Source organism: Flavobacterium pectinovorum, assembly GCF_022802975.1.
Classification (GTDB): domain Bacteria; phylum Bacteroidota; class Bacteroidia; order Flavobacteriales; family Flavobacteriaceae; genus Flavobacterium; species Flavobacterium pectinovorum_B.
In genome coordinates this window covers 403,701-461,371 of record NZ_JAFEVZ010000002.1, presented here as the reverse complement: position 1 = coordinate 461,371, position 57,671 = coordinate 403,701, and the positions used below count along the sequence as shown (strand labels likewise).

Sequence of the window (57,671 nt, the reverse complement as noted above, 5' to 3'; positions counted from 1 at the left end):
GAGGCTTTTTTGCATTTTAATAAAATTTATTTTTTTTATTCGTTTTGGCTAAATGACATATTATCCCTTGTATTTTTTTGCACTGAAATAGCACCAAACAATGCTAATAAAAAAGCAAAAGCATAAAAACCTTTTTCGCTTGGCAAAATAGTTGCATTCCAAAGCCCAACGACTAACAGTACGATTGACAAAAGAGTTCCGAACCAGCAAATACCGTAATAAATATCCGTTACGGGAAGATTTTCAAGTCGGTCCCTGACACTTTTCTGCAAGGAGACAACAGCAAAAAGACCAAACATTAAAACGGTAAAATAATATCCTTTTTCGTTTAAAAGCATTTCCGCTCTTGCAAGCCCAACTATAAATCCAACTGTTCCAGCTCCCAGAGCTATCCATGATGCCGCTATAAAGGCATTTGATGTTTTTTGTATCATATTTATTATTTTGGTAAGTCACAAATATAGCCAAGTAGCTTTACTTTTTAAATAAAACACAAGTATTATTCAGCAAAATCTCTCAAATACACAAAAAGCCCCAAGTAGAGGCTTTCTGAATTTAATTTATAAAAATATATTATTTTATTAGTTGCTGTAAAGGTTTTAATTGTTCCATGTCGATTTTTGATTCTTTCAAAACAGTCATTAAAGTCAGGATGTTATTGGGATTCATATTTTTTCCTAAAACACGAACAACAGCAAAACCGTTTTCTTTTCTGTTTGCAAAAATCACAAATTCTTCTATGTTATCATCAGTACCCACAAAACTTACAGAAGCACCATCTTTACCGGAACCAACCTTCATTAATTCCTGATATTTAGGATTTTTTAAAATCGCTTTTACTTTAGTCCTCTCTGCTTCAAATTGTGTCTGATTTTTATCATTTACCTTAAAAGCCAGTATATTCATTTTATCAAACGAATTTAAAGCTTCGGATTGTTCAGTAGATAATTTTGTTTTATCAATATTCAAAATATCAGGCGAAACGTCAAGCGCTATAAAATCTTTATTCTCCGTATTCTCTACAAAATATTTTTGCAACGAAGGTTCAGAATTACAACTTATTAAAGTTAGTAATACAACAAGAATTGAGGTGAAAAAACCGGCTTTCATCTTACTTTTTGCCTTTAGAGGCTTTTTTTAAGTCTGTACCTCCCGGTAATTTCATTTTATCTGTAAGGACAGCTATTTCGTTTAAATCAAAGTTCCCAGTTAAAGACAACAACACAGTTTCTTCATTTTTCGAACCATCAATAAACATAAACAACTCTTTTATATTAGTGTCATTGGCAGTAGATTTAATGTAAATTTTTACATTTTTTCCACTATCATTAATACGCATTAACTCTTCCAGATTTGCCGTTTTAATATATTTTTCTGCTAACACTCTCATCTCAGCTTCCACTTTAGGGTTTTCGGTTTTAAACACTTTTAAATTATCCAGCTTTTTAATAAGATTCATGTATTGCTGGGTTTCTTTATCAGAAGCATCTACTTTTACCTTACTCATTATGTCAAACATTTTTTTATTAACAATTACAGACGTTACGTCGTCCTGACCATCAAATTTATCAAATGCATTTTGGGCATAAAAAGCATGAGTAAAAAGGGCCAAAATTACTGTTATGATGAAATTTTTCATGTTATATTAAATTAAGTTTATTGTTTAAAAATTTTATTTTTTGATTGCTCGTATTCTTTAATATAGTGTACACTTTCTATACCTACATTCACATTGTTTGATAATAAAGCTAAAGCTTTTTGCGTTGCAGCAAGAGCCTCTTCAGGATTATCATAGGTTCCTAATTCTGATTTCGCCACAACATTATCTGTACTATTGTCACTCACATAATAAAAGGTCCCAATCCCCAGTAAAACAACAACAGAAGCCGCAATTGATAACCACCCCACATTTTGTTTTTTAGTTTGTAGTGGAATTTCTTGCGTCAATTTTTGTTCTTTTACCTGAGAGAAATAACCAAAAATTGGCTGATATTGCTTTAAATGCTGCGCAACATTTAAAGAAGAAAAGTATTCTTTCAATTCTTTTTCTTCAGCAATAGTCGTTTCTCCCTGAAAGTATTTTTCTAATATATTTTCTATTCTATTTAATTCCATAACCGTGTGTGTTAACCATTGATTCTCTTATTTTTTTCCTTGCCCTCGAAAGCGCTACCCGAATAGCCGTTTCATTCATATTGACAATTTTGGCAATTTCGTCAAATTCATATTGTTCAACATCACGTAACTGAATTAGTATTTGAAGTTGCTCAGGCAGCTGATTTATTATTTTTTCAACCCATTCTAAACTATCCGTGTCTTCAAGTTTTTTATCTAATTGAGGCTCTCGATCTGTAAAATTATCATGCACAATTTTAAGATTACCTGCCCTTTTGGATTTTAATTGATCCAGACAATAATTTTTTGTCATTGTCATTGCCACGGCTTCAACATTATTGTAAGCATCCAAATTGTCTTTTTTGTTCCATAATTTCTCCATTACTTCCTGAGTTGCATCTTCGGCCTCTTCCGTACTGGTTAATAATCTTTTTGCCAGACGAAAAACTTTATCTTTAAAAGAATTTATTAATTCTATAAATACAACCTGGTTCATATCTGGTTATTTATTGATTTAATCAGACCTATGCGATTCACATATTTCTATCGATGTTTTTTTGACCATTTTACGGTCATAATCATTTTATAAATCAAAGTTGGTTTGTTAGCTTATATAGTCAAGACGAGGGAGCATTATTTTTGTTACAAAACAAGTTAAAAAATATTGTAAAAAAAACTGCACGTTTATTATAGTTAAAACTAAAGATACTATTTTTACGTTTATACTATATTGAAACCAAACATTATATGAAAATATTATCGAGAAATTTAGTTTTATTATTTTTAGCAATATTTAGCCTGCAGTCTTGTGAAGATAACGATGATGTTGCCATTTCAAAAGATTTACAAATAAATAGTTTCATCCTGAGAGGATTAAATGAAGTTTATTTATGGCAGGCCGATGTTCCTGATTTAGCTGATGACCGCTTTGCAAATCAAGGAGACAGGGATGCTTTTTTAAAAGGATATTCTGAACCGGAAAATTTATTCCAGGATTTACTAAATAAACCGAAAAGCAAATATCCTATTAAAGAAGCTATCGATCGTTTTAGCTGGATTGTAAACGATTATACTGTTCTGGAACAGGAATTAAACGGAATTACAAAAAATAGCGGTATTGATCTTGGATTAGGCAGGCAATCTGAAGGATCTGATAATTTGGTAGGTTATGTTCGTTATATAATTCCAAACTCAGACGCATCGAAGAAAGACATTAAACGTGGAGATTTATTTACAAGTGTAAATGGAATACCTCTTACTGAATCAAATTACAGATCACTACTTTTTAATTCTGATTCTGATAGTTATACCTTAAATTTAGCCGAATATAATGGTAGTGCTTTTATTTTAAACGGTAAGTCTGTATCGTTAACAAAAACAGTTTTAGAAGAAAACCCAATTTTAATCAATAAAACAATAACTTCCGGAAACCATAAAATAGGCTATCTGATGTACAATGGTTTTTATGCCGAATATGATAATGAACTGAATCAGGCTTTTGGAAAACTGAAAGCAGAAGGAATAACCGATTTAGTTTTAGATTTAAGATACAATGGCGGTGGCTCTGTTCGCTCTTCAATTAGATTAGCAAGTATGATTACGGGACAGTTCCCAAATAACATCTTCTCGAAAACACAATATAATGCCAAACAAACCGCAAAGTTTAGTTCTAAACAGTTAGAGTCTCTAAATAATAAATTTGTATCTACATTTGACGGAAATCCTGTAAACAGTTTAAAATTAAATAAGATTTACATTATAGCAACAGAAAGTACAGCTTCTGCGAGTGAATTGATCATTAATGGATTAAAGTCATACATTGAGGTAATTCAAGTTGGAGCAACAACTGTAGGTAAAAATGTTGGTTCTATTACGGTTTACGATTCACCATCTTTATCAAAAACAAAAGTAAATCCAATACATAAATATGCCATGCAGCCTTTAGTTTTTAAAATTACTAATAAAGATAATTTTGGAGATTATACAGGAGGCCTAGAGCCAACACCAACCTATGAAATACAAGAATATGTAAATACGTATGGAGTTTTAGGAGAAGCATCCGGAGTTTTAAACGACGGATCCGAGCCTTTACTTAACCTTGCGGTTTCAAGAATTATAGGTTCTTCGACAGCCAAAAGAATACAAACTAAGAAAATCCAAAACCTTCCTTATTTTACAGACTCAAAATCAATGCGTCGTTTTGGAAAAGAAATGTATATAGAAAACCCAACAACAGGCTTTTAAATACAAAAAACCCAACAAAATAAAAATACCTCCAAAAGTCAACAAAACTATTTGGAGGCATTTTTTATAAAGAGAAAATAATTATTACTTTTCAATTTCTCTCATAGAATCCATTTTTTTATGTGCTAAGAAACCGGCAACATCTTCAAAATGTTCTTTCACTCTTTTATTTCCAAATTCAAAAACCTTAGTTGCTAATCCATCAAGGAAATCACGGTCGTGAGAAACCAGAATTAATGTTCCGTCAAAGTCACGGAGCGCATCTTTGATGATATCTTTAGTCTTCATATCAAGGTGATTGGAAGGCTCATCCAGAATCAATAAATTCACTGGCTCCAACAATAATTTAATCATTGCCAGACGTGTTTTTTCTCCTCCTGAAAGCACTTTTACTTTTTTAGTTATATCATCGCCCTGAAACATGAACGCCCCTAAAATATTTTTGATCTGTGTTCTGATATCCCCTACTGCAATTCCATCAATTGTTTCAAAAATGGTTGCATTTTCATCCAACAAAGCCGCCTGATTTTGAGCAAAATATCCAATTTGTGCATTATGTCCTATTTCAACGCTTCCTGAATCAACACCAATTTCTTTCATGATTGCTTTAATCATGGTCGATTTTCCTTCTCCGTTTTTCCCAACAAAAGCCACTTTCTGACCACGTTCAATTACAATATTGGCATCTTTAAAAACCACATGATCCCCATATGATTTAGCCATTTCTTTTACAATAACAGGATATTGACCGGAACGTGCCGCAGGCGGGAATTTTAAACGCAATGCCGAAGTATCTACCTCATCTACCTGAACAATTTCAAGTTTCTCAAGCATTTTTACCCGTGACTGAACCGCATCAGTTTTAGAAAAAGTTCCTTTAAAACGATCAATAAATGCTCTGTTGTCAGCAATCATTTTTTGCTGCTCATCATACGCTTTCTGCTGATGAATACGTCGGTCTTTTCTAAGTTCTAAATAATGAGAATATTTTGCTTTATAATCATAAATTCTTCCCATAGTAACTTCGATTGTACGGTTTGTAATATTATCTACAAACGCTCTATCGTGCGAAATTACCACAACTGCCTTAGCCTGAGTCAACAAAAAGTCTTCTAACCACTGAATACTTTCAATATCCATGTGATTGGTAGGCTCATCCAGCAAAATTAAATCCGGTTTTTGCAAAAGAATTTTAGCCAACTCTATACGCATTCTCCAACCTCCTGAAAATTCAGAAGTCTGACGTCCAAAATCTTCACGCTCAAAACCTAAACCAACTAAGATTTTCTCAACTTCAGCTTCGTAATTTACTTCTTCAATCGCATAATATTTTTCACTTAAGTCAGAAACTCTTTCGATTAATTTCATGTAAGCATCACTTTCATAATCGGTACGAACGGTTAGTTGCTCGTTGATTTCGTCAATTTCAGCTTTCATGCTAAAAATTTCACCAAAGGCTTTTGACGCTTCTTCCATTACAGTTGCGCCATCTTGTGTCAATAAATGCTGAGGCAAATAGGCCACAACTGCATCTTTTGGAGTCGAAATACTTCCGGTTGAAGGTTTACTTTGACCCGAAATTATTTTTAAAAGTGTCGATTTTCCCGCACCATTTTTACCCATAAGGGCTATTTTATCATTTTCATTGATAGCAAAAGAAACATCGCTAAATAATGTAGTTCCGCCAAACTGAACCGAAATATCGTTAACTGTAATCATTACTTTTTGTGAATTTGTTTAATCGGTTAATCGTTATATCTGACTACCCATTTTTTTCGTGGTGCAAAGATAGATTTAATTAAAGAATGTGGCAATTCTAAATGTGGCAATTTGTCAATTAGCCAATTAGATAATTTCCTAAACTCCTAACAAAACAAAACCCGGCAGATTTTAAAATCTGTCGGGTTTACTAAAAATTATCTCATTGGTTAATTATCTCATTGACACATTAATCCTTTCTCCATTTTTTTGTTTCCTCAAAAACATGTTCTAAGATCGCAGCTTCTGTTTCATCAAATTCTATGTTTCGGCGTGCCATAACCAGTTTTGCAGTTTCAAAAGCTTTTTTGGTAATATAAGTCGTAAAGCCCGCAGCTCCTCCCCATGAAAAGCTCGGAACAAAATTACGAGGAAAACCGCTTCCGAAAATATTAGCACTCACCCCTACTACCGTTCCGGTATTAAACATGGTATTGATACCGCATTTACTGTGATCTCCCATCATTAAACCACAAAACTGAAGTCCGGTTTTAGCAAAACCTTCTGTTTCATAACTCCATAATTTTACTTCTTCATAGTTATTTTTCAGGTTCGAATTATTGCTGTCTGCACCAATATTACACCATTCACCTAAAACAGAATCACCTAAAAATCCATCATGTCCCTTGTTTGAATTCGCAAAAAGAACAGCATTTTTTACCTCTCCTCCTATTCTGGATCCGGGACCAACTGTAGTAGCTCCGTACACTTTTGCATTCAGTTTTACCTGTGCATTTTCGCATAAAGCAAAAGGACCACGAATTACGGTTCCTTCCATAATTTCGGTATTCTTACCTATATATATTGGTCCGGTCGAAGCATTCAGCGTTACAAACTCCAGTTTCGCTCCTTCTTCAATAAATATATTTTCCGGCGCTATAACATTTACACTTTTCGGAATTGGCTGTGATTTTCTGTCTTCTGTCAGATAAGCGAAATCCGCACGAATTGCAGCATCATTTTTAGAAAAAATATCCCAGGTATGTTCAACAGTTAAACAATCATCGTTATACTGAATAATTTCATACGAATCAAAGTCAACCTCCTCTTGATTTTCAGTTGTAAAAAAAGCAATTACATCATCGCCTTTAAAAATAGCCTGATTTTCTTTTAGCTCCGAAATCAACTCTACAAGTGTATCGTTAGGCAAATATGCTGCGTTTATCATTACATTTTCCTCCATTTCCACCATTGGAAATTTTGCAGATAAATATTCTTCGGTAATTGTAGTAATGGTTGAACCCAAACGTGCTTCCCATTTTTGACGAATCGTCATAATTCCGATTAGAATATCAGCCACGGGCCTTGTAAAAGTAAAAGGTAATAAAGCATTCCGAACGGGACCGTCAAAAAGAATATAATTCATAAATAATAAATTTGGTACTTGTTAAAATCTTGATTTGGTTATCAGGTTCAAAGTTACAAATATTTTATTTGTGTCATTTATGCTGTAGCAGATATAGACTGTTTTTTTTACCGCAAAGTCCGCAAAGTTTTTTTTTAATACAAAGTTTAGAAAAAATGCAAAAGTTCGCAAAGCTTTATAAAAACTTTACGAACCTTGCGTAAACCTTAGCGTTTAAATTTTCGCATAAAAAAAGCCTCCCAAATTAGGAAGGCTTTTATATAATTTTAAACAGCTATTATTTTTTAGCGTGTTTTGCATATTTAGTTTTGAACTTGTCAATACGTCCTGCAGTATCGATAAGTTTAGATTTACCAGTATAAAAAGGGTGAGATGTTCTAGAAATCTCCATTTTTACAACTGGATACTCAACTCCGTCAACTTCAATTGTTTCTCTTGTATCTGCAGTAGATTTAGTGATAAAAACGTCATCATTTGACATGTCTTTAAATGCAACTAATCTGTAATTTTCCGGGTGGATTCCTTTTTTCATCTTTTCTTTTATTTATTGTTTCAGAGCATTTTTATTTTGAAGCTTTTTCATGGTTAGAAAAAGGTGTAAACAAAGGATACTCTTTTTGTTTAAAAATTTAATTATTTTTGAGTGTGCAAATTTACAATTCTTTTTTAATAAACAAATACTTAGCCCACTTTTTTTTAGTTAAATTCAAAAAGCTTTTTTATCCTCCATATATTGGGAATTGCTATATTTGTGGATTAATTTTAAAACATATAGAAAATATGATTAACGAAGTTATAAAGAAGAATGGAATTACTTATGGCATAATGATCGGAATTGCGTCTGCATTAATTACTGCCACAATATACACAATTGATTTAAACCTGTTTACTGCATGGTGGATGGGATTATTGGGTATCGTTATCAGCCTGACTATATCAATCATTTTACTTTCTAAAACCAAGAAAGAGCTAAATGGTGTTTTCCCTTTTAAAGAAGCTTTTACTACTTATTTTATAGCAGCCGTAATTGGGATTCTGATTTCTACTTCTTTCAACATCGTTCTATTTAACGTGGTTGATCCTGCAGCAAAAGACACCTTAAGCGAATTAATGATTAAATATACGGTAAACATGATGCAAAAATTTGGAACTCCTGCATCTGTAATCAATGAAACTATTGAAAAAATGAAATTATCTAATCCTTATTCTACTTTTGAGTTATTAAAAGGATCCGTTTTTGCAATTGTAATCAGTGCCGTTTTTGGATTAATTTTTGCAGCATTTTTTAAAAGCAAAACTACACAAGAATAAAATATAAATGAATTTATCTATACTTATACCGCTTCTAAACGAAGAGGAATCACTTAAAGAACTCTATACATGGATTATTAAAGTGATGCAATCCAACAATTACTCTTATGAAATCATTTTTGTGGATGATGGCAGTACAGATGATTCGTGGAATATTATCGAAAGTTTTTCTAATGAAAACCCGAATGTAAAAGGGATTCGTTTCATGAAAAACTTCGGAAAATCGCAGGCATTACATGCCGGTTTTGCAAAGGCTCAAGGGGATGTGATCATTACGATGGATGCCGATTTACAGGACAGCCCCGATGAAATTCCGGGATTATACGAAATGATTACAGCTCAGAAATATGATTTAGTTTCAGGCTGGAAAAAGAAACGTTACGACTCGGTTGTGGCAAAAAACCTTCCTTCGAAATTATTTAACTGGGCAGCAAGAAAAACTTCAGGCGTTGAATTAAATGATTTTAACTGTGGCTTAAAAGCTTACCGAAATGTGGTCGTAAAAAACATAGAAGTTTCAGGCGAAATGCACCGATATATTCCGGTTCTGGCTAAAAATGCCGGATTTGGAAAAATTGGCGAAAAGGTGGTCATACACCAAGCCAGAAAATATGGTGAAACCAAATTTGGAATGGAACGTTTTATTAACGGATTCCTTGATTTAATTACAATTTGGTTTTTATCACGATTCGGAAAAAGACCAATGCACCTGTTTGGCGCCATTGGTTCTTTTATGTTTATCATTGGATTTTTAGCTGCCGGATACATTGGAGTTTCAAAACTATACCATATGTATACCGGAATGAAATATACCCTGGTTACAAATAACCCATGGTTTTACATTGCACTGACTACAATGGTTTTGGGAACTCAGCTGTTTTTGGCCGGGTTTTTAGGCGAAATTATTTTACGTACTAAAAGCAATGAAGCACGTTATAAAGTATCCCGGGAGGTTAATTTTTAACGAGAAGCTCTAGCCCTGATGGAAACGGCATCCTTTTGTGGCAGGGTTTGCCACAAAAGATATAGTGGACAGCAGGATTTAGCTCCTGAAAAATACTTATCTTTAATTTAAAACATTAAAAAGAGATTTACATGAATATAGCACCTAATATTTTAAGCGCCGTAAACGAATGGCTGACACCTACATTTGACAAAGAAACACAAGCTGCTGTCAAGGAATTAATGACTACATCACCAAAAGAACTTGAAGAAAGTTTTTACAAAAACCTTGAATTTGGCACTGGAGGAATGCGTGGTGTTATGGGTATTGGAAACAACAGAATCAATAAATACACACTTGGAAAAAACACACAGGGTCTTTCTGATTACCTGCACGAAGTTTTTCCAAATCAGCCAATAAAAGTGGTTATCGCTTACGATTGCCGTCACAACAGTAATACGCTGGCAAAAGTAGTAGCTGATGTTTTCTCTGCAAACGGGATTCAGGTTTACTTATTTTCAGATTTAAGACCAACTCCTGAATTGTCATTCGCTCTTAAATATTTAGGATGTCAATGCGGAATTGTTTTAACAGCTTCTCATAATCCACCGGAATACAACGGTTATAAAGTGTACTGGGAAGACGGAGGACAAATAGTTCCTCCTGAGGATGGTGCTATTATCAACGTAATTGAAAGTTTGAATTACGATAAAATCAAATTCAATGCAAACGAAAGTCTGATTCAGTATATTGATACCGAAATTGACAAGGCTTTCGTAAAATCATCTATCGAAAACGCAAGTTTTAATACTCCGGCTGAAGCCAAAGACAACCTTCACATTGTTTTTACTTCTTTACACGGAACTTCTATAAAATCTGTGCCTGACACTTTATCTGAGGCTGGCTATAAAAATGTTCACATTGTTCCTGAGCAGGCAATTCCTGACGGAAATTTCCCTACTGTTAAATCTCCAAATCCAGAAGAACCGGAAGCGTTGACTATGGCTTTGGCTTTGGCTGACAAAACCAATTCGGATATTGTAGTAGGAACCGATCCTGATTGCGACCGTTTAGGTGTTGCTGTTCGTAATAATGACGGCAAACTGATTTTGCTTAACGGAAATCAGACCATGGTTTTAATGACTTCTTTCCTTTTGAAACAATGGAAAAAAGCAGGCAAAATCAATGGAAAACAATTTGTTGGCTCCACTATTGTTTCGACTCCGATGATTATGGAACTTGCAACCAATTATGGCGTTGAATGTAAAGTTGGCTTAACAGGCTTTAAATGGATTGCCAAAATGATTAAGGATTTCCCTGAACTTCAATTTATTGGAGGTGGCGAAGAAAGCTTTGGTTTTATGGTTGGTGATGCTGTTCGTGATAAAGATGCCGTTGCTGCCACTTTATTAATCTGCGAAGTTGCTGCTCAGGCAAAGGCCGCAGGAAGCTCTGTTTATAAAGAACTTTTACAACTTTATGTAGAAAATGGTTTCTACAAAGAATACTTGGTTTCTTTAACTAAAAAAGGAATCGAAGGTCTGGAAGAAATCAATCAGATGATGATTAATTTAAGAGAAAATCCTTTGAAAGAAATCAACGGACAAAGAGTAATCATGGTTGAAGATTACGACTCTTCTATTGCTTTGAATTTATTGAGTGGTGAAGAATCTGTGATGGATATGCCAAAATCAAACGTTTTGATTTATTACACCGAAGACGGCTCTAAAATTTGCGCAAGACCAAGCGGAACAGAACCTAAAATCAAATTCTACATCAGCGTGAATGCTGAAATTGAATCGGTTTTGGATTTTGAGGAAGCAGAAAAATTCTTAGATCAAAAAATACAAAATATCATTGCAGACATGCAATTGAAGTAGTCAATGAGCAACAAAATTGACACAAATAATAAGCCAGAACTATTAGATTCAATCATTGGATTAATAGATCAGACTCGTCATTTTGTTGCCAAAACAGTTAATCAGGAACTAACACTCCTGTATTGGAAGATTGGAAAAAACATCAATGATGAGATTCTAAAAAACGACAGGGCGGATTATGGAAAGAAAATAATCCCTGCATTAAGTGAAGCTTTAAGTCAAAGATACGGAACAGGCTTTAACAAAAGGAATCTGCAAAGTTTCATTAAATTAAACTCTGTAATACAAGACTTTACAATTTTGCACACAGTGTGTGCAAAATTGAGTTGGTCGCATATCAGAACTTTAATCTATATTGAAAACGATATCAAAAGAGAGTTCTACATTCAGATGAGCATACACGAACGCTGGAGTGTTAGAACACTGCAAGAACGTATGGACAGCATGCTGTTTGAAAGAACCGCTATTAGTCAAAAACCGGAACAAACTATCCTTAATGATTTAGAATTATTAAAGACTACAAAACAAATCAGTCCTGATTTAACTTTTCGTGATCCTTACTTTTTAGATTTTCTAGGACTTCATGACACTTATTCTGAAAAAGATTTAGAAAGCTCAATTCTCGCGCAGCTTCAAAACTTCATAACTGAAATGGGTAGTGAATTTGCCTTTCTTGCCCGACAAAAAAGAATCGTAATTGATGATGAAGATTTTTACATAGATCTTCTTTTTTATCATAGAGGTTTGCGACGTTTGGTTGCGATTGATTTAAAATTAGGAAAATTCAAAGCTAACTACAAAGGCCAGATGGAACTATATCTTCGCTGGTTAGAGAAAAACGAACAAAAAGAAGGAGAAAACAAACCAATTGGATTAATTTTGTGCAGTGAAAAATCACCAGAACAAATTAATTATTTAATGCTTGATAATGATGAGCAAATCAAAGTTTCAGCTTATTTAACCCAATTACCAGAAAAAAAATTATTACTGGAGAAACTCGAAAGAGCCATCGCCATAGCAGAAAACAATATCCATAAAAATGAGTAATTTCAAAAAAATACTACCTTTTATATACCCTTATAAAAAATATGCTTATCTAAACATTTTTTTTAATGTTTTATATGCACTTTTTAGTACCCTTTCGTTTATGGCATTAATTCCGATGATTCAGGTTCTATTTGACAAAACAAAAAGAAACACTGTCATGCCTGCTTATGAAGGAATTGCACATATAAAAGAATATGGAGAAAATTATTTAAGTTACTATATCACAACTAATACCGATCAAAACAACCCCGGCTTTGTACTTTCGGTTATGGTAAGTATTATTATTTCTATCTTTCTATTAAAAAACCTGGCCGATTATCTGGCAATGTTTTTTGTTACTTATTTACGAAATGGTGTTTTGAAAGATATGCGAAATGCGATGTATAAAAAAACACTGGAATTACCACTAGCCTTTTTTTCTGAAAAAAGAAAAGGTGATGTTATCTCGAGAATTTCTGCAGATGTAAATGAGGTTCAGAATTCTTTTTTAGCTATTTTAGAACTTATTGTAAAAGAGCCTTTAACTATCATTTTTACAATTATCGCTATGCTAATCCTTAGCGTAAAACTAACATTATTTGTTTTTGTTTTCATTCCGGTTTCAGGATATATTATTTCTTTAATTGGCAAACAGCTTAAAAAAAAATCCAGTAAAGCACAACAGGAACAAGGTACTTTTTTATCAACTATTGAAGAGACCATTGGAGGATTAAAAGTTGTCAAAGGATATAATTCTGAAAATTATTTCAATACTGTATTTCAAAATTCGACAGATCGCTTCTTTAAATTATCTAACAGCATTGGACATCGTCAAAACTTAGCTTCTCCGGCAAGCGAATTTATGGGAATCATGGTTATTACTATTTTATTATGGTATGGAGGTCAAATGGTTTTGATTGAAAAAACACTGGACGGAGCATCATTTATTGCTTACATGGGACTGGCATATAACATTCTTACACCGGCAAAGTCAATTTCGAAAGCATCTTATGCCGTAAAAAGAGGAAATGCAGCTGCTGACCGTGTACTGGAAATTTTAGAACAGGAAAATACGATTACTTCTAAAGAAAATGCTTTCGAAAAAACAACTTTTGACAACAACATTAGTGTTCAAAACATTAATTTTAAATATGAAAATGAAACAGTCCTTAAGGATTTTTCACTTCAAATTAAAAAAGGACAGACTGTCGCTTTGGTTGGACAATCCGGAAGCGGAAAAAGTACTATTGCAAACTTGCTTACCCGTTTTTATGATGTAAACGACGGAACAATTTCTATTGATGGAATCAACATCAAAGATATGAACCTGCAGTCACTTCGCAGCTTAATGGGATTAGTTACTCAGGACAGCATTTTATTTAATGACACCATAAAAGCTAATATTTCGCTAGGAAAATTAAATGCTACAGATGATGAAATCATAGAAGCTTTAAAAATCGCTAATGCGTATGAATTTGTAAAAGAATTACCTTTAGGAATCTACACCAACATTGGCGACAGCGGAAATAAATTATCAGGAGGTCAAAAACAGCGTTTGTCTATTGCGCGTGCCGTATTAAAAAATCCTCCAATCATGATTTTGGACGAAGCAACATCAGCCCTTGATACTGAAAGCGAAAAATTTGTTCAGGTTGCCCTTGAAAACATGATGCAAAACAGGACTTCAATTGTGATCGCTCACCGTCTTTCTACAATTCAAAAAGCAGATATAATTGTTGTAATGCAAAAAGGACAAATTGTAGAACAAGGAACTCATGATGAATTAATTGCACACAACGGCACTTATAACAAACTGGTGACAATGCAGTCTTTCGAATCTTAAAATTCACGCAAATAATCATCTTGACTTACACAGATTAAGGAAACATTAAAACTGATTTTAATTTCCTTAATCTGTGTTTATTTTTATAACTTTAGGTGAATAAGAATAAATCATTTAATTTCTCTCAAAATGTATCTTAACAACCCAAACATAAAACTACCCGACGATCCTGATACTATCGTTTGGAAATATCTTGATTTATCTAAATTTCTTGATTTACTGCTTTCGAAAAAACTATTTATGTCCCGTTCTGATAAGTTTGAAGATCAGTATGAAGGCACCTTTAGCGAACCAACTTATGAGGAAATAAAAAAACTGGCTACTGACAACCCGGAATTTTTAAATTACTACAAAACACACCGCGAAAAAGTAGCCGTTAGCAGTTGGCATATTAACGAATACGAATCATTCGCAATGTGGCAGATATTTACCCAAAACAGTGAAGGATTAGCCATTCAGTCAACCATTGGGAGATTACAAAAAGCCGTAAAACCAGAAAACAATTTTGACCAGTATATTGGCGAAGTAAATTATATCGACTACAAAAAAGAATACATCCCGTTTGATGATATGTTTTTCCCCTTTTTGTTTAAACGAAAAAGTTTTCAGTACGAACGGGAAGTCCGAATTATTACCGACACCTCTAAAAGTGAATTAAAGCTGAATGACGGTATAAAAATCAACGTTGACATCAACCAACTGATTGAAAAAATATATATTCATCCCAAATCTGAAAACTGGTATAAAAAATTAGTAATTGAATTGGTAGAACGCCTCGGATTTGGATTTGAAATAGAAAAATCTGATTTAGAAAGTGATATCTTAATCTAAGGTTCTAAGTTGCTGAGACACTAAGATTTTAAGTTTTTTTTAGCCACGAATTCACGAATTATTTATTTCTTAACTCATACAAATAACCCTATATGAAACACTTACTCCTGTCTTCAATGACAATCTTTCCATTTTTCTTGTAATAATAGACAGAATCTGATTTAGATTTCTTTACTACGGAATTCCCTATTTCAATTCCTTCATAAAAAACATATAATCAACCTATTTTCTTTTTCCAGAATTTAAATATAAATAATGGGGATTTCGACCTTCTCCTTCGGCAACTTTTTTATAAACAACTCCTGAGAAACTATCCTCATTTTCTTCTTTATATTTCTTTTCTCTATATTCCAAAGAATTATCTCTAAAATAACTTATGATGAAGATTACAAAAAAATAGGACAGAAAATATATTTTAAAACTCTAATTCCTTTTTCCTGCTCTTTTAGCCCTTCTTCGAAATACATTTTTTTTTAAAAATTTAAAAATCTTAGCTGCTTAGAATCTTTGCAACTCAGTACCTTAAATAGGTTTATAATTCTTAACCTCCCAGTTTTTAGAAGTCAAATCTATATAATTATAATGTAAAACATCATTTTTATCAAACTGTCCGTTTTGGTTGGTATCTTCAATTGTTCTGAAATACAGGCGGTTTTTCGATTCGATTATGCTCCAATCTACCAATTCTTGCAAATCTGTTGAAACTTTTGTGAAGTTTTCTCCGCTAATATCACTTAAATAAAGGGTTTTAATATCTCCAGTATCAATTTTACCATCTTTATTTGTATCAGAATCGGTCAGCGTATAAACCATAATTTTATTTTGTGTTTTATCAGCAATTGTTTTTAAATACGTCGCTGTTAAAATCAAAACCGGTTTCTCAGATAAGGGTCTGATAGAATCTGAATCTGTTTTCTGAAATTTCAAATTTTGCAGATAGCCCGTAATTTCAAATTCTCCTAGATTAGAAATAGTAAAACTTACATCATTTACACTTGATGAACCATAGCGCGCTTTTGTTCCTTTCTCAAAAACCCTTAAATCTCCTACCGGATGAATCAAATAATTAGTCCCCTCCATCTGGATAGGCAAATCAGCGACTTCAATTTGTGTAGAATCTGTTTTTGTAATACTTACTTTGTTTGACACATCGTAACTCACTTTAGGCTTCTGAACCTCCTCACGGCAGCTGATTAATGTTGTAACAATAACTAAGGCTGTATATTTAAAGTACTTTTTCATCTGCAAATTATATTCAATTATCAAATATACTATTTTTGGTTGTAATTTTGGTTTTTATTGAATTTTACTAATCGAAAGAGGTTTAAAAGTACAATACCGAAGTACCCCAGAAAAATTATCCAGTATTTTTTATAGAGCGATACAATAAATTGAAATTGTCTTTCTCTCTCCTGTTCCAAAAAATACAATTTATTTTCTTCGTAATACCTGCAACTATGATATTTTATTGTTTCCAAATCAGTTCGATCCGGCTTTGGCTTTGCACTTGACAAAACATAAATATCATCTTTATAATGAATCCATAATTGGGCTTTCTCTTCATATATTATATTAATAACACCAATATATGTATTATAATCTGTTTTTGAATCAAAATGAATCTTAGCGCCATTTATTGTATCATATTTTTGCAATAAATCCCTAACAAAAAACCTCAACTCCTTTAATGCTTCGGTTTTATCTTGTTTAAAATCAAAATCTTTATATTTTCTTAGACTTTTAACCTTATAGTTCTCAAATTCTTCTTTGGTCGAGACGGAAATCGCCATACATCCCTCAACTTTAAAAGCATCCGTTTTATAAAAATAATAAAAACAGAAAAAAGGAATTAAAACCAACGAAATCATTCCCGGAACGTAAAAAATCTTCTTTCTCTTTTTACGTTCCATCATAACCTCGCATTCAGCTTTACATTAAAAACCCGGGAGGTCATATAATTTGGAATTGCGTATTGATTTTTAGAATAGGCATCACGCACCCATGTATTGGTTATCGCATTTTGATTATTGAAAAGATTAAATATTTCCAAACCTAATGACAATTCTTTAAAGTTCTTTAACCAGCTGGCCTTTGCTTTGTTGTTCTGATCAATAAATACTTTAGCAAAACCAACATCTGCCCTTCTGTAATCATTCAGTCTGTTTTGATACAGATAAGGATCTGAATAAGAAGGCGAACCACCAGGCAAACCGGTATTGTAAACTAAATTCAGATACAGTTTAATACTTGGAATGTTTGGCATATAATCCTGAAACAGCATCGCAAATTTCAATCTCTGATCAGTTGGTCTGGCTATAAAACCTTTATCCTCATAGTTTTCTTCCGTTTTAAGATAACCAAAACTTATCCAGGATTCTGTACCCGGAACAAACTCTCCATTTAATCTAAAATCCAGTCCCTGTGCAAAAGCTTTAGCATTGTTATCTGCAACATAACGAATTCGAACATTATCAATCGAATAGGTATTTACATCAGAAAGCGATTTGTAATAGATTTCTGTAACCCATTTAAAAGGGCGGTTCCACATTTTAAAATTATAATCATTACTCAACACGACATGTACAGACTGCTGAGCTTTTACATTTGGATTAACCTCTCCGTTCAGATCACGAAGTTCGCGATAAAATGGCAGCTGATGATATAATCCGCCGGAAAGTCTGAAAATCATATCCGTATTCCAATCCGGTTTTAATGCAAATTGTACTCTCGGACTAAAAACAGTCTGATTTTTACCTTCAACAGCTGCTCCCGAAACCTGCCAGCTTTGAAAACGTGCCCCTACAGTGTACCAGAATTGACTTGAACCCAACTCTGTTTTATTATTCCATTGAGCATAACCCGAAAATCTGTTTATATCATTAAAATTGACAGCGCGAATATTTTGATACGGTAAAAGCGGTCCGGTATAGGGTTCATAAGGCTGGTTATTTTTAGGAAGATCTAAAATAGGCGGATTTATCGAAAATCCTGCCGAATCAATTACCTCCCACTCCACAACCCTGTCTCGTATCGATTCTTTTGTAAACTTTAACCCAAATTCTAACTGACTATTATTTTTCCATTCCTTAAAACCTTTAAATTCAATATTCGCAATCAAAGCATCCAGATCATTTCGGGCATGATTAAGCTGTGTTCCGATACCTCTTGTAAAATCAACATTATCAGGATTCATATTTCCTTCTTCATCTACATTTCCTAATCGGTATTGAGCCAAAATATCAAAATGTTCCTGCTCAATAGTATGAAACAAAGAGCCGATTAATTTGAAAGTAAGAGTCGGTGAGGCTTTATAAGTTGTTTTTACGGCTCCAAAATAGGTATCGTATTGATCTTTTTCCTGACCTTCATAAAAAACGGCAAGTGCCATAGGCTGGTCAATTGTTCCAAATTTTGTTTCGCGGGTTAAGGGCCTGTATAAATATTTATTTTTCGAAATATTTCCCAAAAAACTTACTTGCCATTTTTGAGAAATATCATAATTAATATTGGTCTGAATATCTGCAAATGTTGGTGTATAATTGGTTTGTGTATCCTGACTATTAACTAACAAACTATTGTTGCGATAACGCACTCCTGTTACGGCAGACCATTTTTTATTTTTAGAAACCGCATCAACAGCTAAACTTCCGCCAAGAAAACTGGCTTCAAGTACTGCTCCAAATTGAGTTGGTTTCCTGTAAGTAATATCTAAAACAGAGGATAATTTATCTCCAAATTTAGCCTGAAAACCTCCGGCTGAGAAATCTACATTCTGTACCAAATCTGTATTGGTAAAACTCAACCCTTCCTGTTGTCCTGAACGAATTAAAAACGGACGATACACTTCAATTTCGTTTACATAAACCAGATTTTCATCATAATTACCACCTCGAACTGCATATTGGGTACTCAGTTCGTTGTTCGAATTTACTCCTGGCAATGTTTTCAGAACATTTTCTATACCGGCATTAGCTCCCGGCATTTTTTTTATGCTACTCTGATCAATCACGGTAATACCCTGAACGCGTTTTTTATTTTTTGAAGACACAAAAACTTCCCCCATCTGCTCTTCCGAATTGTTCATGACAGGATTAAAAATAAACGTTTCATAAGGCTTTAAATTTACCGTTAACGTCATCATTTTCAAAGAAACGTGCGTGAAAATCAAAACTGCCTTTTTGTTGGAAGGCACAAAAATTTGAAAATAACCTTTTGCATCAGATTTTGCCGCTTTATCACCTGCTGTAATATTCACATCTGCAACAGGATGACTTTCACTATCTAAAATAACCCCTTTAACACGGGCACTTTGAGCAAATGACGCATTACCAATACCCAAAAAAAGAAAAACAATTATTAACTTAAAATGATTCAAAAGCTTAGATTTTATTTTTGTTGACTTCTAAAAAAATGAGTTTCAAAGATAGCAGAATTCCCCACATTATCAACTACTTCAATTTTTAAATCGTTGGCACCTTCTGCCACTATAGCATCATCAAAAGTATGGGTTATTTTTCTCGTTTTATTGTCATATTCAAATAAAACCCAGTTTCCATTCAGATACCCGTTATAAGATTTAATTCCGGACAAAGCATCACCAATTGTAAACTGAACATTTTTGATACCGGTAATCCATTTATCCTGAATTGGTTTAGCTATTTTTATAACCGGAGCTATTGTATCTAAAACTAAACCGTACTGACCTAATGTTTTTGATTTTATTGTAAAAACGTCATTTTTTCTGACAGTTGAATTGTAACTTTTACTGTTACCACTAAGCCTCGCAATAAAAAGTTTATCACGCAGGGCTTCAGAATAAGTACTGTCTTTTATAGTAACTGTAAAATTTGAATGCACCGGAACAACATCTTCATGAATATAAATCCGATTGTTTTTTACATCAAAATTCAAATTAAAATCTTCGTAAAAAGTCCCCGCAGGAAAAAAAACAGACATATTATCTTTTTCAAAATTAGAATCTTTATTATATCGAACGAAATATTTTCCGATTGCAGGTTCAGCATTTATAACAGGCGTTGCCGAATCATATTCCAAAGGAATCGTAATTGAATTTAAATTTCCAAAATAATCAGAAACCTCAATTCTGTAGGTTGACGCTAAATTAGGATCAACAGAAATTATTCCGTTAAGCGAATCTGTTTTTATAATACTCAATGCATAAGGAGTTTTCATAAATAACTTTTGTACTCGCTGACCTGTTTTTTTATATCTTGGGTAATCAATAAAGGCATTAATAAAACGCATTTCATCAAAAGAATAGGTGTTAAACTGATAATTATATTTTGGATCACCGTTTAAAAAACCAGTAACATTAAAAACTCCATTTCTGTTATTCGAAACATCATCAAAATCAACGGCATTAACTCCAAAACCTATTTTCCCGTTAGCTTTTACCTTACCTGCCAAATAAGTTCCGTCTTTTTGAAGCGAAAGATTCAGCAATAAAGGCTGTCTGGATTGGTTTGCCGTTGTATTATCCATCGGATAAACGAATAAACTGGAAATTGTTGGTTTTTTAGAATCTTTAATATTTTTATCAAATCCAAAAAACATTGGATTTATAACAAACTCTGTTTTTGTGTCACGAAATTCAAAATGCAAATGAGGCCCTTCAGAAGAACCCGTATTCCCTGAAAGTGCAATTATTTGGCCTTTAGTAACCGGAAGTTCATCCGGTTTTGGAAACATTTCAATCTCAAAAGACTTCTCCTTATAATGTGTTTTATTAATATATTCCTGAATCAAACCTACAGTTGTCTGCAAATGCCCATACACAGTAGTATAACCATTTGGATGTGTTATATAAATACATTTTCCGTTTCCAAAAGTCGAAATTTTTATTCTGGACACGTATCCATCAGCAACAGCATAAACATTCAGCCCTTCTCTTTGATTGGTTTTTAAATCGAATCCCGCATGAAAATGATTGGGCCTCAACTCTCCAAAATTCCCCGAAAGCTGCATCGGAATATCGAGCGGTGAGCGAAAATAATCCTTTGGATATTGGGTCTGGGCAAAAATAAAGTTGCAAAAGAATAAATAAAACAACGAAAATCTCATAAGTAACATTTTTGCTAAGATAAAAATTAAGGAGGGAAAACCGAAGATAAAACTGTAAAAATACAATTCACTGAATTTCATTAATTTGCTTATTTTTAATGCAAAAAAATCGATAAAAAATTGCATTAATAAAAAGGAATACTAACTTTGTAGGATTAAGTAATGAATAGGATTTACAATGAGTGTAATTGCTGAAATAATTGATACTCTTGAATATAAAGTCGAAAAGCTTTTTGCAAAATCAAAAGCTCTAGAAAAAAACAATCAGGATTTACGATTAGAACTAAACAAAGCTGCGCAAATTATCCAGAAACAATCTGAAGAAATTGAAGCTTTGAAGAAGCAATACGAAACACTTAAGATAGCCAATTCGTTGCTCGGCAGCGACAATAACAAGAGAGAGACAAAGCTTAAAATAAATTCATTAATTCGCGAAATTGATTACTGTATTGCACAACTATCAGATTAGTAAATATGGACGGAAAGCTTAAAATTAAAATATCAGTTGCAGACAGGGTTTACCCGTTAACGGTTGAACCTGCTCAGGAAGAAGGACTTAGAAGTGCTTCTAAAAAAATTGATGCTATGATTAAGCAATTCGAAGAGAATTACGCAGTTCGCGACAAACAAGATGTATTGGCTATGTGTGCCCTGCAATTTGCATCACAAGTAGAACAAAAACAGATTGATAAAACTATTGATGGCGAAGAAACCATCGAAAGAATTAAAAGATTAAATTCGCTATTAGATCAATATCTCGAAAATTAAACGTTCTTTACATAAACTAAGATACTGCCTACATTAGTTCACAATTGGTAAACTCAACACTAACAATTTAGAATGAGCAAATCGTCGCTACTATAGTATGCCATGCTTCGGCTTGGAAACTTGAACAGTGAGTTAGCTCAAAACTTGTCTTTACGAGTTTATTCAAGCAATTAATGTAGGCTTTTTTATATATAAATTTTAACAAACATGGACATCATAACGATCATTATTTCAGGTATTGTAGGTATTGCAGCAGGTTTTGCAATAGCTAAAATTATCGAAAAAAGTAATATTTCTAACTTAATTAAAAATGCTAAAAAAGAAGCCGCTTCTATTTTGAAAGACGCTAATTTAGAAGCAGAAAACATTAAAAAAGATAAAATTCTTCAGGCAAAAGAGAAGTTTATTGAATTAAAATCAGAACACGAACAAGTTATTTTATCACGTGATAAAAAAGTAGCTGAAGTTGAAAAAAGAGTTCGTGATAAAGAATCTCAGGTTTCAAATGAATTATCTAAAGCTAAAAAAGTAAATGATGATTTTGAGGCTAAAACCCTTGAATACAACAACAAAATTGAAGTTTTAGACAAAAAACAAGCAGAAGTTGACAAATTACACAAAAGTCAATTACAACAGCTTGAAGTAATATCAGGACTTTCAGCAGAAGAAGCTAAAGAGCAATTAGTAGAAGGTTTAAAAGCTGAAGCTAAAAGCAATGCTATGTCTCACATTCAGGAAACAATTGAAGAGGCAAAACTAACGGCGCAGCAAGAAGCTAAGAAAATCATCATTAATACCATTCAAAGAGTTGGAACTGAGGAAGCTGTTGAAAATTGCGTTTCAGTTTTTAACATCGAATCTGATGATGTAAAAGGAAGAATTATTGGACGTGAAGGACGTAACATTAGAGCCCTTGAAGCCGCAACAGGAGTTGAAATCATTGTTGATGACACTCCGGAAGCTATTATTCTATCATGTTTCGACCCGGTTCGTAGAGAAATTGCACGCTTGTCTTTACACAAATTAGTTACTGACGGGCGTATTCACCCAGCCAGAATTGAAGAAGTTGTAGCCAAAACAGCCAAACAAATCGATGATGAAATTATTGAAGTTGGTAAACGTACCGTTATCGACTTAGGAATTCACGGTTTACATCCTGAATTGATAAAAGTTGTGGGTAGAATGAAATACCGTTCTTCTTACGGACAAAACTTACTACAACACTCCAGAGAAGTTTCTAAACTTTGCGGTATCATGGCAGCCGAATTAGGACTAAATGTAAAATTAGCCAAAAGAGCAGGTTTACTTCACGATATTGGTAAAGTGCCGGATACAGAAAGTGACTTACCACACGCATTGTTAGGTATGCAATGGGCAGAGAAATACGGTGAAAAAGAAGAAGTTTGCAACGCAATTGGAGCCCACCACGATGAGATTGAAATGAAATCATTATTATCTCCAATCATACAGGTTTGTGATGCTATTTCAGGCGCAAGACCAGGTGCACGACGTCAGGTTTTGGACTCATATATTCAACGTTTGAAAGATCTTGAAGAAGTTGCTTACGGATTTAGCGGAGTTAAAAACGCTTATGCAATTCAGGCAGGTAGAGAACTTCGTGTAATTGTGGAAAGTGAAAAAGTATCTGATGATAATGCCGCTAATTTATCTTTCGAGATTTCACAAAAAATCCAAACAGAAATGACTTATCCTGGTCAGGTAAAAGTGACCGTTATTCGTGAAACAAGAGCAGTAAATATTGCGAAATAAATTCACCAAAATATATCCATAAAAAAACTTCTCATTGCTGAGAAGTTTTTTTTATTTCTAATTTTTAAATTCAAAATCACAATTCATCGTTAAAAACAATTTTAAAAGTAGTCCCTACTCCTACTATACTCTCAACAAAAATCTTTCCTTTCATGGCTTCTATCTGATTTTTGGTAATATGCAAACCAATCCCCCTTGCATCTTTATGTTTATGAAACGTTTTATACATTCCAAACAGCAAGTCTCCGTAAACTTCTAAATCTATACCCAAACCATTGTCAGTAATTTTCAATGCTTTATTACCGTCTTCTTCTAAAACATAATCAAAAACCACTTGAGGATTGCGCTCCGGGTGTGCATATCTGATTGCATTGGTTACAAAATTCAGCAAAACACTCTCCAGATAAGCCGGATTAAAATTTATTGTTAAATATTCCGGCACATTATTTACAATATTTGTCTTTGTTTCCGAATTAAAATCTTTAATCGTTGAAATTGTTTTATTAATATATTCAGACAAATTCAGCGGTTTAATAACTATGTTCATGTTACTCTGAACCTGGACAATTTGATTTAAATTTAAAATAGTATCATTCAACTCATTAGAAACCGTTCTAAGATGCATTAACATCTCTTTGACCGTTTCTTTTTTCTCGTCCATTTCAATAAAATCCAGAATTGATTTTATATTACCAGCCTGTGTGTTTAAATTATGCGAAACGATATGAGAAAAATTAAGCAAACGGCTATTTTGCTCGCTATATAATTTCATCGTTTTTATCAGTTCCAGTTCTTTTTCTTTTTGAGCTGAAATATCGGTATGAGTTCCGATAACGCGCAAAGGCATTCCGTTTTCATCGCGTTCAATTACTTTTCCTCTGTCCAAGATCCATTTATAATTTCCATTAGAAGCCATTACGCGATGGTAATTTTCATAAAAGGGAATCTTATTATCAAAATGATCCTGAATATCTGAATAATACTTAGGTAAATCATCCGGATGCACAATCTGATCCCAACGTTCAGGATCATCAAATACATCTGCTGAATCAAGTTCTAAAATTTTTAATGATAAAGAAGAATAGAAGACTTTATTTGTAAGTATGTTCCAATCCCAAATACCGGTTGTGGATGCTTCTAAAGCAAACTGAAAGCGTTCTTCAGAAATACGCAGTTTCAATTCTTTATCTTTCAAATCTGTAATATCAGAAAGATGTCCAAAAAAACTCAATTTACCATCAGGAGACAATTCAGATTTTGATGAAACCTTAAACCATCTCAGTCCTTTTTCAGGCAATACTCCTCTAAATTCAACTTCCCATCCTGAAACTTCGTTTTTAGCTTTTATAAACGACTGAAAAAACAAATTACGATCTGAAGGATGCACTCTTTCAGCAATAGCCGACTTGATATCATTTGAAAAATCACTCGAATTTAATTCAAATATTTCTTCAATTGATTTACTAAATAATGGAAACGAATAATTATTATCTGCATCGATGACAATCTGAAAAATCAAATCAGGGATTTCGGCAAATAATTTTCTATAAAAATCATTCACATTATTACAATCTTCATTTTCATACAAATCAAAAACCATCACTTCCTGTATAAGTTGAGCAAATCACTTAAAATTTGAGGAAATAATTTCTTTTTAAGAAAAAACTATCCTCAACTACAAGATATTATTTTTTTCAGAAAGGTGTTGTTAATAATTAAATTTTCTTTAAAAAAATTATCTTCTGGGATGAAAAGTATGCATAACTTCTTTTAAAAAACTTCTGTCCAAATGAACATAAATTTCGGTAGTTGTGATTGATTCATGCCCTAGCATTAGTTGAATAGAGCGTAAATCGGCTCCATTTTCTAAAAGATGCGTTGCAAAAGAATGCCTTAAAGTATGCGGACTGATATTTTTGTTTAAACCAATCTTTACGGCCAAATCTTTAATAATAGTAAAAATCATGGCACGAGTAAGCTGATTTCCGCGACGGTTTAAAAACAAAGTATCTTCGTCACCTTTTTTTATTTTTAAATGAATACGAACTTCTTTCTGATAAATGTTAATGTATTTTTGAGTTAAATTACCAATAGGAACAAAACGTTCCTTATTTCCTTTTCCGGTAATTTTTACAAACCCTTCTTCAAAAAACAAATCTGAAATTTTTAAAGACACCAACTCCGAAACACGTAGACCACAGCCATACAAAGTTTCCAGCATTGCTCTGTTTCGTTCCCCTTCGTTTGAACTTAAATCAATAGCCGCAATCAGATTATCAATTTCTTCTACTGATAATGTATCCGGTAATTTACGTCCTGTTTTAGGGGTTTCAATTAATTCCATCGGACTATCTGTCCGGTAATCTTCAAAAATCAAATAGTTAAAAAAACTTTTTAGTCCTGAAATAATTCTGGCCTGCGAACGTGGATTCACTTCTTTTGATACCGAATAAATAAACTGCTGCACCGTTTCTTCTGAAATTTTTATTGGAGAAACCTCTATTTGACTGGTTTCTAAAAAAAGACACAATCGTTCAATATCAAAACCATAATTTTCGATTGTATTTTTAGACAAACCTCTTTCAATACGCAAATACGATTGATAATCTTTTATATAGGTATTCCATTTCATATGTACAAAGTAACATATTTTTCGAGCATAAAAAAACCTTCCTGATTAGGGAAGGTTTTAAAATATAAATATTTTCTTTTATTAGAAGTGTAAAGCAAATCCAACATTGAATTGGAAAGCACTTTCATAAAAATCATCATTTAATGAATGATTGTAACGAACACCTGGCTCAATAGAAATATTTGACCCTAAAAAGATAGCATATCCACCTTGAAGTCCAATGTAAGAAGGATTCTCATCTCTATCTTTAATATCTACTCCGTTGTAAGAAAGCTCAACTGGAAATTTATTTGCTACATAATATTTTGCACCAACTTTGTATGCAAGAGTAGTGTTTTCAATATCACCACCATCATCTCCATAACCTAAACCTAATTTTACAGCTAAATTATCAGCAACAAAATAACCACCTTCAGCTCCAATGTTATAGGCAGTATTACCATCCTCAGACCATAATCCGAATGAAGTATTTCCTGTTCCAGCACCAAAACCTGTGTTTGCTTCAATTAACCATTTTCCTTTTGCTGTTTGTTCTTGAGCATTAGCAAAACCAAAAGCCATAACTGCGATGGCAGATAAAATAATTTTTTTCATTTTTTTTTTGATAAATTAATAGATTATTTAGTAGGACAAATCTATATTTTTAACATTACCAAACCAAATTATATTTTAAAATATTTATTAAAATACGTTAAAAAAATCTTGTTAAAATAAACAAAAAACTAAATATCAAACGATTACATTTTTAAAAATCACTAAAAACAGTTAGTAACAAAAAATAACAATTATTAGTAAAATTCTTATTTATGTTTTTAACTTAAAACTCTTCTTGTTAATTTTCATTCAAAATAAGAACATGGTAATATTGAAACTTCAAAAACAATAATTATAATAAGATTGAGTTTTTAATTGTGTTATTTTGCATTAACGAAATCTTAAAATTAACATTATGAAAAAAGTATTTTTAGCGATAGTTTTATTTATCGCAACATCTGCATCAATTCAGGCACAATTATTAAAAATCGGGGTTAAAGCCGGGGTTAACTTTGCCAATCAAACAGGCGATGCCACCGATGCACCTGGAATTAGTAAAGAAGGTATTACGAGTTACCATGCGGGTTTAGTTGCGGAAGTTAAATTACTAGACCGTTTTGCCATTCAACCTGAGTTATTGTACTCAACTCAAGGTGCAAGTTACAAGGAAGCTGGACAAGAGTTTAAAAATGAATTAGGTTATTTAACTATTCCTGTAATGGCTAAGTTTTACTTGAGTGATTCATTTAGTCTTGAAGTAGGACCACAGGCTTCATTTTTATTAAGTGAAAAAGATAATTTCAATATTTATGACAATGAAACTTTTGAGTTTGGTGTTAATGCCGGATTAGGATTTAAACTCACTGAAAACTTCTTTATTCAGGGTCGTTATGGTTTAGGTTTAACAGAAGCTTCAAAAAATGCTGATGTTAAAAACTCAACTATACAATTGTCAGCAGGATTTTTGTTCTAAAAAATAATATCACATACTTTTATAAAAACCGTTCTGTTAATTAGAGCGGTTTTTTTATTTTTACACTATTAGTAAAATGATTTCTGTAAAATGTAAAATGAAATCTTAAATACTTTCATCAAAATAAAATTCTATTATGAAAATCTGTATTATCAATGGCCCAAATTTGAATCTATTAGGAAAACGTGAACCTGAAGTTTACGGAAGTCAGACTTTTGAAGATTATTTTGAGACACTGAAACAAAAATTTCCAAACGTTGAACTTTCGTATTATCAAAGCAATATTGAAGGTGAACTGATTGGAAAAATTCAGGAAGTTGGTTTTTCATTTGATGGAATTATTTTAAACGCTGGCGCTTATACCCATACTTCAATTGGCTTAGGAGATGCAATGAAAGCGGTTACGACTCCGGTTATCGAAGTACATATTTCGAACACTTATGCCCGCGAAAGCTTCAGACATCAATCCTATTTATCAGGAAATGCAAAAGGTGTTATTTTAGGTTTTGGATTAAAAAGTTATGAACTGGCTATTCTTTCTTTTTTATAAATATTTCGATTTGAATTAAAATTTCATATCCACTCGCAGACTTAGCAGATCATATAAGATTTCAAAAAAATCTGCTAAATCTGCAAGAAACAAAAAATAAAGCTTTCACGCCTACGACTGCTATAGATAGTAAATTTACTTTGAATAAGTCTTTTACAATTTAACAAATTATTAGTAAGCTCATATTTAGGTTATTATATTTTTGTAAGACAAACTACTTACATGAGAATCTTTATTTTATCTGCCTTTTTATTTTTTTCGATTTCAAACTTTGCCCAAATCAAAGGAACGGTAACTGATGAAAAAGGAAATCCGTTGCCCTTTGTTTCGATTTTAGAAGAAGACACTTATCGGGGAACTACTTCAAACGAACAAGGGCAATATCAATTACAGGTAAATGAAACAGGCAAAAACAAAATCGTTTTTCAGTATCTGGGTTTTAAAACTCAAAAACTTTCTGTCGCTTCGGATTCAAAAACAGTAATTCTCGATGTGAAAATGTATGAAGAAAGTTTTGCCTTAAATGAAGTCATTATTGATTCAAAAAACAATCCGGCAAATGCTATTATAAAAAGTGCGATTGCAAATAAAAAGGAAAACTCAGAAAAGACAACACGTTATACTGCCGATTTTTATTCAAAAGGAATGTTTAAAGTCAAAGATCTGCCCAAGAAAATTCTCGGACAAAAAGTAGATCTTGGCGAAGATATGGCATCCAATTTAGATTCAACCGGAACCGGGGTTTTATATCTTTCTGAAACTATTTCGAAAATTACTTTTCAAAAACCTGATAAATTAAAAGAGAAAATTATTGCTTCTAAAATCTCCGGAAACAACAGAGGATACAGTTACAATACCGCAGCTTTATCAACTTATGATTTTTATGACAATACATTAGATTTCGATGTTAAACTCATCTCTCCTATTGCTAATAACGCTTTTAACTACTACAAATTCAAACTCGAAGGCACTTTTTTTGACGATAACAACCAACAAATCAACAAAATTAAAGTAACGCCTAAACGCGATAAAGAACCGGTTTTTGAAGGTTACATTTATATCGTTGACGATAGTTTTGCCATTTACGCGATAGATTTAGACATTAAAGGTTACCGAATGAAAAATGATTTTACTGAAGTGATGACACTAAAACAGAGTTTCAGTTACAATTCTAAAAATAAAATCTGGTCTAAAAATGCACAGACACTTTCGTTTAATGCGGGATTTTTTGGAATTAAATTTTTCGGAAATTTCAACTATATTTATTCAAATTATGAGTTTCCGGATTCATTTGAAAAGAAAACTTTCGGAAATGAAATTGTTGCTTTTGAAGCCAATGCCAATAAAAAAGATGATGCTTTTTGGAATGAAATTCGCCCTATTCCTTTAACGATTGAAGAAAGTACTGACTATACCAAAAAAGACAGTTTATTAACCGTCAGAAAATCCAGAAAATATACCGATTCAATTGACGCCAAAAACAACAAGTTTAAAATTTTGGATATTTTAATGGGGTATGATTATAAAAACACCTTCAAAAAATATTCCTTTGCTTATAAAGGGTTATTAAATCTTAGTTCTTTAAGTTTTAATACCGTTCAGGGCTTCAATTTAGATTCTGGTTTTTCATTTAAAAAATGGAATGAGGAGAAAGGAAAAAGCACATCGATAAGTACCACTTTCAATTATGGGTTTTCTGATCAACGTTTCCGTGTTATCGGAGATTTTAGCCATCGTTTCAACAACATCAATTATGCTACAATCCGGGCTTCGGGAGGAACAAAAACCGCTCAGTTTAACGGAGCAGAACCTATCACTAAATTTGTCAATTCGATAAGTTCTTTACTTTTTAAAGACAATTACATGAAATTGTACAATTTGGAATTCGCCCAAATTAACTACGGTCAGGATGTTGCAAACGGAATAAATCTGAATGCCAAAATTGCTTACGAACAGCGAAAACCATTATTTAATACAACTGACTACTCTTTCTTTAAAAAAGATGCTATTTATTCGTCTAATAATCCGCTGGCACCTAATGATTTTACTACTCCCGCTTTTGATCAACATCACTTATTTAAAACTGCATTGAATGCGAGAATTAATTTTGGAAACAAATACATTTCAAGACCTGACGGAAGATTTAATGTTAAAAACGAAAAATACCCAACTGTATTTTTAGCCTTCGAAAAAGCCTTTGCAGCCAGTGAAAAAAAATATGAATTTGAAAAAATTGGCACTGCTGTACAATATGATTTGTCTTTAGGAAATAAAGGCTTATTAGGAATGAATTTCAAAGCAGCAAAGTTTTTTAATGCAGAAAATATATCATTTACAGACTACAGACATTTTAACGGAAACCAGACACACATTGGTACGACAGATCGTTATCTGAATGTGTTTAACTTAATGCCGTATTATACAAATTCGACAAATGATAGTTACTTCGAAATGCATTTGGAACATAACGACATGGGATTTGTAACCAATAAAATTCCGGTGATTAATCTTTTAAAATCTACAATGAATATCGGATTTCATAGCTTGGCAATTCCGGACAGAAAACCCTATTCTGAGTTCACAGTTGGCTTAGACAATTTAGGTTTTGGAAAATTTAAACTCTTCAGAGTTGATTACATTCATTCTTATCAGGGAGGGATTGAGCAAAATGGCGTTGTATTTGGCTTGAAAATTTTGAATGTATTAGACTAAGTTGCTAAGGTACTAAGACTCTAAGATGCTAAGATTTTTGTTTCACGCAGATTTTGGCAGATTAAAATAGATTTTTTAATCTCAGAATGCTAAAATAAAAATCCCCTTAATCTGCAAAAACTGCATGAAACAGATTGCATATTAAGCGGATTTTTAAAATTTAATATTCTTTGCGTAGGCCTCGACTTCGCTCAGCCTGGCAGAAAATAGATATAGATTTCTAAAAGAAAACTTAGAATCTTAGCAACTTAGAGTCTTAAAACCTCTAAGAATGATAATCATCCGGTTCTATATGAATCAAAACATTTCCTAGCTGTGGAATTTTTTCTTTTAAAGTATCCTGCAGTTTATGTGATAAGTCATGACCTTCTTTTACCGAAATTTTAGCTGATACAATAGCATGAAGATCAACATGGTATCGCATTCCGGCTTTGCGGATAAAACATTTTTCGGTTCCTAAAATACCTTCAACGGTCAAAGCTTTTACCCTAATATCTTCAACTAAATCATCATTAAGATTTTCGTCCATAATTTCACCAAGTGCCGGTCTGAAAATTTTATAACTATTGTATAAGATAAAAAAAGCAGCAAAAAGTGCCGCCCAGTCATCTGCAGATTCATAGCCTTTTCCCATAAACAAGGCAATCGAAATTCCGATAAATGCGGCTACGGAAGTTATAGCATCGCTTCGATGATGCCAGGCATCTGCCGCCAATGACGAACTGTTGGTTTGTTTACTGCGTTTCATTACCAATCGAAAAGAATATTCTTTCCAGATAATAATGGCGCCTAAAACATATAAAGTCCAGGATTTAGGCAAATCGTGAGAAGTATTAATATTGGCAATACTTTCGTAGCCAATAATCGTAGCCGAGGTAATTAAAAATCCCACAACCAAAAAGGTAATTAATGGCTCTGCACGACCATGACCATAAGGATGATTTTCATCTGCAGGTTTATTAGAATATTTGATTCCGAATAAAACCAGACAAGACGAAAATATATCCGTCGTTGATTCGATCGCATCTGCAATCAGGGCGTATGAATTGCCAAAAAAACCTGCCAGACCTTTTACAAGGGCCAGGCAGGTGTTTCCAACTATACTGAATATAGTAGCTTTTACAGCTTTTTGTTCATCTGTCATTTAGACTATTTTTTTCGCCACAAATTACACGAAGATTAGCTTTACGTTTTATTACACAAACTTTTTAAAAGCAAATTCGGGTAATTGAATTTCAAAATTAAAATTAGTGCAATTCGTGGCCAACTATTTTTACGCTCTCACGATTTTTGCACCAATCGCTCTTAAACGCTCGTCGATACGCTCATATCCACGATCAATTTGTTCAATATTTTGAATTGTACTGGTTCCTTTTCCTGAAAGGGCAGCGATCAACAATGAAATTCCTGCACGAATATCAGGAGACGACATTGTTGTTGCTTTTAACTGAGATTCAAAATTATGTCCCATAACCACCGCTCTGTGTGGATCACATAACATAATTTTTGCCCCCATATCAATTAATTTATCTACGAAAAACAAACGGCTTTCGAACATTTTTTGGTGAATTAAAACATCGCCTTTTGCCTGTGTTGCCACAACCAGAACGATACTTAATAAGTCAGGTGTAAATCCCGGCCAGGGTGCATCGGCAATAGTTAAAATAGAACCATCGATATCTGTTTTTACTTCGTATCCGTTTGTATGAGCAGGAATGTAAATATCGTCACCGCGTTTTTCAATTGTAATTCCAAGCTTTCTAAATGTATTCGGAATCAAACCTAAATTTTCCCAGCTTACATTTTTAATAGTGATTTCGCTTTTTGTCATTGCTGCAAGACCAATCCAGGAACCGATTTCGATCATATCCGGAAGGATTCTATGCACACATCCGCCCAGACTGTCAACACCTTCAATCGTTAATAAGTTAGATCCAACTCCGGTGATTTTGGCTCCCATAGAGTTCAGCATTTTACACAATTGCTGCAAGTAAGGCTCGCACGCTGCATTGTAAACAGTTGTTTGTCCTTTAGCCAAAACAGCTGCCATTACTATATTTGCTGTTCCTGTTACAGATGCTTCGTCCAGCAGCATATCTGTTCCCTGCAATCCTTCCTCAGGAGATTCTACTCCGTAAAAGTGATCTTCTCTGTTGTATCTGAATTTTGCTCCAAGGTTAATAAAACCTTCAAAGTGTGTATCTAATCTACGACGTCCAATTTTATCTCCACCCGGTTTTGGAATATATCCTTTTCCGAAACGGGCCAAAAGCGGACCAACAATCATGATAGAACCACGAAGTGCTCCCCCTTCTTTTTTGAAAGCTTCGGTTTCTAAATATCCAACATTAACCTCATCGGCCTGAAATGTAATCGAACCCGGTCCATTTCGTTGAATTTTAACTCCTAAATTACCCAGCAAAGTGATTAATTTATTGATGTCAATAATATCGGGAATATTATTAATTGTTACTTTATCCCCCGTTAGAAGCACGGCACATAAAATTTGTAATGCCTCATTTTTTGCTCCTTGCGGAGTGATTTCTCCTTTTAAAGGAATTCCTCCTTCGATTTTAAATACTCCCATATTTCTTTTTTAAGATTCTGAGGTACTAAGGTTCTAAGGCTCTGAGTTTTTTTTGAGATTAAAATCTCAGTAACTTAATTCCTTAGCTGCTTAGTACCTTTTTATATATTTTAATTTGTATTTTTTTATAAACTTCTCAATAACTGAGAGCAAAAACTTAGAACCTTAGCAGCTCAGTGCCTTAGCCACTTTTTTTACTTCTGATTGTTATTTTTTTGAAATGGCTTTGGTTTACCCGGACCTTTATTGTTTTTGTTGCTTTGAATTTTTGGCTGGCCCGGAGGCGTAATTTTATTCGACATACGCTTGTTGGTACGCAATAAATCGGTTGTATTTAAAAGCTCTTCTGTGCTTTGCAACAAATTAATTTTTCCGCCTGACAATTCATATAAATGTTCAAAAATTACATCGTCTTTTACGGTGTCTTTGTTCCAGCTTAAATACGATTTTTTCATGTGATTGGCGATAACCAGTACCAATGCATTTTTCATTTCGCCCTCTTCCCATTTATTGGCAACATCAATCATATATTTGATGTTGTTTCCGTAAAATCTGTATTTTGGAAAGTTTTGCGGATACTGTAACACATCCGGTTTTAATTGCAATACATCACGTGACGGAATTGGATATGGCGACTCTACATTTAATTTAAAATCAGACATGATAAAAAGCTGATCCCATAATTTATGTTGAAAATCCGGTACATCACGCAAATGCGGATTAAGACTTCCCATTACCTGAATGATGTATTTTGCGGCTTTATTGCGCGTTTCGGCATCTTCAATAATAGTGGCCTGATCAATCAGTTTTTGCAAATGACGACCATATTCCGGAATAAGTAAACGCTGTCTTTCAGAATTGTATTCTAAATTAAAAACAACGTCATTTGCGACTTCTTTTTTATATTTTTCGACCATGTTATAATGAAACTATACCTTCTATTGTAGAAACTTCTTTGTATTTGCCAATCACTTCGTCAGCACTATTCATCGTTACATCTATAGAAACACTGGTAAATTTACCTGTTTTAGATTTTGTTGTTTTGATAACCGCCCCCATTCTGTCAAAAGCTTTTTCAACTCGCTCAACATTATCAGCTATTGAAGGCACTATAAATTTATACAAATATTCTGCAGGCCAGGTGTTTGAATTGTCCAGCTCAACCTTTAGTCTTTCGTAAAATTCGGCGGTGTTTTTTTCTTTATCGTTCTCCATTCGTAATTAAAAATAAACGCAAATATACGGTTTTGATTTATGATTTTAGATTTTTTTTATTTGGAAAAGATACAAAGTCACAAAGTCACAGAGTTGCAAAGGAGCAAAGAAAAAGCATATTAGAAAACAAATTGAGTAGAATCCAATGACAATTTACAGATAGCAAAAAGAGAATAACATAAATCATTCTCTAAAAATGAATTAAGTATTTAGAAAACATAAAAGATTTTAAATTATAACCCGTTGGGTGAAATTGATTAAAAAGATTGATTTGATTATAAAAAGTATAAAAATTGGAAGTGAAACATCATTTATAACTTAAGAAATTGATGTCATCCTGAGCGGAGTCGAAGGCTTTTAAACACGAAAGGGCTTCGACTAAGTTTATCCTGAGCAAAGCCGAACGGACTTAGCCTGACACTCATTTTTAATTTCACCCAACGAGTAAATTATAGAGAAAAAACACAAGTATGAAATAATTCCCAAATACAAAACCATCATCCCTTCTTAGCCCTGATTGCTTCACTTTGTTTTTATTTTTAATTAGAGTTCAGTGAACTTCGTTTGAGGCGGTATCCTTTTATGGCGGGGTTCGACATAAAAGATATAGCCAAAAGCAGGAACTTTGTTGGTTGAAATTGCGAAATCATTCGCTTCTAATAAATATTCTTTTTAAATACCAATAACTTTAGGTAAATTTGCGCTTTATTTTACGAAAGTGCAAAAAGAAATCATAGTTATCATTGGTGGTCCGGGAACGGGAAAATCTACTCTTTTAAACGAATTAGTCGCTCGTGGCTATTGTTGTTACCCTGAAATTTCAAGACAAGTGACTCTTGAAGCCCAACAGCGCGGCATTGACCAATTGTTTCTGGAACAGCCTTTACTGTTTAGCGAAATGCTGCTGGAAGGACGTATCAAGCAATTTGAAAACGCCCTTAAAGAACCTGACAATGTAGTTTTTATAGACCGTGGAATTCCTGACGTTGTGGCTTATATGGATTATATTGGTGATGAATATCCTGAGCATTTTACTAAAGCCTGCGAAGATTTTAAATATTCCAAAACTTTTATTTTACCGCCCTGGGAAGAGATTTACCAAAGTGACTCTGAGCGCTATGAAAATTTTGAACAGGCAGAAACGATTCAGAAGCATCTTATCGAAACCTATAAAAAATATGGCTACGACTTAATTGAAGTACCTAAAGATACAGTTGAAAACAGAATTCTTTATATCTTAGATAAAATTTAGGCTGTTTTAAAGTTGCAAAACTAGAAACTGTTTTCTAAATTTTTTAACTTTAAAACCAGACCCATGCCAGAAGCACAGGAAATTCTTTTAAAATACTGGAAACACGAAAGTTTCAGACCGTTACAAAAGGAAATTATCGATTCGGTTTTAGAGGGTCAGGATACTTTTGCTTTACTCCCAACCGGTGGAGGAAAATCAATTTGTTTTCAGGTTCCGGCCATGATGCAGGAAGGCATTTGTTTAGTAATTTCACCTTTAATTGCTTTGATGAAAGATCAGGTGGCAAATTTGCAAAAGCGGGAAATTAAAGCCATTGCCCTTACCGGAGGCATTCATACCGAAGAAATCATTGATCTTCTCGACAATTGCCAATACGGAAATTATAAATTCCTTTATCTTTCACCGGAGCGTTTACAGTCTGACTGGATTTTGGAACGCATTAAAAACCTACCTATAAATTTAATTGCTATTGATGAAGCACATTGTGTTTCGCAATGGGGTCATGATTTTCGTCCGGCTTATTTGAAGATTTCTGAACTTAAAAAACACTTTCCGAAGATTCCGTTTTTAGCTTTGACCGCTACGGCTACCCCGAGAGTTATTGAAGATATTAAAACCGAATTGGGTTTAAAAGACCCCCATTTTTTTCAACAATCTTTTGAAAGAAAAAATATTGCTTACATGGTTTTTGAAATCGAAGACAAATTGTATCGGGTCGAACAAATTTTAAAGAAAAATCCACAGCCTTCTATTATATATGTACGAAATCGTAAATCGTGCCTGAATATCTCGACGCAATTACAATCGTTAGGATTTAGAGCCACATATTATCACGGTGGACTTACAGCTAAAGAAAAAGACAAAAACATGCAATTGTGGATGTCAGAACAAGCGCAGGTCATTGTAGCTACGAATGCTTTTGGAATGGGAATCGACAAAGACAACGTAAAAACGGTTATTCACACACAGCTGCCTGAAAATCTGGAAAATTACTATCAGGAATCCGGAAGAGCGGGACGAAATGGCGAAAAAGCTTTTTCGGTTTTGCTTTACAACAATTCAGATTCAAATCAGACAGAACAACAATTTTTGAGTGTTTTACCCGATAAAAAGTTTCTAAAAACCATGTATGTGAAGCTTTGCAATTATTTTCAGATTGCTTATGGCGAAGGTTTAGATGATTCTTTCTCTTTTAAACTAAATCATTTTTGTAACAAATACGACTTTCCCACTTTAAAAACTTATAATTCTTTGCAATTTTTAAATCAACAGGGAATCATTACAATGTCACAGGAATTTTCAGAAAAAGTGACAATGCAGTTTTTAATTGAATCAAAAGAGGTTATTCGTTACATGAGCCTGAATCCGAATGATGAAGAAATCATACTGACGATTTTAAGAACCTATCCGGGAATTCACGAAATGAAAACACCATTGAATCTTCAGCTAATTGCAAAAAAATCAAACCATACAGAAGAACAGATTACGTTTCTTTTAGAAAAATTAAGAGAAAAAGAAATCATCGAATATAAATCTAAAAACAACGACGCAACGATATTATTTAATGAAGTTCGCGAAGATGACCTTACCATAAATCGTGTTTCTAAATACCTCGAAAAACAGAATCAGCTAAAAAAAGAACAGTTGATGTCTGTACTACATTATATAAAGGAGAACAAAACCTGCAAGAACAGATTAGTTTTGGATTATTTTGGCGAAGAAACAACGAAGAATTGCGGTGTCTGCTCTTATTGCATTACACAAAAAGGAAAAATCACAGAAGCCGATTCGATTGCTGATAAAATTTTACATTTATTAAAATCGGCTGCTTTAACTTCGCGGGAAATTCAGACTCAAATAAAATTAGACACAAACGATATTGTTTCGGTACTTCAGGAGTTATTAGAAAACAATCACATTACCATATTATCGAATAATAAATACACTTTAAAATCATAATGGAAAAATTGAGAATTATATTCATGGGAACTCCGGAATTTGCTGTTGGCATTTTGGACACCATTATAAAAAACAATTACGATGTTGTTGGCGTAATTACAGCTGCAGACAAACCGGCAGGACGCGGACAAAAGATAAAATATTCGGCTGTAAAAGAATATGCACTGGCTAATAATCTAACCTTATTGCAGCCAACCAATTTAAAAGACGAAACTTTTCTTGAAGAATTAAAAGCACTGAATGCCAATTTACAAATTGTGGTTGCTTTTAGAATGCTTCCAAAAGTCGTTTGGGAAATGCCAAGTTTAGGAACATTTAACCTTCACGCATCTTTATTACCCAATTACCGTGGTGCAGCTCCAATTAACTGGGCTATTATTAATGGAGAAACTAAAACCGGTGTAACTACTTTCTTTATCGACGATAAAATTGATACCGGAGCCATGATTTTAAATTCGGAAATTGCGATTGAACCGGAAGAAAATGCCGGACAATTACATGACCGATTAATGCTTTTAGGAAGCGGTACTGTTATTGATACTTTGAAAGTAATAGAAAACAGAAATGTTATCACAACAATTCAGGAAGATAACGACGAAATTAAAACTGCCTATAAACTTAACAAAGAAAACTGCAAGATCGACTGGACAAAATCCGGTGACGAAATCAATAATTTGATTCGCGGTTTAAGTCCATATCCCGCCTCCTGGTGTTTTTTGAAAGACAAAAACGAAGAATTAAGCATTAAAATATACGAAGCAAAACTGGTTTTAGAAGCACATTCATACGAAATCGGAAAACTTATCAGCAATAAAAAAGAAATTAAAATTGCCCTTAAAGACGGTTTTTTACAACTATTAAATTTGCAATTACCCGGAAAAAAGAGAATGCAAGTAGCAGAATTACTAAATGGGATAACTTTTTCTGATGAAGCTAAGGTCTATTAACATCAGTAAAACAGGGGTTTGTACCTGTTTTTAGTCGACAAACAACATGCTTTATGAACAAAAAAAACAAGTTATTAACAATTATTGCTAAAATCAAAGAAAACACTTGCACGCAACGGATTTCCTACTAAATTTGTGTATTAACAATTTTTTTTAACCAACAATTAATAACTAATTATTATGAACAAATCAGAATTAATCGATGCTATCGCTGCTGATGCAGGAATTACAAAAGCTGCGGCAAAATTAGCTTTAGAATCTTTTTTAGGTAATGTAGGAACTACATTGAAAAAAGGCGGAAGAATTTCATTAGTAGGATTTGGATCTTGGTCAGTATCTGCAAGAGCTGCAAGAGACGGTAGAAATCCACAAACTGGAAACACCATCAAAATTGCTGCTAAAAATGTAGTAAAATTTAAAGCTGGAGCTGAATTAGAAAGTGCAGTGAACTAAGCAAGAAAGTTCTCCAAACTTATAATATAACTAAAACCCTCATTTTTGAGGGTTTTTTTATACGGTTTAACGATTTAATTTGGGTTTTTAAATATTTTATGATTAAATTTAATAAAAATTGTAGCCGTATGATTTCAGAAAAATTAAAAAAAGGACACCTGCTTATTGCCGAGCCTTCAATAATTGGAGATTTATCTTTTAACAGATCGGTAATTTTACTAGCAGACCATAACAAAGAAGGATCAATAGGTTTTATCATTAATAAGCCGTTAAAATACACTATTAATGACTTAATTCCTGAAATTGATGCGAATTTCAAAATATATAACGGAGGACCTGTAGAACAGGACAACCTTTATTTTATTCACAATATACCTGATTTAATTCCAAACAGCGTGGAGATTTCTAACGGAATTTATTGGGGAGGTGATTTTGAATCCACTAAGGACTTAATAAATGACGGATCTATTCACAAAAATAACATTCGCTTTTTCTTAGGCTATACCGGTTGGGACGAAAATCAGCTTGAGAATGAAATGCAGGGAAACTCATGGATTATTACCGATAACAGTTATAAAAACAAAATTATCGGAAAATCTACCACTCATTTTTGGAAAGAGCAAATTATAGAACTTGGAGGCGATTATCTTATTTGGTCGAATGCTCCTGAGAATCCATATCTGAATTAATTTTCAGAAATGGATTCATTAAGCTTTTGCATTAATATTTGAGCCAGATTGTCTGCAAACTCTTTCTTTCGGTATTTAGTTATCGACTGTATCCCTGTGATTACATTAGTCAGAAATAATTCATCAGCTTTTTGAAGATCAAACGGCGAAATTATTTCTTCCAACACTTCTATGCCTTCTACTTTTTTTGCCAAAGCTAAAATTTGCTTACGCATAACACCATTTAAACAACCTTCAGAAATTGGCGGAGTAATTAGTTTTTTACCTGTAACCATAAACAAATTGCCTTGCAACACCTCAACCACATTTTTAGTATCATTAAGCAAAATGCAGTTTTCTAAACCATTTTCGTGAGCAAAAATACTCCCGGTAACATTTATCAGCTTATTAGTCGTTTTAATAGACGACAACAACTGTTTTGTTACATAGAAGTCTTTATATAAATCCACTTCGTACGAAGCTCTATTTAAAACATAAGAAGCACTCTCAAGAGACGTTGCATGTATTAAATAAGACACCTCATTTGTTTTTGGCAGATACAACCCTCCATCATTTCTAAAAACCGTTATTCTGGCTCTGGCTGAAGCCGAAATTCCTTTTTGCTGTACCAGATTCAAAACCTGTTCTTCAAAATACTCCATTGTGAAGTTCATTGGGATTTCCATGCGAACAACCCTCATAGAAGCCATTAACCTAAAATAATGATCTTCCAGGAACAAGATTTTACCATTGACTACCTTTAACGTTTCAAAAACGCCATCACCATACAAAAAAGCACGATTTTGGGTTAATACATTTTCCTCCTGTGCTACTATGTTTCCGCTAAAATTAATCATAAAAAAACCCTGAATTTTGTTCAGGGCAAATATAAGGTATAAAATAGACTTTTACTAAACAGATCCTATAAGATGTTTCAGGTCTGAGATTTGATTCTCCCACAATTGTTTAGCTTCTCCCACTTCCTCTTTTTCTGCAAAATCAATCACCATCAATGACACATCTTTGGTTAATTCATCAACTAATATATGCAGCTCAAAAAAATATTCGGTGTCTTTGCTTGCATCATCCACCCATTTAAATTTTACTTTTTCGCCTGTTTTTTTAGAAGCCAAACGTGCTTTTTCCTGCGAGTCATTCCAGATAAAAGTAAAAAATTCACCTCGTGAGTTAACATTATCTGCAAACCATTCTGACAACCCTGAAGGTGTTGATATATATTGATACAATAATTGCGGAGAAGAATTGATCGGGAACTCGATTTCGTAACGTACTTTTGACTCCATATGCTGCTTTTAATTTTTTCGAAATATAAGAATATCTGTCCAAAAACAAAGCATTTTTAAAAATATTTTTTTTTCTTCATTTTATGCTTGTAAGCTTTAATATTATTTCTATCTTTGCACCCGCAATCAGGAATTCAAATGATAGCAGTCCAGGCGAGGTAGCTCAGTTGGTTAGAGCGCAGGATTCATAACCCTGAGGTCACGGGTTCAACTCCCGTCCTCGCTACAAAAGGCAAAACCCTTAAACATCAAAAGTTTAAGGGTTTTTTATTGGAATTAATTCTGTTAAAACTTAATTTTACATAACGACAGAGAACAATACTTTATCTAAATATTTTAAATAACAGAGAAAGTTACCTCCAAAATAACACTTTAAAAAACAACAACTTACAGCAACATGGATATAGTCAAATTTAAAATTACATCGAAAACAATCAAGGTAGAAGTACGCAATTCGAATAATTATGTTTTTAATTTTAATACGGCTTTAGAGATTGAAAAAGAAGACAGAGATGTTTTATTAAAACTATACAATGCATTAGACATTCTTTTTAAGAAAGAGACACCTACAGAAATAAAAAACTACATTTCGCCTAACCAAACCAACATACTTGACCAGATTTCGGCAGCTGATCATTTAGAAGAGGAAAAATAATCCAATAACTATTGAAATCATTCTGATCTGATTATGAAAATTAATTCCCTGAAATCAACTTTTCGATTTCAACTGAAGAAATTTTCGGATTGGCTCCCGAAGAAGCCGCAACCAATGCTCCAACCGCGCAGGCAAAATCAATAGCCATTTGAGGTGACTTTCCGGCAAGCAGAGAAGTGATTAATGATGCTAAAAACGAATCGCCCGCTCCTACAGTATCTGCTACCCGGACAGCATAGCCTTTGTTTTTATACAATTTCCCTTCCCATAACAACAAAGCCCCATCTTTTCCTTTTGTTACACAAATAGACGATGTATTTGTTCGCAAAGCTATAAACTGGATATTTTCTTCGAGTGAAGTAAATGGAGATTTCCAGACTGCTGCAATTTCCTCTATTTCTTCATCATTAAATTTGATAAAATTAGCCGGAATCATTAGCTTTTCAAGGACTTCATACGAGTAATGAGGTTTTCTTAAATTAACATCAAATACTTTATACACTTCATTTTGCAATAACAGCTCTAATGATTTACGGGATACTTCATCTCTGCAAACCAAACTCCCGTAAATTAAAACATCAGCGTCTTTAACCAAAGTTTTAGCAAAATCATCTAAAACAATTTTATCCCAGGCTGAAGGATATTGAATTTCATAAGCTGCAGAACCATTTTTATCTAATGTTACATTTACCAAACCTGTTGGATACGTTTCTAATTGTAAAATTGTATTCGTTTCGATTCCTAAAGTTTCTACTTCACGAAGAATCACATCTCCATTTTCATCGTTTCCTACGCTGCTTATCATTGAAACTTCACAGCCTAAGCTTTTCATTCGCAAAGCAACATTTAAGGGAGCTCCACCAATCTTTTTTTCGTTTTCAAAAACATCCCAAAGAATTTCTCCAAAGGCTACTGCTTTTATTTTTTCATCACTTTTATTCATTTACTTTTTTTTCTAAAATTACGATTTAAAATAAAGACACCATTCCATTTCAATAAACATTAAAAGTTCATTCCACAAAAAAAAGAGAATATCCATCATCTGAATATTCTCTTTTAGTTATTTTTTTTTAAAGTAGATTAGTTCACCAATACTTTTACTGTTTTTTCTCCTTCAGCTGATTTTGATTTTACGATGTAGATACCAGTATTCAAATCAAAACTTGTATCTGATGAAGTTTTAAGTGATTTAACCAATATACCACTAATGCCGTAAACATCTACTTGTGTATCTGATTTTACATTAGATACAAAAACCAGTTTTCCGTTTGAGTGAACAGACGCAACATCTTCTTTATTGAATTTTTCATTACCAAGAACAGCTGCTCCAGCTCCAGAAACTTCAATTTTGTATATATAACACGCAGCATCATTATAAATATAAATTTTACCATTTACATTAGTAAAAGGTACATCCAAAATCACTCCAGGTGCACTTAAAGGATCACCTGTTGGGACTGAAGATGCAGAACCAAGTACGTTTGTTCCATCAGATACTGTAATTTTTCTAGTTGCACTATTACTACCCGATCTAAACCAAATTTTCACATTACCTGTTCCTGCAACAGTAAAGTATAAATATCGTGCTGTTGGCATGTTACCCGTTACAGCTGAACTCCCTCCCATTTTAAAGCGATTAGTAGAAACGTAATTATCTGTAAATGTATACGAATTAGGATCAACTTGACCGATTGTTGTTCCTGACGCAGCAGGATATATCCCTAGACTTTCTATAGTAGTATCTGTTGTATAACCTACATTACTTACAGGCCAAGTTGCGGTATTAGTTCCAAAATCCCAAACTTTTGTTTGCGCATTAATAGCTGAAAGTGCAGAAAACAGCACTATAGAAGTTAAATAAAGTAATTTTCTTTTCATAATTGATAGTTTTTATAGTTCGTATTGTAATCGATTGCATAAAATTAAGTTATTTTTTTTATTAAAACTAAAAATTATATAATTTTATTTTAAACATCACATTAAGAATTAACATTTTAACTGTTTATTACAAAAAATAACGAAAACGTAATAGTAGATTACAAAAAAAGCAAGCCTCTAAGAATTTTAGAGGCTTGCTTTAACAATAATTCAAATTAATAATCTTAATGCGTTATCACTTTTACTGATTTTTGACCATCTTCAGCTTTAACAACCACAATCCAAAGACCATTTTGAAATTCAAAATCAACATCCTGACTTGTTTTGAATGACTTTATCTTCGCTCCCGTAATGCTGTAAATCGCCACAGATGTTTCAGATTTTACATTTGAAACAGCAATTCTGTTTTTGTATCCAATTACATTAACTGCAGAAGTTGGTGTGTTATCTTTTACTCCTAAACTTTCGTTAGAAATTAATTGTGGTAACGGATCCCAGTTATCACTTCCTTTTGTAAAGTTGAAAGTTGTAATAGCAGTATTGTCTGATAAAGTTGGCGAAGACAATGTAGTAGCCCAAGAGGCACGAACAGCCTGATTATTTACACCTGATTTTTCGATCGTACCATATTCATACATTTTAGGCGAAGTACCATTCAAAGAATTATTCCAAGCAATAGGTGTTATTAAAGATTCTCCTACATTTCCCGGATAATTCGAAGTTTCAATAGTGGTGTTGTAAAAAACAGCTTCTGATGTATTAGCTAACCAAGGACGACCGAAGAAACCTGGTTTAGCACGATAAGCTGATGCTGTTTCTGTACTAGGTATTGCAGAAGTTACTGTACATTCATAAAAAAGAAAACCTCTTCCTATAGACTGTTGTGGCGCCGTTATGTAAGAAGCATCACCAGCAGTATCACTTACATTCATTGCTAATTGAGTTTTATAGAAAGTGGCATTCATTCCTCCGAATATATAATCTACCGCCCCCATCATAACACCTTTGTAAACCACAACTCTAGCAGTAGTACCACCAAAAAAGCTATCTTGACGCCCCACTACTCTACAATTGTTTAAAACTGTTTTATCAATTGCGTTTTTGATTGCAATTGCAGCAGCTCTTTCTACAAAAGATCTGTTTTGAACTGATGTGTTTCCATAATTTGTTGGTCTTGTACCTTTGGTTAAACCTACCACTTCTACCAAAACATCATTGGCTTCTTTGGCAGAAATATATTGATTGAATGAGTTTTCGATAATGATATTTTCAGCTTCAAAACCGTTGGCACTTACAATAAGCGTAGCATTCCAATAAGAGTTATTGTCGCTTCCACTAACATTGGCATAAGGTTGCGATCCATTGTCTTTGTTTACTCTCAAAATGTCGGCATCCCATTTTTGATTATTTTTCATACTATAATAATCATACCCTAAACCATAGTAAGAAGTGATACGTACCGCTTGTGGGGCAATATCAACCCCTTTATTAGCCAAAGCAATACTAGGTGTGGCCGAAGCATTTTTAATAGTAATGTTTGGAATTGTTATATCTAACATTTCTTCATAATTTCCAGGATCTACTAGAATAATTACTCGTTCGTTACCCGGACGAACCATTTTACCAGCGGCTGTTAATGCGTCATTAATAGTTGCATAATTTTTTCCAACACCAACTGTAATTGGAGAAGTATAAGCAATACTACCTCCTATTTTTATTTCTGTAAAATAAGAAGTCAATCCAGTACCTAAAAGTGTTATGGTAACAAAACCGTCTGCCGACCCTGGATAGGTATATTCAGTGTTAACAACATTGGCAGTACTTCCTGATGTATTTACAATTGCTGTTCCTCCATCAATAGAAAAATTAGCTGCAAAATAATGCGAAACTGTTATTTTATCTCCAACTTTTACTGGTATTTGCATTGTTCCACCCGTTTTGGCTGTTAAATCTGCCTGAGGAGAACGACTTGCAAAAGAATTTGCTGTCCCTCCAAATAAAATTCCTTTGTACCCTGTAGAAGCATTGGTTATAACTCTGTCGTCAAAAGACCAAATCGTAGCGGGTTTAAACGCTAAAGTTTTAGAATTAGATGCTCCAGCAATTTTTAAATTTGAAGTTAAACCCAATTCTACTTGATGATTATCTAAGCCTGAATAATCAACACTATAAGTCCCTGAACGTAATGAAATAGCAGTATTAGGAGCAAAATTATACACATATCCAGTTTCATTCAAGTTTGTAAATTTAAGACTCAATAATCCAATTTGTGTAGCATTCAATCCTGTAGTGTTTATTGCAACATTATACAAAGGCTTAGCTGTAAAAGCAACATTTGAAGTTGTTGAACTAGTTACAGAAATGGTATTTGCTAAAATCTCAGAATCATTTACCCCTGTTGCACTAATAGTATAAATTGTATTAGCTTCCAAATTTACAGTATAAGCACCCGTTGTAGTATTTATTATAGGTACTGGAACATAAATTTTACCAGTTGCAGCATAGTTCAAACCTACTTTTGTTAAATCAGAAGCACTTAATCCTGTTATATTACCTGAAACAGTGTGCAAATCTACTTTCACAACGGTAATATTTTGAGTAGTTGCAGCAGCAGTAATAGTCATGTTTTCTCCGCTACCAATAATATAGCCATTAGCACCTACTAAACTCATTTTATAGGTATATCCAATTGGCAACGAAACTGAATAAGTACCTGATGCAACAAGGGCATCTTTGGTCTTACCATTTGGATAGGTAAATCGAACCGAATATCCGGCCGGGATACCTGCCGCTGCTGTTTCATCCATAGTTCCTGTAACGGTTGAATAGCTCGCCGGTTTTCTTAAAACTCTGTAATAACTCGCTCTGGCTGTTGCATTATCAAAACAAGAAATTTTGAATGAACCTGCTGCTTTTGCCATAAACTTAGCTTCGGTAACGGCTGAAGTACTTGTAGTAAGCGGAATATTTTCTGTTTGCGCATTAGTTGTAGTATTAACAATGTTTAAATTAGCAGCCGCATTGTCTACTCTAGCCACAAAAGTTACCTCATCATCCTCATTCAAAGCCATTGTAAAAAAACGAACCGTTGCACTAGCATTTCCGTTGCAAAAAATTCGAGAAGTATAAGCTGTACCGCTTACGCCAAGATTATTGTCTCCATAGCGAGTAATAGTGGTGGGAGTACTAACATAAAGTCGGTCATTTGTATTGGGTCTAAAAGTAAGTCCGCCTGTCAAATCGAAAGCATTAGTATTCCCAGCAACTCCGCCATGTGTCAATACATTACTTGTATTAGCTGCACCCGGAGCAGCTGGAGTAGTAAATGCATAAAAATTACTATTGATAACAGTCGATGTAAGCATATTATTATACAAATTAGCATCTAATGTTGCTCCTCCAAAATCCCAAACATCAGTTTTTTGGGCATGAGTAAACGACACAGAAAACAGTATCGCAATAAGCAATAAGCGTAATTTTGTTTTCATAAAAAGTGGTTAAAAAATTAGTAAATATTTGATTGTTTATTATTTAAATCCATTGGCGACATTTTTGTAACTAATAAGCCAACTGATTTTTTTTATTTTTTCTAAAATTCAAAAGCTCCAAAATCAGGCAAAGTTTCATTAAATGGCAAGTTGGCATTTACACCTTATTGCGTTTCCTAATTTATAACAGAAGCAAAAAGGCATGCGTAAACGGTTAAATTCAGCATGCCTTTTTATAACTAACAAAATAATTTTGTCCTTCTATTTAATCCAACGTGGATCTCCAACTTTTCTATCAATCAAAACCTGATTTTTAATTGTAAAATCACCTGTTGCAGCATTAACAAATTGCGGATCTAATGCTGTCCCTAAACCATCTGATTTTAAGGGAGCAATAGCAGCAGCATCATTAAGCGTAGGAGCATTAAAATAATTATTATTTTCGAATGTAGGATCTAAATCTGTTGTTGACTGATTAGAAAATCTTGCCACTGTTGCAGCAAAAATTGAATTCTTAACCGTTACCTCATTTGTAGCAAAACGAACATACATAATTTGTAGACCACTTGCTGCAATAGTATTAGTTACACCATATAAAGTACAATTCTCAATTAACACATCTGTTGTAACTGATCCAAATACTGTAGCATTATCAGATCTTATAAATGCTGCATTTGGAACACAATTATTGAAAGTACTTTTTCTAAAGATAATCTCATCTGCAAAGGCAGCTCTAAAATCAATAAATGATCCTGATCCTGCCGTTCCAACATTGGTAATTATTGAATTTTCAACAATTATTGATTGTATGTTTGCATTAATACCTGTTCCTGCACCAATGAATGTACGTTCGTAATCATGAATGCTACATCCACTGATAAGAAGCTTACTATAATTCCCAGTTACTGAATACCTTATAACATCTATCTTATTACTTGCTGAAGCCGGCGAACCTACTAAATCCAAATCTATCAAATTAATATTTCCAGTAACCCCTGTAGTAAAAGGAGCCAAAGAAAAACTAAGTTTTAATTTTGGTTTATCAAAAGTTCTTAAACCTCTAATCGTAATTGGTTTATTTAGCACAATCGTACTTACTTGAGCTGTATAATCACCAGGCTTTAATATCAATACAGCTTCTGCTGCTGCATTAGCAATTATTGTAGCTAAATCATCAGCAGGACCAACTTCTGTACCGTCAGAAAGATCTATACCAGTAGTTAATGTTTGAGAACCTCTTCTGGAAGTAATATTAAATATATCTACAACATATTTACTCAAAGAACTTAATCCTACAACTTTTGCAACACCGTTTAATTTTTCCTGAGCGGTAATAGTGTGCGTAACTGTAGGTTTTGTTTCATCTGCCGGTGTAAATACTATTTTTGTAACAGTACTGTTAGAAATCCATCTTACAGTAGCTTCTTTACCCAGGATATCGTCAGCCTGAGCAGCTAAGAAAATTTGTTCTTCTAAAGTTTGAGCAGTAGTCACATTCCATTTTGAATCCTCTTTTCCTCTGTTACTCACTGCTTTTACTCTGATTGAATAAAGTGTTTCTCCTTCAAGCTTTACTCTTATCGGCAATTCACTAGCATTAACTTCCAAAGTTTTAAAAATCGTATTAAATTCAGCATCATTAGCACTGAATTCAACAACATAATGATCATCTGTTTCTTTGGTATCCCAAACTAATTCAACAGAGGTTTCATTACGCACAGTAGCCTTTAACCCAGTTGGGGAAAATTCACGATTAGCATTCAATTCTGTAATAATATCTTCTGTATAACTTTCGCAGCTTCCAGCAAGTACCACAAGCATCGAAGCGGCAATTATTCCTTTGAATATATTTCTTTTTTTCATAATTTTCTTTTTCTACATTAAATAATCACACAAAGCTATTATTGGTTTGGATACCCGTAATCATTTAACAATTTCCCATTACTATTGCTAATAAAAAACTGCCAAATAGGCCAGAACTGACGATTATCAGGATCAGTACCTGTTTTGTACACCGAATTAATTTTAGCGTCATTCAAATTATTCCATGTAAAAGGTGTGTAATCAGCACCTGGATTTACAGATTCACCGCGATTTAATCCATAAATCGATAAAATAGTCGTATTATCAGATGATCCGTATTTAGAAGCATTAGCCTCATCTTTTACATACTTATAATATAATACCGCAGGTACATCAGAATATTCATTAGCTCTTTCACGTAAATTAGTCATTTTTGTTTTAGACTCATCTAATTTAGCTTTTAATATATTCCAACGAATTAAAGCCTGTTTACGTTCCATTTCACCTGTGAACTCAAATTTATGTTCTTTTACAATACCATTAAACATAGCTTCTTTAGAAGATAATGCATTTACATAAGCATCTACTTTAGCTGCTCGATCAGCAGCTGAAAAAGCTCTTTCTCTAATTTGCTTTAAATATGGCGCAGCTGCACTTGGTCCTTCTAATTCATTCGCTGTTTCAGCAGCAATTAACAATACTTCTGCATAACGCATGTACACTTTATTTACTCCATCATCACTAGCAGCAGTAATTCTTCGTTTCGTCCATTCATAACGATATTTACCAAAATACCATGTATTTAAAGCAACCAGCTCCTGTTTAGCAATACCATTTACAGATGTACCCCAACGGTAAGGCACACAAGTTACATCTCTACGAGTATCTTTTTCATCAAAGTCATAAAAAACAGTAGGTAACGGACCAGCTGTTCCTCCAGACGAACCATTACCATTTGCCTGAAATTGATTTGGTGTCTGATTTCTAACCGCAAAACTATACAACACACGTCCACGACCTTCTGCAAACGGAATCTCCCAAAGTGACTCTCCACCCGCAGTTACATAATCCTGGTTTACATTTCTCCAAAATCCTTCAAAAGTAGCATTTAACTGTGCTTTACCACTTTGAATTACCGAACGTGCTTCGCTTAAAGCTAAAGCATACATTTTAGCAACAGATAAATCAGGGTCATTACTTCTACGGATTCCATCAGGGTATTGTTGGTATCCTGAAGCTACTAAAGCCAAACGTGCTCTTAACCCCTTCACAAAAGCTTTATTAACACGCTCAACTGTAGAAGTTTCTGATGATTCATTAGGCCAAGCCACAAGGTCCGAAGCTTCTCCTAAGTCAGCAATCAATTGTTTATAAATTACATCACGATTCGTTTTAGGAAGATAGATCGTTGCGTTATTAATAGGCTCGAAACGATATGGTACATCACCCCATCCTTTCATTAAATCAGCATAATAAATAGCACGTAATGTTAGTGCCTCACCCAAAAGCTGCCCCATTTGTGTTCCTGGAAAAGGATTTCCATATTGACGAAGACCTCTGATAGCAATATTAGCACGCTCTATACCTCCATACATAGAAGCCCAGGCATTATCAGCTGTATTCATCTGGATGTTATCTATTTTTGCATCATAAGTACACAAATCAGATTGCGCACTAATAGATTGTGAATTATTATACCATTCTGCATCTGTATTCATTCCGTAAAATGGTATAAAACGACCTCTGTAAGAATTAGTTTCTCCAAAAGGTACCTTAATTCCATCAATAGCTCCTTTAGCTAAACCCGGAGTAGAAAAAATTACAGATTCATCTAATGTAGATTGTGCCGGTGCTTCTAAATAATCATCACCAAACTCTTGACAGCCAGTAAAAAAAGTAGCCAAGGCTAATCCTGCAATTATTATTTTATGTTTCATTTTTTTGTACTGCTTTAAAATTAGAAATTAAGATTTAGACCGAAAATAAACTGTCTGCTACGTGGATATGCTGATGAATCAACACCCGGAGATAAAGTCGTTTTTCTTCTAGTTGAAACTTCAGGATCAGAACCTGAATAATTTGTCCATACAAATACGTTAGTAGCCGTGAAATAACCACGTAACTTTGTTATACCTAAATAAGAGGTAAAACTTTCCGGAGCAGAATAACCAAGAGTTAAAGTATTTAAACGCAAGAAAGAAGCATCCTCAACAGCCCAGTCACTCATTACAAAACGTCCCATATAAGGTGACCACATAGATGTATTAGCATTCAAAGCTTCTAAATCTGCAGGATTCGTAACTAATTCTCCTGTAGCCGGATTCAGATTAGTCCAACGTTTGCCATCAGCCATAACAGTACTTAAATTTCTATACTCTCCATTAGTTTGGTTAGCAGTCGAAAATTCAATTTTATCCGCATTATAAACATCATAATCAAGTGCCCAGTTAAAAGCTGCTGACAAATCAAATCCATAAGCATTAGCATTGATTACCATACCTCCTGTGTTTTTTGGAATAGCACTTCCAATAATCGTTTGGTCTTTACTATCAATTACATTATCTCCATTCAAATCTTTCAATTTCATAGAACCTGGCTGTATAGTATTTACAGGCCCATTATCAACCAAACCATTTTTCAAAGTATATGTTGTTCCATTCCAATCAAAATCAGACACCTCATAACGACCAGCGTTTCTGTAACCGTACATTTGTCCTAAAGCAGAACCTACCATTACCATATAATCGTTTCCAATTTGACTTGATGCCCAATTTGATGCGTAAGGGAAATCTCCCATCACCCCTAATGAATTGATTTTATTTTTATTTATACCTACGTTAAATGCAAAATTTAAACCATAATTTTTCCCTTCAATTGCAGCAATGTTTAAACTAGCCTCAAAACCAGTATTTTGAGTTTGTCCCATATTACGGTATTGATACTCATAACCCGTACCTGCTACAGGAAACTCAATTAACAAATCACTAGTTTTATTATTGTAAAAATCTAATGTTCCGCTAATACGATTATTAAAGAAACCAAAATCCAAACCTATATTTTGCGTAACGGTAGTCTCCCATTTCAAATCAGGGTTAGCCATATATTTACTATTTGTAGCCCAACCACTTGAAACTCCATTTATAGTAGTTATACCTCTAGACTCAAAGTTCTGAACCGTTTGTCCTGTTGGAATATTATTATTACCCGCTTCTCCGTAACTGGCACGAACCTTCAACTGAGTTAACCAACTTTTATCTTTTAAGAATCCCTCTTCTGAAATTTTCCAGGCAGCTGCAAAAGCAGGAAAATAACCCCATACATTATCACCTAAAAATTTACTAGAACCATCAGTACGGAAAGTAGCAGTTAACAAATAACGATCTTTGAAGCTATAATTAGCTCTTCCAAAGAAAGACAACAATTTATCATCCGGAGCATAAAAATTATCAACAAAACGAGCCTGATTAGTATTAGAAGGTGTACCAGTATAAGCCGCATTAGAATTACCGGTTTGTGTTGTTAATTTTCTTGACAGATTAAAATCAAAAAATTCAGGAAAACCATGAAGCGTATTTGTCAGAGTAGTTGAAGTTGTTCTAAGAGTTTCTTCTCCAACCAATAAATCTATATGATGATTTTCTCCTAATAATTTTTTAAAATCATAACTTAAGGTATTCGCATTTCTAAATCTTTCCTCTTTTTTATCACTTAATATCAAAGCTGGCATTCCTTTAAATGGTGCGTTAACATCTGGCGAACTATTAACATAATACGTTGATGTTCCATAGAAACGAGCGTCCTGATAACTATAATTATCCAAACCTAATTCGGTTTTAAATTTCAAATTATCTACTAGCTCCCATGAAAAACTACCTAACATATTAAAGTTTTTTCGCAATTGTTCACGGTCATTATCCCAAACCGAAAGCACTGGATTAACTAAACTATTAGCAACATCTTCATTTGTTTCATCAGTTGAAACACCCGGAATTGGCAGTGGCGCATAAGCGATTGAATTTCTCAAACGGGAATCAGCTGATGATTTTTCGTTTTGCTCATTTACCCCTCCACCATTAATTTGAGTATCAGAATAACGCATTGTATAAGTTAAATCAATTTTATCACTCACTTTACTCTTCAAAGCCAAAGATAAGTTATTACGCTTATAATCAGACCCTAACATAATCGCTTTTTCATCATAATGAGCATAATTGAAATTATAATTCAACTTCTCATTTCCACCTCTGATTCCTAAATCACGGCTTTGCACCTCTCCTGTACGACCAAAAATTTGTTTTTGCCAATCATTACTTGCCATACCCTTATACATATCGTAATCTTCCCAATTACCAAAATACTTAGTATATGAAGTAGGATTAGAAGCTACTTTTGTTGATCCGGATTGTGATAACAAAGCATATTCATATTGCCATTTCACATAATCATCTACCGGTAAAACATCAAAATCTTTAGCTCTCGTTTTCATACCGTAAAAAGTATTAAAACTAACCGCCAATTTACCGTCTTTACCACTTTTCGTTGTAATCAAAACCACACCATTAGCTCCACGAGAACCATAAATAGCTGTAGACGAAGCATCTTTCAATACTGTCATTGTCTCAATATCCGAAGATGAAATATCGCTCATGCTATTTACCGGAAAACCATCCACTATATATAAAGGAGCAGCAGATTGTGTTAATGATCCTCCTCCACGAATTCTAATATTAATCTCAGCATCAGGAGAACCTTCAGAAGTCATTACCTGTACCCCTGCAATACGACCTGTCAAAGCTTCTGCTACGTTAGCAACAGGCACTTTTTTCAAATCGTTACCCGAAATACTGGATACTGCTCCTGTCAAATCTGATTTCTTTACAGTTCCGTACCCCACAACAACTACTTCATTTAAAGCATTTGCTTCTTCAGCCAAAACTACATTAATCGTTTTTTTACCGGCTACAGCTACAGACTGCGTAGTGAAACCTATAAAAGAGAATTCAAGAACTGCTTTTGAATTCGATAGTTTGATTTTGAATTTTCCATCAAAATCAGTTGCGACACCATTTTTAGAACCTTTTTCTAAGACATTCACACCCGGCAAGGTCAAACCCGACGCATCTTTCACAACTCCTTCAACTGTTAAGTCCTGTGCACTCACCTTATTACTGGTAAGTAAACACAATAAGAAAACAATTGCCAGACAACAATTTGTTCTTTTATTAAATAACTCTTTAAAATTCATAGTTTACTGTTTAGTTTATTATTAATTGTTTGTTAAGTTTATTTTATGGCTTAAATTATATTTACGCTGTAAATTTATGATTAATACTCAATCTTCAATTTATCTCCGCAACCCCTGAAAACAAATAAAAAATGATTTTTTTTAAACATAAAAAAGCGATGTGTAATCGATTACACAAACATAAAAATTTTTTTTGTATAAAAAATTATATTTCACAAAAAAAACTTAAAAAAAATTACATATAAAAAAATATTCTGTTTTAAAATACAACATCCGCAATTTAATACGTCTTAAATTATGAAATACTCTTTTATTATTTTCCTGAGAAGAATTTATTGCACAAAATTCAATCGATTGCATCAGATGCAAATATTTAATAATTATTATCTAAAAAACACCATTTAGATAAATTTCTGACAAACCATTTTAACCTCAAACAAATTATAATTCACTCATATTAGTTTGAATAATAAATACATGCCATTTTCCTAATTCCAAAAAAAGTCTTAAAAAAGTGGTTTCTCTTCTAATTAACAAAAACTTCATTAAGCAATTGGATCTAATTAGAGTTTATGTTTCAGACTGAGACCATTCAACTTCACCGGAACCATATTAAATTTTAAAATGTATTACTCTTATTTATATATATTAGGTATAACACTTGGAAGCTATTACAATCAACAGGCTTCACTAATATATAGACGTAAAAAAACCCTTAAACAGAATTTAAGGGTTCAAAGATAAAGGCGATTTAGCCATTACTCGGTTTGCAATTTCAAAACGGCTTTATGCTTTTGCATCAAAACAAAAGTTATAATCATACCTATCACTGCCATACCAACACCAATAAGATTTGGAGATGCATAACTATAACCAGCTGCCAAAGGCAATCCTCCCAAAAAAGCACCTAAAGCGTTCCCGATATTAAAACTCCCCTGAAGTGCCGCCGAAGCAATCATCTCTGCTCCTTTAGCTGTTCGAATCATCAACATCTGAATTGGCGCTATAACCGAAAAAGAAATAACCCCTGTTAAAAACGTAAAAAACAAAGACACATATTGATTAAAAGAGAAAAAGTAAACCATAATCAAATCGATTACCATTACAAAAAGCAAAGCAAATACTGTTGGAGCAGGCGAATATTTATCGGCCAGTTTACCTCCAACAAAGTTCCCTACCACCATTCCAAGACCTGCCAATATCAATATATAAGAAACATCCTCCGGAGAAAATCCTGAAATATTAATTAATAAAGGCGCAATGTAACTGATCCAGGCAAACAAACCGCCAAAACCAATTGCCGTGATTCCGATGATTAACCAGGCTTCTGTTTTTTTAAAAAACAACAATTGTGTTTTCATATTTACATTCCCGCTTTTTTCCAACTTGGGCATCCATAGAGATATGAACAAAAAAGTCAGCAATCCTACAATTGCAATTAATACAAAGGTGTAGCGCCATATAAAATGATGTCCTATATAAGTACCAATTGGCACACCAATTAAATTAGCCAACGTTAAACCGGCAAACATAATCGAAATTGCCTGTGCTTCTTTTCCTTTATCGGCTAATCGGCTGGCGACTACCGCCCCAACTCCAAAAAAAGCGCCGTGTGGCAATCCGGAAAAAAATCTGGAAGCAAATAAAAAATTATAATTAGGTGCAATTATGGATAGCGCATTAAAAACGGTTAACATCAATGCTAAAATTAAAAGCATTTTTTTGGGAGGAAAATTTCTTCCAAGGATAACCAATAATGGTGCACCAATAACAACTCCCAAAGCATAAGCCGAAATTAAATATCCCGCAACCGGAATAGAAACTTTCATATCTGAAGCAATATCGGGCAACAACCCCATCATCACAAATTCGGTTATACCAATTGTCAAGCCTCCTAACGAGAGGGCAATAAGACTTTTTTTCATCTGTTTAGTTAAGAAAAGAATAGGTTTTCTATGATGCAAATTTAAACCACAAGCACAAAAAACAAGTTGTACATTTGTGACATAAACTTGTAAATTTAAGTTATGCCAAAATTAAATCAATTTAAAACGCTTGTTCTTGATGAATTTGAAGAAGAGAAATTTCACCTTCCTCCGCATACGCATACCTATTACGAAATTATCTATATTAAAAAAGGAAGTGGCATTCATCACTTAAATAATAATCTGTTGCCATATAAGGCAGGAGATCTTTTTGTTATCTCACCAGACGATCAACATTATTTTGATATTAAAAAAAGTACACGATTCATTTTTATTAAATTCACTGATAATTATTTCAATTCCAAACAAAATCTGACTTGCGATGAATTTCTAATAAATACTCCAGAAAGCTTCATGCGGGATAAAATCTTAAAAGAAACTGTTTTAAAGTTTGATGAACCTTGCAAAACGATTCTAAAAAACACTGTAGAAAACATTATAACATACGACCAATATATTGACGTTACTTCTTCTCCAATTGTTTTCTATCAGATTCTTTCCATTTTTGGATTGATAAAAGAAACTATTCGCGGCATGAACCTTCAGATGAAATCGACTCATTTAGATAGTGAACAAATTGCCAATTACATACATCAAAATATTTATCAGCCAAAATTGGTTCAGGTAAAAGTAATAGCAGATCATTTTAATATTGCCCAGACTTACTTCAGCGCTTATTTTAAAAGAACTTTTGCGATAAGCTACCGTGATTATATTCATAATTTAAGAACGACACTAATTGAAAAACGGTTTCAGAACAATCAATTACCCATTAAGCAAATTGCACACGAATTTGGTTTTACCGATGAGAGTCATTTATCAAATTACTTTAAAAAGAGAAAAAACATGAAACCGACAGATTTTAAAAAGCGATAGTTATTGAAATCTTAAAAAA

The 57,671-nt window shown here is 33.5% G+C and carries 49 protein-coding genes and 1 tRNA gene; 21 read left to right on the top strand and 29 right to left on the bottom strand.

Going from position 1 to position 57,671, the window contains the following annotated elements; genetic code table 11:
- Positions 1-35: 35 nt before the first annotated feature.
- The 5 genes from yiaA to FLV_RS04690 all read right to left on the bottom strand — a co-directional run bounded on the left by yiaA (position 36) and on the right by FLV_RS04690 (position 2,611).
- Positions 36-434 carry an inner membrane protein YiaA gene (gene yiaA, locus FLV_RS04710; RefSeq protein ID WP_243231252.1) on the bottom strand — a complete coding sequence of 133 codons (399 nt, stop codon included), beginning with the start codon at positions 432-434 and terminating at the stop codon, positions 36-38.
- A 139-nt stretch (positions 435-573) separates the two neighbouring features.
- Positions 574-1,110 carry a DUF4252 domain-containing protein gene (locus FLV_RS04705; RefSeq protein ID WP_243231250.1) on the bottom strand — a complete coding sequence of 179 codons (537 nt, stop codon included), beginning with the start codon at positions 1,108-1,110 and terminating at the stop codon, positions 574-576.
- Position 1,111: 1 nt separating this feature from the next.
- Positions 1,112-1,639: a DUF4252 domain-containing protein gene (locus tag FLV_RS04700; RefSeq protein ID WP_243231234.1), complete on the bottom strand. Its 528-nt coding sequence runs from the start codon at positions 1,637-1,639 to the stop codon at positions 1,112-1,114.
- A 17-nt stretch (positions 1,640-1,656) separates the two neighbouring features.
- Positions 1,657-2,115 carry a hypothetical protein gene (locus tag FLV_RS04695; protein WP_243231231.1) on the bottom strand — a complete coding sequence of 153 codons (459 nt, stop codon included), beginning with the start codon at positions 2,113-2,115 and terminating at the stop codon, positions 1,657-1,659.
- Positions 2,102-2,611 carry an RNA polymerase sigma factor gene (locus FLV_RS04690; protein ID WP_243231230.1) on the bottom strand — a complete coding sequence of 170 codons (510 nt, stop codon included), beginning with the start codon at positions 2,609-2,611 and terminating at the stop codon, positions 2,102-2,104. The genes FLV_RS04695 and FLV_RS04690 overlap by 14 nt, the downstream gene beginning before the upstream one ends.
- A 251-nt stretch (positions 2,612-2,862) precedes the next feature.
- Here FLV_RS04690 and FLV_RS04685 point away from each other — a divergent pair, with 251 nt between their 5' ends.
- A complete protein-coding gene (locus FLV_RS04685; RefSeq protein ID WP_243231227.1) occupies positions 2,863-4,359 on the top strand; it encodes a S41 family peptidase in 1,497 nt (498 codons plus the stop codon).
- Between the two features lie 84 nt (positions 4,360-4,443).
- Here FLV_RS04685 and FLV_RS04680 read toward each other — a convergent pair whose 3' ends face one another.
- The 3 genes from FLV_RS04680 to FLV_RS04670 form a co-directional block, all read right to left on the bottom strand.
- On the bottom strand, positions 4,444-6,078 hold the full coding sequence (locus tag FLV_RS04680) for an ABC-F family ATP-binding cassette domain-containing protein (RefSeq protein WP_243231223.1): 1,635 nt from the start codon (positions 6,076-6,078) through the stop codon (positions 4,444-4,446).
- Between the two features lie 229 nt (positions 6,079-6,307).
- Positions 6,308-7,483 carry a GlmU family protein gene (locus tag FLV_RS04675; RefSeq protein ID WP_243231221.1) on the bottom strand — a complete coding sequence of 392 codons (1,176 nt, stop codon included), beginning with the start codon at positions 7,481-7,483 and terminating at the stop codon, positions 6,308-6,310.
- Between the two features lie 277 nt (positions 7,484-7,760).
- Positions 7,761-8,015 (bottom strand): type B 50S ribosomal protein L31, encoded by a 255-nt coding sequence (locus tag FLV_RS04670; protein ID WP_031456968.1) that lies wholly within the window; start codon positions 8,013-8,015, stop codon positions 7,761-7,763.
- A 248-nt stretch (positions 8,016-8,263) separates the two neighbouring features.
- On the opposite strand from FLV_RS04670, the gene FLV_RS04665 reads away from it, so the two are divergent.
- The 6 genes from FLV_RS04665 to FLV_RS04640 all read left to right on the top strand — a co-directional run bounded on the left by FLV_RS04665 (position 8,264) and on the right by FLV_RS04640 (position 15,317).
- Entirely contained in the window at positions 8,264-8,794 is a 531-nt protein-coding gene (locus FLV_RS04665; protein ID WP_243231218.1) for a DUF4199 domain-containing protein, read from the top strand.
- A gap of 7 nt (positions 8,795-8,801) precedes the next feature.
- Positions 8,802-9,758: a glycosyltransferase family 2 protein gene (locus FLV_RS04660; RefSeq protein ID WP_243231214.1), complete on the top strand. Its 957-nt coding sequence runs from the start codon at positions 8,802-8,804 to the stop codon at positions 9,756-9,758.
- Between the two features lie 131 nt (positions 9,759-9,889).
- Positions 9,890-11,617: a phospho-sugar mutase gene (locus FLV_RS04655; RefSeq protein ID WP_243231211.1), complete on the top strand. Its 1,728-nt coding sequence runs from the start codon at positions 9,890-9,892 to the stop codon at positions 11,615-11,617.
- A gap of 3 nt (positions 11,618-11,620) precedes the next feature.
- Positions 11,621-12,664, top strand: coding sequence for a YhcG family protein (locus FLV_RS04650; RefSeq protein ID WP_243231209.1), 1,044 nt, complete (start codon positions 11,621-11,623; stop codon positions 12,662-12,664).
- Positions 12,657-14,486, top strand: coding sequence for an ABC transporter ATP-binding protein (locus tag FLV_RS04645; protein WP_243231199.1), 1,830 nt, complete (start codon positions 12,657-12,659; stop codon positions 14,484-14,486). The genes FLV_RS04650 and FLV_RS04645 overlap by 8 nt, the downstream gene beginning before the upstream one ends.
- A 129-nt stretch (positions 14,487-14,615) precedes the next feature.
- Entirely contained in the window at positions 14,616-15,317 is a 702-nt protein-coding gene (locus FLV_RS04640) for a hypothetical protein (protein ID WP_243231196.1), read from the top strand.
- Positions 15,318-15,539: 222 nt separating this feature from the next.
- Here FLV_RS04640 and FLV_RS19940 read toward each other — a convergent pair whose 3' ends face one another.
- The 5 genes from FLV_RS19940 to FLV_RS04620 all read right to left on the bottom strand — a co-directional run bounded on the left by FLV_RS19940 (position 15,540) and on the right by FLV_RS04620 (position 21,398).
- Positions 15,540-15,671 carry a hypothetical protein gene (locus FLV_RS19940; protein WP_262916399.1) on the bottom strand — a complete coding sequence of 44 codons (132 nt, stop codon included), beginning with the start codon at positions 15,669-15,671 and terminating at the stop codon, positions 15,540-15,542.
- A 168-nt stretch (positions 15,672-15,839) separates the two neighbouring features.
- Positions 15,840-16,559 (bottom strand): hypothetical protein, encoded by a 720-nt coding sequence (locus FLV_RS04635; RefSeq protein WP_243231193.1) that lies wholly within the window; start codon positions 16,557-16,559, stop codon positions 15,840-15,842.
- 29 nt (positions 16,560-16,588) lie between these two features.
- Positions 16,589-17,230, bottom strand: a complete 642-nt coding sequence (locus FLV_RS04630) for a hypothetical protein (protein WP_243231192.1) — start codon at positions 17,228-17,230, stop codon at positions 16,589-16,591.
- On the bottom strand, positions 17,227-19,692 hold the full coding sequence (locus tag FLV_RS04625) for a TonB-dependent receptor plug domain-containing protein (protein ID WP_243231191.1): 2,466 nt from the start codon (positions 19,690-19,692) through the stop codon (positions 17,227-17,229). The genes FLV_RS04630 and FLV_RS04625 overlap by 4 nt, the downstream gene beginning before the upstream one ends.
- A gap of 11 nt (positions 19,693-19,703) precedes the next feature.
- The gene (locus tag FLV_RS04620; RefSeq protein WP_243231189.1) at positions 19,704-21,398 is read right to left on the bottom strand and encodes a M23 family metallopeptidase; all 1,695 of its coding nucleotides are present in this window, start codon (positions 21,396-21,398) and stop codon (positions 19,704-19,706) included.
- Positions 21,399-21,576: 178 nt separating this feature from the next.
- Between FLV_RS04620 and FLV_RS04615 the strand changes: the two genes are divergently transcribed.
- From FLV_RS04615 to rny, 3 genes are all read left to right on the top strand, one after another.
- Positions 21,577-21,867 carry a hypothetical protein gene (locus FLV_RS04615; RefSeq protein WP_163398981.1) on the top strand — a complete coding sequence of 97 codons (291 nt, stop codon included), beginning with the start codon at positions 21,577-21,579 and terminating at the stop codon, positions 21,865-21,867.
- A gap of 5 nt (positions 21,868-21,872) precedes the next feature.
- Positions 21,873-22,166: a cell division protein ZapA gene (locus tag FLV_RS04610; RefSeq protein ID WP_243231188.1), complete on the top strand. Its 294-nt coding sequence runs from the start codon at positions 21,873-21,875 to the stop codon at positions 22,164-22,166.
- A gap of 207 nt (positions 22,167-22,373) precedes the next feature.
- Positions 22,374-23,936: a ribonuclease Y gene (gene rny, locus FLV_RS04605; RefSeq protein ID WP_243231185.1), complete on the top strand. Its 1,563-nt coding sequence runs from the start codon at positions 22,374-22,376 to the stop codon at positions 23,934-23,936.
- A gap of 76 nt (positions 23,937-24,012) precedes the next feature.
- Here rny and FLV_RS04600 read toward each other — a convergent pair whose 3' ends face one another.
- The 3 genes from FLV_RS04600 to FLV_RS04590 form a co-directional block, all read right to left on the bottom strand.
- Positions 24,013-25,536 carry a sensor histidine kinase gene (locus FLV_RS04600; RefSeq protein ID WP_243231177.1) on the bottom strand — a complete coding sequence of 508 codons (1,524 nt, stop codon included), beginning with the start codon at positions 25,534-25,536 and terminating at the stop codon, positions 24,013-24,015.
- A 135-nt stretch (positions 25,537-25,671) separates the two neighbouring features.
- A complete protein-coding gene (gene xerD / locus FLV_RS04595; RefSeq protein ID WP_243231176.1) occupies positions 25,672-26,568 on the bottom strand; it encodes a site-specific tyrosine recombinase XerD in 897 nt (298 codons plus the stop codon).
- 81 nt (positions 26,569-26,649) lie between these two features.
- Positions 26,650-27,162: a porin family protein gene (locus tag FLV_RS04590; protein ID WP_243231175.1), complete on the bottom strand. Its 513-nt coding sequence runs from the start codon at positions 27,160-27,162 to the stop codon at positions 26,650-26,652.
- A gap of 355 nt (positions 27,163-27,517) precedes the next feature.
- On the opposite strand from FLV_RS04590, the gene FLV_RS04585 reads away from it, so the two are divergent.
- The 3 genes from FLV_RS04585 (at position 27,518) to FLV_RS04575 (ending at position 31,337) form a co-directional block, all read left to right on the top strand.
- Entirely contained in the window at positions 27,518-28,075 is a 558-nt protein-coding gene (locus FLV_RS04585) for a porin family protein (protein WP_243231174.1), read from the top strand.
- A 136-nt stretch (positions 28,076-28,211) separates the two neighbouring features.
- Entirely contained in the window at positions 28,212-28,625 is a 414-nt protein-coding gene (gene aroQ, locus FLV_RS04580; RefSeq protein WP_243231173.1) for a type II 3-dehydroquinate dehydratase, read from the top strand.
- Positions 28,626-28,847: 222 nt separating this feature from the next.
- Positions 28,848-31,337, top strand: coding sequence for a DUF5686 and carboxypeptidase regulatory-like domain-containing protein (locus FLV_RS04575; protein ID WP_243231172.1), 2,490 nt, complete (start codon positions 28,848-28,850; stop codon positions 31,335-31,337).
- 265 nt (positions 31,338-31,602) lie between these two features.
- Here FLV_RS04575 and FLV_RS04570 read toward each other — a convergent pair whose 3' ends face one another.
- The 4 genes from FLV_RS04570 to FLV_RS04555 all read right to left on the bottom strand — a co-directional run bounded on the left by FLV_RS04570 (position 31,603) and on the right by FLV_RS04555 (position 35,139).
- Positions 31,603-32,481, bottom strand: coding sequence for a cation diffusion facilitator family transporter (locus FLV_RS04570; protein WP_243231171.1), 879 nt, complete (start codon positions 32,479-32,481; stop codon positions 31,603-31,605).
- Positions 32,482-32,610: 129 nt separating this feature from the next.
- Positions 32,611-33,924 carry a UDP-N-acetylglucosamine 1-carboxyvinyltransferase gene (gene murA, locus FLV_RS04565; RefSeq protein WP_243231170.1) on the bottom strand — a complete coding sequence of 438 codons (1,314 nt, stop codon included), beginning with the start codon at positions 33,922-33,924 and terminating at the stop codon, positions 32,611-32,613.
- A gap of 194 nt (positions 33,925-34,118) precedes the next feature.
- The gene (locus tag FLV_RS04560; RefSeq protein ID WP_243231162.1) at positions 34,119-34,841 is read right to left on the bottom strand and encodes a DUF4290 domain-containing protein; all 723 of its coding nucleotides are present in this window, start codon (positions 34,839-34,841) and stop codon (positions 34,119-34,121) included.
- A gap of 1 nt (position 34,842) precedes the next feature.
- Positions 34,843-35,139: a DUF493 family protein gene (locus FLV_RS04555; protein WP_243231160.1), complete on the bottom strand. Its 297-nt coding sequence runs from the start codon at positions 35,137-35,139 to the stop codon at positions 34,843-34,845.
- A 718-nt stretch (positions 35,140-35,857) separates the two neighbouring features.
- Between FLV_RS04555 and FLV_RS04550 the strand changes: the two genes are divergently transcribed.
- The 5 genes from FLV_RS04550 to FLV_RS04530 all read left to right on the top strand — a co-directional run bounded on the left by FLV_RS04550 (position 35,858) and on the right by FLV_RS04530 (position 40,439).
- Entirely contained in the window at positions 35,858-36,391 is a 534-nt protein-coding gene (locus tag FLV_RS04550; protein ID WP_243231159.1) for an AAA family ATPase, read from the top strand.
- A 63-nt stretch (positions 36,392-36,454) separates the two neighbouring features.
- On the top strand, positions 36,455-38,350 hold the full coding sequence (locus FLV_RS04545; RefSeq protein WP_243231158.1) for an ATP-dependent DNA helicase RecQ: 1,896 nt from the start codon (positions 36,455-36,457) through the stop codon (positions 38,348-38,350).
- On the top strand, positions 38,350-39,297 hold the full coding sequence (gene fmt / locus FLV_RS04540; protein WP_243231157.1) for a methionyl-tRNA formyltransferase: 948 nt from the start codon (positions 38,350-38,352) through the stop codon (positions 39,295-39,297). Before FLV_RS04545 ends, fmt begins: the two co-directional genes overlap by 1 nt.
- 180 nt (positions 39,298-39,477) lie before the next feature.
- The gene (locus tag FLV_RS04535) at positions 39,478-39,750 is read left to right on the top strand and encodes an HU family DNA-binding protein (protein WP_243231150.1); all 273 of its coding nucleotides are present in this window, start codon (positions 39,478-39,480) and stop codon (positions 39,748-39,750) included.
- A 128-nt stretch (positions 39,751-39,878) separates the two neighbouring features.
- A complete protein-coding gene (locus tag FLV_RS04530) occupies positions 39,879-40,439 on the top strand; it encodes a YqgE/AlgH family protein (RefSeq protein ID WP_110307527.1) in 561 nt (186 codons plus the stop codon).
- On the opposite strand, the gene FLV_RS04525 is transcribed toward FLV_RS04530, so the two are convergent.
- Together FLV_RS04525 and FLV_RS04520 are read right to left on the bottom strand one after the other, a co-directional pair.
- Positions 40,436-41,275 (bottom strand): aminotransferase class IV, encoded by an 840-nt coding sequence (locus tag FLV_RS04525; protein ID WP_243231142.1) that lies wholly within the window; start codon positions 41,273-41,275, stop codon positions 40,436-40,438. The two genes, FLV_RS04530 and FLV_RS04525, sit on opposite strands and share 4 nt — an antisense overlap.
- Before the next feature lie 54 nt (positions 41,276-41,329).
- Positions 41,330-41,722 carry an START-like domain-containing protein gene (locus FLV_RS04520; RefSeq protein WP_243231140.1) on the bottom strand — a complete coding sequence of 131 codons (393 nt, stop codon included), beginning with the start codon at positions 41,720-41,722 and terminating at the stop codon, positions 41,330-41,332.
- 152 nt (positions 41,723-41,874) lie between these two features.
- Between FLV_RS04520 and FLV_RS04515 the strand changes: the two genes are divergently transcribed.
- Both FLV_RS04515 and FLV_RS04510 read left to right on the top strand, forming a co-directional pair.
- Positions 41,875-41,948, top strand: a tRNA-Met gene (locus FLV_RS04515).
- A 171-nt stretch (positions 41,949-42,119) separates the two neighbouring features.
- On the top strand, positions 42,120-42,377 hold the full coding sequence (locus tag FLV_RS04510; protein ID WP_243231139.1) for a hypothetical protein: 258 nt from the start codon (positions 42,120-42,122) through the stop codon (positions 42,375-42,377).
- 40 nt (positions 42,378-42,417) lie between these two features.
- Here FLV_RS04510 and FLV_RS04505 read toward each other — a convergent pair whose 3' ends face one another.
- The 7 genes from FLV_RS04505 to FLV_RS04475 all read right to left on the bottom strand — a co-directional run bounded on the left by FLV_RS04505 (position 42,418) and on the right by FLV_RS04475 (position 56,716).
- Entirely contained in the window at positions 42,418-43,320 is a 903-nt protein-coding gene (locus tag FLV_RS04505) for a carbohydrate kinase family protein (protein ID WP_243231136.1), read from the bottom strand.
- A gap of 137 nt (positions 43,321-43,457) precedes the next feature.
- A complete protein-coding gene (locus FLV_RS04500; RefSeq protein WP_243231134.1) occupies positions 43,458-44,255 on the bottom strand; it encodes a T9SS type A sorting domain-containing protein in 798 nt (265 codons plus the stop codon).
- A gap of 224 nt (positions 44,256-44,479) precedes the next feature.
- Positions 44,480-47,743 carry a pectinesterase family protein gene (locus FLV_RS04495; RefSeq protein ID WP_243231132.1) on the bottom strand — a complete coding sequence of 1,088 codons (3,264 nt, stop codon included), beginning with the start codon at positions 47,741-47,743 and terminating at the stop codon, positions 44,480-44,482.
- A gap of 261 nt (positions 47,744-48,004) precedes the next feature.
- Positions 48,005-49,606 (bottom strand): DUF5123 domain-containing protein, encoded by a 1,602-nt coding sequence (locus FLV_RS04490; protein ID WP_243231131.1) that lies wholly within the window; start codon positions 49,604-49,606, stop codon positions 48,005-48,007.
- A gap of 38 nt (positions 49,607-49,644) precedes the next feature.
- On the bottom strand, positions 49,645-51,483 hold the full coding sequence (locus FLV_RS04485; RefSeq protein ID WP_243231129.1) for a RagB/SusD family nutrient uptake outer membrane protein: 1,839 nt from the start codon (positions 51,481-51,483) through the stop codon (positions 49,645-49,647).
- 20 nt (positions 51,484-51,503) lie between these two features.
- Positions 51,504-54,791, bottom strand: a complete 3,288-nt coding sequence (locus FLV_RS04480) for a SusC/RagA family TonB-linked outer membrane protein (RefSeq protein WP_243231125.1) — start codon at positions 54,789-54,791, stop codon at positions 51,504-51,506.
- 758 nt (positions 54,792-55,549) lie between these two features.
- A complete protein-coding gene (locus tag FLV_RS04475) occupies positions 55,550-56,716 on the bottom strand; it encodes an MFS transporter (protein WP_243231124.1) in 1,167 nt (388 codons plus the stop codon).
- Positions 56,717-56,818: 102 nt separating this feature from the next.
- On the opposite strand from FLV_RS04475, the gene FLV_RS04470 reads away from it, so the two are divergent.
- The gene (locus FLV_RS04470; protein WP_243231117.1) at positions 56,819-57,652 is read left to right on the top strand and encodes an AraC family transcriptional regulator; all 834 of its coding nucleotides are present in this window, start codon (positions 56,819-56,821) and stop codon (positions 57,650-57,652) included.
- Positions 57,653-57,671 lie beyond the last annotated feature (19 nt).

Coding starts and splice junctions, on each gene's coding strand:
- FLV_RS04705 (WP_243231250.1), bottom strand. CDS start 1,110: ATGAAAGCCGGTTTTTTCACCTCAATTCTTGTTGTATTACTAACTTTA.
- FLV_RS04640 (WP_243231196.1), top strand. CDS start 14,616: ATGTATCTTAACAACCCAAACATAAAACTACCCGACGATCCTGATACT.
- FLV_RS04615 (WP_163398981.1), top strand. CDS start 21,577: ATGAGTGTAATTGCTGAAATAATTGATACTCTTGAATATAAAGTCGAA.
- FLV_RS04485 (WP_243231129.1), bottom strand. CDS start 51,483: ATGAAACATAAAATAATAATTGCAGGATTAGCCTTGGCTACTTTTTTT.
- FLV_RS04685 (WP_243231227.1), top strand. CDS start 2,863: ATGAAAATATTATCGAGAAATTTAGTTTTATTATTTTTAGCAATATTT.
- FLV_RS04525 (WP_243231142.1), bottom strand. CDS start 41,275: ATGATTAATTTTAGCGGAAACATAGTAGCACAGGAGGAAAATGTATTA.
- FLV_RS04690 (WP_243231230.1), bottom strand. CDS start 2,611: ATGAACCAGGTTGTATTTATAGAATTAATAAATTCTTTTAAAGATAAA.
- FLV_RS04675 (WP_243231221.1), bottom strand. CDS start 7,483: ATGAATTATATTCTTTTTGACGGTCCCGTTCGGAATGCTTTATTACCT.
- yiaA (WP_243231252.1), bottom strand. CDS start 434: ATGATACAAAAAACATCAAATGCCTTTATAGCGGCATCATGGATAGCT.
- FLV_RS04585 (WP_243231174.1), top strand. CDS start 27,518: ATGAAAAAAGTATTTTTAGCGATAGTTTTATTTATCGCAACATCTGCA.
- FLV_RS04620 (WP_243231189.1), bottom strand. CDS start 21,398: ATGAGATTTTCGTTGTTTTATTTATTCTTTTGCAACTTTATTTTTGCC.
- FLV_RS04520 (WP_243231140.1), bottom strand. CDS start 41,722: ATGGAGTCAAAAGTACGTTACGAAATCGAGTTCCCGATCAATTCTTCT.
- FLV_RS04495 (WP_243231132.1), bottom strand. CDS start 47,743: ATGAAAACAAAATTACGCTTATTGCTTATTGCGATACTGTTTTCTGTG.
- FLV_RS04500 (WP_243231134.1), bottom strand. CDS start 44,255: ATGAAAAGAAAATTACTTTATTTAACTTCTATAGTGCTGTTTTCTGCA.
- rny (WP_243231185.1), top strand. CDS start 22,374: ATGGACATCATAACGATCATTATTTCAGGTATTGTAGGTATTGCAGCA.
- FLV_RS04670 (WP_031456968.1), bottom strand. CDS start 8,015: ATGAAAAAAGGAATCCACCCGGAAAATTACAGATTAGTTGCATTTAAA.
- FLV_RS04535 (WP_243231150.1), top strand. CDS start 39,478: ATGAACAAATCAGAATTAATCGATGCTATCGCTGCTGATGCAGGAATT.
- FLV_RS04560 (WP_243231162.1), bottom strand. CDS start 34,841: ATGGTCGAAAAATATAAAAAAGAAGTCGCAAATGACGTTGTTTTTAAT.
- FLV_RS04700 (WP_243231234.1), bottom strand. CDS start 1,639: ATGAAAAATTTCATCATAACAGTAATTTTGGCCCTTTTTACTCATGCT.
- FLV_RS04530 (WP_110307527.1), top strand. CDS start 39,879: ATGATTTCAGAAAAATTAAAAAAAGGACACCTGCTTATTGCCGAGCCT.
- FLV_RS04650 (WP_243231209.1), top strand. CDS start 11,621: ATGAGCAACAAAATTGACACAAATAATAAGCCAGAACTATTAGATTCA.
- FLV_RS04600 (WP_243231177.1), bottom strand. CDS start 25,536: ATGGTTTTTGATTTGTATGAAAATGAAGATTGTAATAATGTGAATGAT.
- xerD (WP_243231176.1), bottom strand. CDS start 26,568: ATGAAATGGAATACCTATATAAAAGATTATCAATCGTATTTGCGTATT.
- FLV_RS04590 (WP_243231175.1), bottom strand. CDS start 27,162: ATGAAAAAAATTATTTTATCTGCCATCGCAGTTATGGCTTTTGGTTTT.
- FLV_RS04555 (WP_243231160.1), bottom strand. CDS start 35,139: ATGGAGAACGATAAAGAAAAAAACACCGCCGAATTTTACGAAAGACTA.
- FLV_RS04510 (WP_243231139.1), top strand. CDS start 42,120: ATGGATATAGTCAAATTTAAAATTACATCGAAAACAATCAAGGTAGAA.
- FLV_RS04475 (WP_243231124.1), bottom strand. CDS start 56,716: ATGAAAAAAAGTCTTATTGCCCTCTCGTTAGGAGGCTTGACAATTGGT.
- aroQ (WP_243231173.1), top strand. CDS start 28,212: ATGAAAATCTGTATTATCAATGGCCCAAATTTGAATCTATTAGGAAAA.
- FLV_RS04470 (WP_243231117.1), top strand. CDS start 56,819: ATGCCAAAATTAAATCAATTTAAAACGCTTGTTCTTGATGAATTTGAA.
- FLV_RS04695 (WP_243231231.1), bottom strand. CDS start 2,115: ATGGAATTAAATAGAATAGAAAATATATTAGAAAAATACTTTCAGGGA.
- FLV_RS04645 (WP_243231199.1), top strand. CDS start 12,657: ATGAGTAATTTCAAAAAAATACTACCTTTTATATACCCTTATAAAAAA.
- FLV_RS04655 (WP_243231211.1), top strand. CDS start 9,890: ATGAATATAGCACCTAATATTTTAAGCGCCGTAAACGAATGGCTGACA.
- FLV_RS04630 (WP_243231192.1), bottom strand. CDS start 17,230: ATGATGGAACGTAAAAAGAGAAAGAAGATTTTTTACGTTCCGGGAATG.
- FLV_RS04545 (WP_243231158.1), top strand. CDS start 36,455: ATGCCAGAAGCACAGGAAATTCTTTTAAAATACTGGAAACACGAAAGT.
- FLV_RS04505 (WP_243231136.1), bottom strand. CDS start 43,320: ATGAATAAAAGTGATGAAAAAATAAAAGCAGTAGCCTTTGGAGAAATT.
- fmt (WP_243231157.1), top strand. CDS start 38,350: ATGGAAAAATTGAGAATTATATTCATGGGAACTCCGGAATTTGCTGTT.
- FLV_RS04575 (WP_243231172.1), top strand. CDS start 28,848: ATGAGAATCTTTATTTTATCTGCCTTTTTATTTTTTTCGATTTCAAAC.
- FLV_RS04665 (WP_243231218.1), top strand. CDS start 8,264: ATGATTAACGAAGTTATAAAGAAGAATGGAATTACTTATGGCATAATG.
- FLV_RS04610 (WP_243231188.1), top strand. CDS start 21,873: ATGGACGGAAAGCTTAAAATTAAAATATCAGTTGCAGACAGGGTTTAC.
- FLV_RS04480 (WP_243231125.1), bottom strand. CDS start 54,791: ATGAATTTTAAAGAGTTATTTAATAAAAGAACAAATTGTTGTCTGGCA.
- FLV_RS04635 (WP_243231193.1), bottom strand. CDS start 16,559: ATGAAAAAGTACTTTAAATATACAGCCTTAGTTATTGTTACAACATTA.
- FLV_RS04570 (WP_243231171.1), bottom strand. CDS start 32,481: ATGACAGATGAACAAAAAGCTGTAAAAGCTACTATATTCAGTATAGTT.
- FLV_RS04490 (WP_243231131.1), bottom strand. CDS start 49,606: ATGAAAAAAAGAAATATATTCAAAGGAATAATTGCCGCTTCGATGCTT.
- murA (WP_243231170.1), bottom strand. CDS start 33,924: ATGGGAGTATTTAAAATCGAAGGAGGAATTCCTTTAAAAGGAGAAATC.
- FLV_RS04660 (WP_243231214.1), top strand. CDS start 8,802: ATGAATTTATCTATACTTATACCGCTTCTAAACGAAGAGGAATCACTT.
- FLV_RS04680 (WP_243231223.1), bottom strand. CDS start 6,078: ATGATTACAGTTAACGATATTTCGGTTCAGTTTGGCGGAACTACATTA.